General features: G+C 46.3%; 43 protein-coding genes, 1 tRNA gene, 1 other RNA gene and 1 pseudogene (1 of these 46 running past the window's edge). 16 read left to right on the top strand and 30 right to left on the bottom strand.

Features of this window, described 5'->3' with window-relative positions; translation table 11 throughout:
- The 10 genes in view from LRP49_RS22605 to LRP49_RS22560 are tightly spaced (at most 54 nt apart) and all read left to right on the top strand, a layout consistent with a single transcriptional unit that may run on beyond the window.
- Positions 1 to 662, top strand: the 3' portion of a protein-coding gene (locus LRP49_RS22605) for a D-alanine--D-alanine ligase family protein (protein WP_274145244.1). The gene continues 505 nt to the left of window position 1, outside the view; the window shows 662 of its 1,167 coding nt (coding positions 506-1,167); its start codon lies beyond the left edge, outside the window; the stop codon is at positions 660 to 662.
- The gene (locus LRP49_RS22600; RefSeq protein ID WP_274145242.1) at positions 659 to 2,875 is read left to right on the top strand and encodes an MFS transporter; all 2,217 of its coding nucleotides are present in this window, start codon (positions 659 to 661) and stop codon (positions 2,873 to 2,875) included. Before LRP49_RS22605 ends, LRP49_RS22600 begins: the two co-directional genes overlap by 4 nt.
- A complete protein-coding gene (locus LRP49_RS22595) occupies positions 2,872 to 4,014 on the top strand; it encodes an ABC transporter substrate binding protein (protein WP_274145241.1) in 1,143 nt (380 codons plus the stop codon). The genes LRP49_RS22600 and LRP49_RS22595 overlap by 4 nt, the downstream gene beginning before the upstream one ends.
- Positions 4,015 to 4,068: 54 nt before the next feature.
- On the top strand, positions 4,069 to 4,767 hold the full coding sequence (locus LRP49_RS22590; protein WP_274145269.1) for a type 2 periplasmic-binding domain-containing protein: 699 nt from the start codon (positions 4,069 to 4,071) through the stop codon (positions 4,765 to 4,767).
- Positions 4,751 to 5,785 (top strand): type VI secretion system-associated FHA domain protein, encoded by a 1,035-nt coding sequence (locus tag LRP49_RS22585; protein WP_274145240.1) that lies wholly within the window; start codon positions 4,751 to 4,753, stop codon positions 5,783 to 5,785. Before LRP49_RS22590 ends, LRP49_RS22585 begins: the two co-directional genes overlap by 17 nt.
- A 1-nt stretch (position 5,786) precedes the next feature.
- Complete coding sequence (gene tssJ / locus LRP49_RS22580) at positions 5,787 to 6,278, top strand: type VI secretion system lipoprotein TssJ (protein ID WP_274145238.1); 492 nt, start codon at positions 5,787 to 5,789, stop codon at positions 6,276 to 6,278.
- 9 nt (positions 6,279 to 6,287) lie between these two features.
- Positions 6,288 to 7,601 carry a type VI secretion system baseplate subunit TssK gene (gene tssK / locus LRP49_RS22575; RefSeq protein ID WP_274145236.1) on the top strand — a complete coding sequence of 438 codons (1,314 nt, stop codon included), beginning with the start codon at positions 6,288 to 6,290 and terminating at the stop codon, positions 7,599 to 7,601.
- Between the two features lie 6 nt (positions 7,602 to 7,607).
- Positions 7,608 to 8,753, top strand: coding sequence for a type IVB secretion system protein IcmH/DotU (gene icmH, locus LRP49_RS22570; RefSeq protein WP_274145235.1), 1,146 nt, complete (start codon positions 7,608 to 7,610; stop codon positions 8,751 to 8,753).
- A 1-nt stretch (position 8,754) separates the two neighbouring features.
- Positions 8,755 to 12,216, top strand: a complete 3,462-nt coding sequence (tssM, locus tag LRP49_RS22565; protein WP_274145234.1) for a type VI secretion system membrane subunit TssM — start codon at positions 8,755 to 8,757, stop codon at positions 12,214 to 12,216.
- A complete protein-coding gene (locus LRP49_RS22560) occupies positions 12,213 to 12,926 on the top strand; it encodes a protein kinase domain-containing protein (protein ID WP_274145232.1) in 714 nt (237 codons plus the stop codon). The genes tssM and LRP49_RS22560 overlap by 4 nt, the downstream gene beginning before the upstream one ends.
- Positions 12,927 to 12,995: 69 nt before the next feature.
- Here LRP49_RS22560 and LRP49_RS22555 read toward each other — a convergent pair whose 3' ends face one another.
- From LRP49_RS22555 to LRP49_RS22535, 5 genes are all read right to left on the bottom strand, one after another.
- Positions 12,996 to 13,241 (bottom strand): HP1242/YdcH family protein, encoded by a 246-nt coding sequence (locus LRP49_RS22555; protein ID WP_274145230.1) that lies wholly within the window; start codon positions 13,239 to 13,241, stop codon positions 12,996 to 12,998.
- A gap of 94 nt (positions 13,242 to 13,335) precedes the next feature.
- Complete coding sequence (locus tag LRP49_RS22550) at positions 13,336 to 13,956, bottom strand: LysE family translocator (RefSeq protein WP_274145228.1); 621 nt, start codon at positions 13,954 to 13,956, stop codon at positions 13,336 to 13,338.
- Between the two features lie 58 nt (positions 13,957 to 14,014).
- Positions 14,015 to 14,314, bottom strand: a complete 300-nt coding sequence (locus LRP49_RS22545) for a PAAR domain-containing protein (RefSeq protein ID WP_102318666.1) — start codon at positions 14,312 to 14,314, stop codon at positions 14,015 to 14,017.
- On the bottom strand, positions 14,311 to 14,886 hold the full coding sequence (locus LRP49_RS22540) for a DUF6931 family protein (protein ID WP_274145224.1): 576 nt from the start codon (positions 14,884 to 14,886) through the stop codon (positions 14,311 to 14,313). Before LRP49_RS22540 ends, LRP49_RS22545 begins: the two co-directional genes overlap by 4 nt.
- Complete coding sequence (locus LRP49_RS22535) at positions 14,886 to 16,874, bottom strand: type VI secretion system Vgr family protein (RefSeq protein WP_274145222.1); 1,989 nt, start codon at positions 16,872 to 16,874, stop codon at positions 14,886 to 14,888. The genes LRP49_RS22540 and LRP49_RS22535 overlap by 1 nt, the downstream gene beginning before the upstream one ends.
- Positions 16,875 to 17,414: 540 nt before the next feature.
- On the opposite strand from LRP49_RS22535, the gene LRP49_RS22530 reads away from it, so the two are divergent.
- Positions 17,415 to 18,623 (top strand): NupC/NupG family nucleoside CNT transporter, encoded by a 1,209-nt coding sequence (locus tag LRP49_RS22530; RefSeq protein WP_274145220.1) that lies wholly within the window; start codon positions 17,415 to 17,417, stop codon positions 18,621 to 18,623.
- Between the two features lie 96 nt (positions 18,624 to 18,719).
- Here LRP49_RS22530 and LRP49_RS22525 read toward each other — a convergent pair whose 3' ends face one another.
- The 15 genes from LRP49_RS22525 to LRP49_RS22455 form a co-directional block, all read right to left on the bottom strand.
- Positions 18,720 to 19,367 carry a sugar transferase gene (locus LRP49_RS22525; protein WP_274145267.1) on the bottom strand — a complete coding sequence of 216 codons (648 nt, stop codon included), beginning with the start codon at positions 19,365 to 19,367 and terminating at the stop codon, positions 18,720 to 18,722.
- Between the two features lie 27 nt (positions 19,368 to 19,394).
- Positions 19,395 to 20,597 carry a glycosyltransferase family 2 protein gene (locus LRP49_RS22520; protein WP_274145218.1) on the bottom strand — a complete coding sequence of 401 codons (1,203 nt, stop codon included), beginning with the start codon at positions 20,595 to 20,597 and terminating at the stop codon, positions 19,395 to 19,397.
- On the bottom strand, positions 20,590 to 21,669 hold the full coding sequence (locus LRP49_RS22515; RefSeq protein WP_274145216.1) for a glycosyltransferase: 1,080 nt from the start codon (positions 21,667 to 21,669) through the stop codon (positions 20,590 to 20,592). Before LRP49_RS22515 ends, LRP49_RS22520 begins: the two co-directional genes overlap by 8 nt.
- Positions 21,670 to 21,827: 158 nt before the next feature.
- Positions 21,828 to 24,188 carry a hypothetical protein gene (locus tag LRP49_RS22510; RefSeq protein WP_274145214.1) on the bottom strand — a complete coding sequence of 787 codons (2,361 nt, stop codon included), beginning with the start codon at positions 24,186 to 24,188 and terminating at the stop codon, positions 21,828 to 21,830.
- Positions 24,189 to 24,253: 65 nt separating this feature from the next.
- The gene (locus LRP49_RS22505; protein WP_274145212.1) at positions 24,254 to 25,684 is read right to left on the bottom strand and encodes a GumC family protein; all 1,431 of its coding nucleotides are present in this window, start codon (positions 25,682 to 25,684) and stop codon (positions 24,254 to 24,256) included.
- Entirely contained in the window at positions 25,681 to 26,802 is a 1,122-nt protein-coding gene (locus tag LRP49_RS22500) for a glycosyltransferase (RefSeq protein ID WP_274145265.1), read from the bottom strand. Before LRP49_RS22500 ends, LRP49_RS22505 begins: the two co-directional genes overlap by 4 nt.
- Positions 26,795 to 27,523, bottom strand: coding sequence for an acyltransferase (locus LRP49_RS22495; RefSeq protein ID WP_274145210.1), 729 nt, complete (start codon positions 27,521 to 27,523; stop codon positions 26,795 to 26,797). Before LRP49_RS22495 ends, LRP49_RS22500 begins: the two co-directional genes overlap by 8 nt.
- 5 nt (positions 27,524 to 27,528) lie before the next feature.
- Positions 27,529 to 29,352, bottom strand: a complete 1,824-nt coding sequence (glmS, locus tag LRP49_RS22490) for a glutamine--fructose-6-phosphate transaminase (isomerizing) (protein WP_274145208.1) — start codon at positions 29,350 to 29,352, stop codon at positions 27,529 to 27,531.
- A 249-nt stretch (positions 29,353 to 29,601) separates the two neighbouring features.
- Positions 29,602 to 30,537 (bottom strand): DUF4114 domain-containing protein, encoded by a 936-nt coding sequence (locus tag LRP49_RS22485; protein ID WP_274145206.1) that lies wholly within the window; start codon positions 30,535 to 30,537, stop codon positions 29,602 to 29,604.
- A complete protein-coding gene (locus tag LRP49_RS22480) occupies positions 30,534 to 31,070 on the bottom strand; it encodes a hypothetical protein (protein WP_274145204.1) in 537 nt (178 codons plus the stop codon). Before LRP49_RS22480 ends, LRP49_RS22485 begins: the two co-directional genes overlap by 4 nt.
- A complete protein-coding gene (locus LRP49_RS22475) occupies positions 31,054 to 31,890 on the bottom strand; it encodes a hypothetical protein (RefSeq protein WP_274145203.1) in 837 nt (278 codons plus the stop codon). Before LRP49_RS22475 ends, LRP49_RS22480 begins: the two co-directional genes overlap by 17 nt.
- Positions 31,887 to 33,311 carry a lipopolysaccharide biosynthesis protein gene (locus tag LRP49_RS22470; protein WP_274145202.1) on the bottom strand — a complete coding sequence of 475 codons (1,425 nt, stop codon included), beginning with the start codon at positions 33,309 to 33,311 and terminating at the stop codon, positions 31,887 to 31,889. The genes LRP49_RS22475 and LRP49_RS22470 overlap by 4 nt, the downstream gene beginning before the upstream one ends.
- Before the next feature lies 1 nt (position 33,312).
- Positions 33,313 to 34,449, bottom strand: coding sequence for a glycosyltransferase family 4 protein (locus tag LRP49_RS22465; RefSeq protein WP_274145200.1), 1,137 nt, complete (start codon positions 34,447 to 34,449; stop codon positions 33,313 to 33,315).
- Positions 34,446 to 35,705, bottom strand: coding sequence for a glycosyltransferase family 4 protein (locus LRP49_RS22460; protein ID WP_274145198.1), 1,260 nt, complete (start codon positions 35,703 to 35,705; stop codon positions 34,446 to 34,448). Before LRP49_RS22460 ends, LRP49_RS22465 begins: the two co-directional genes overlap by 4 nt.
- A 195-nt stretch (positions 35,706 to 35,900) precedes the next feature.
- Complete coding sequence (locus LRP49_RS22455; protein WP_274145196.1) at positions 35,901 to 36,917, bottom strand: glycosyltransferase; 1,017 nt, start codon at positions 36,915 to 36,917, stop codon at positions 35,901 to 35,903.
- 350 nt (positions 36,918 to 37,267) lie between these two features.
- Here LRP49_RS22455 and LRP49_RS22450 point away from each other — a divergent pair, with 350 nt between their 5' ends.
- On the top strand, positions 37,268 to 38,212 hold the full coding sequence (locus tag LRP49_RS22450; protein WP_274145194.1) for an NAD-dependent epimerase/dehydratase family protein: 945 nt from the start codon (positions 37,268 to 37,270) through the stop codon (positions 38,210 to 38,212).
- A gap of 56 nt (positions 38,213 to 38,268) precedes the next feature.
- Here the strand turns inward: LRP49_RS22450 and LRP49_RS22445 are convergent, their stop codons facing one another.
- The 9 genes from LRP49_RS22445 to LRP49_RS22405 form a co-directional block, all read right to left on the bottom strand.
- Positions 38,269 to 39,702 (bottom strand): sigma-54-dependent transcriptional regulator, encoded by a 1,434-nt coding sequence (locus LRP49_RS22445; RefSeq protein ID WP_274145192.1) that lies wholly within the window; start codon positions 39,700 to 39,702, stop codon positions 38,269 to 38,271.
- Between the two features lie 131 nt (positions 39,703 to 39,833).
- Positions 39,834 to 42,845, bottom strand: a complete 3,012-nt coding sequence (locus LRP49_RS22440; protein ID WP_274145190.1) for a PAS domain S-box protein — start codon at positions 42,843 to 42,845, stop codon at positions 39,834 to 39,836.
- 91 nt (positions 42,846 to 42,936) lie between these two features.
- Positions 42,937 to 44,475 carry a SpoIIE family protein phosphatase gene (locus LRP49_RS22435; protein ID WP_274145188.1) on the bottom strand — a complete coding sequence of 513 codons (1,539 nt, stop codon included), beginning with the start codon at positions 44,473 to 44,475 and terminating at the stop codon, positions 42,937 to 42,939.
- Positions 44,476 to 44,477: 2 nt separating this feature from the next.
- Positions 44,478 to 45,185, bottom strand: coding sequence for a P-loop NTPase family protein (locus LRP49_RS22430; RefSeq protein ID WP_274145186.1), 708 nt, complete (start codon positions 45,183 to 45,185; stop codon positions 44,478 to 44,480).
- Positions 45,185 to 47,287 (bottom strand): SLBB domain-containing protein, encoded by a 2,103-nt coding sequence (locus LRP49_RS22425; protein ID WP_274145185.1) that lies wholly within the window; start codon positions 47,285 to 47,287, stop codon positions 45,185 to 45,187. Before LRP49_RS22425 ends, LRP49_RS22430 begins: the two co-directional genes overlap by 1 nt.
- Positions 47,287 to 48,099, bottom strand: coding sequence for an OmpA family protein (locus LRP49_RS22420; protein WP_274145183.1), 813 nt, complete (start codon positions 48,097 to 48,099; stop codon positions 47,287 to 47,289). The genes LRP49_RS22425 and LRP49_RS22420 overlap by 1 nt, the downstream gene beginning before the upstream one ends.
- A 28-nt stretch (positions 48,100 to 48,127) precedes the next feature.
- Positions 48,128 to 48,454 carry an STAS domain-containing protein gene (locus LRP49_RS22415; protein WP_274145181.1) on the bottom strand — a complete coding sequence of 109 codons (327 nt, stop codon included), beginning with the start codon at positions 48,452 to 48,454 and terminating at the stop codon, positions 48,128 to 48,130.
- A 209-nt stretch (positions 48,455 to 48,663) separates the two neighbouring features.
- Positions 48,664 to 50,055, bottom strand: a complete 1,392-nt coding sequence (locus LRP49_RS22410; RefSeq protein ID WP_274145180.1) for an aldehyde dehydrogenase family protein — start codon at positions 50,053 to 50,055, stop codon at positions 48,664 to 48,666.
- An 8-nt stretch (positions 50,056 to 50,063) separates the two neighbouring features.
- Positions 50,064 to 51,701, bottom strand: coding sequence for an acetolactate synthase large subunit (locus tag LRP49_RS22405; RefSeq protein ID WP_274145179.1), 1,638 nt, complete (start codon positions 51,699 to 51,701; stop codon positions 50,064 to 50,066).
- Between the two features lie 439 nt (positions 51,702 to 52,140).
- On the opposite strand from LRP49_RS22405, the gene LRP49_RS22400 reads away from it, so the two are divergent.
- From LRP49_RS22400 to LRP49_RS22385, 4 genes are all read left to right on the top strand, one after another.
- Positions 52,141 to 52,231, top strand: a tRNA-Ser gene (locus LRP49_RS22400).
- A 43-nt stretch (positions 52,232 to 52,274) separates the two neighbouring features.
- Positions 52,275 to 52,418, top strand: a non-coding RNA gene (locus LRP49_RS22395) — RtT sRNA.
- A 671-nt stretch (positions 52,419 to 53,089) separates the two neighbouring features.
- Positions 53,090 to 54,826, top strand: coding sequence for a DUF6119 family protein (locus LRP49_RS22390; RefSeq protein ID WP_274145177.1), 1,737 nt, complete (start codon positions 53,090 to 53,092; stop codon positions 54,824 to 54,826).
- Positions 54,827 to 55,262: 436 nt separating this feature from the next.
- Positions 55,263 to 56,930 carry an ATP-dependent nuclease gene (locus LRP49_RS22385; RefSeq protein ID WP_274145175.1) on the top strand — a complete coding sequence of 556 codons (1,668 nt, stop codon included), beginning with the start codon at positions 55,263 to 55,265 and terminating at the stop codon, positions 56,928 to 56,930.
- A 326-nt stretch (positions 56,931 to 57,256) separates the two neighbouring features.
- On the opposite strand, the pseudogene LRP49_RS22380 reads toward LRP49_RS22385, so the two are convergent.
- Positions 57,257 to 57,671, bottom strand: a pseudogene (locus LRP49_RS22380) (alpha-amylase family glycosyl hydrolase); the annotation flags it as partial.

Genomic DNA, 57,671 nt, shown 5'->3' with positions numbered 1-57,671 from the left:
AATTTGGTGAAGGCTATATCGTCAAACCCGTTGTAGGCAGGGCATCTATTCATGTATATCCCGTGTTTCACCGTTCAGAGCTGCAAGAGATCGTTGAGCGTGTTCATCGAGCTACCAACAATGTCGTGCTAATTGAACCCTACCTTTCCGGCGCAGAGTTTGTTGCGGCGGTTTCTGGCCGAGTTTTATATCGGGCAGGTCAACTTGAAGAATCTGATAAACCCTTCGTTTTTTCTATATTCGAGCGAGTATTGGACGACGGTGAACATATATTTACGTCCATGGATGTACGACCGATTACCGTTGACCGCATGAAGCCGGTGGTTGATGTGTCATTGAAAAAAGATATCGAAGATATTGTCGTTCGCATCTTTAGGGCATTTAACCTTCAAACGCTAATCCGCGTAGATTTAAGGATGGATAATAAAGGACGTCTTTTTGTCTTAGAGGCGAACCCAAAACCTGATTTAAAAATGCCAAGAGGGGATGAGATTAATCTCGTTACTGCAGGGTTGGATGAGGAAGGAATGAAGTATGAAGAACTCCTTCAATCATTGATATTCAATCGACTCCAGTATTTATATCGTCATCGACCTTCAACATTGTCCCATTGCTTGAATCATTCCCTGTTCAACGTGACGAATCGGGGAGTGAGTAGATGAGCCAATATATAAAAAACAGTCGTATCTTCTTCGGCATTTTGTTAGTCAGCATGTCACTGTTTTTGATCGTCGTTGTCGGTTACGCCCAAACACTAAAAAGTTACAAGGCACAAACGAGAGAGGCAATATTGGCACAGGCTGAAGTTGCCAAACTCAATATTGAACAGATTCTGAATTCAGGTGTGCCACTTCAGGAAATTGCAGGGCTGCAGACCTTGCTGGCACCCATTGCAGATACCGACCCGTCTGTGGTTGATATCCGTCTAACCTCTGGAGAACTAGAGCTTTATCGATATACCAATGTGGTTATTGAAGGCAACCTAGTTTCCATTCCGCTGAGCAACAAGTTTTCTGTCGCGGGTTCGTTGGAAATATTGTTAAGCGACGCGCCTATTAAAGGCCTGGTTGACAGTAGTTTCAGTGTCATGCTTTGGGTAGCACTTATTCTTATTGCGCTTTTTGTTTGGTCTATCGCGATTCAGCAAAGCGGTGCCAGATACCTGAAAAGTTTCTCAGTTGTTTTTCTCACCATGACCTTACTGGTTGTTGCACTGGTGTCTGTGTTATTGAAACAGAGCTTAGAAAACAAAGCGGTGGCGATGAGCGATATCATAAGTCACCGTATTGCGCCGATTATGCAAGAGGAAATTGATCCGTCTCTTGTTGTCGGGCTGGATGAGATGCTTGCTGATTTTATCAGTACGAATAACGAAGTCGCTTCATTGACCCTGAATGTGGGTGGAGAGCGCGTGGCGTACAGTGCTGATGAAGCTCATAGCCAGTGGTTATCGCAGCTTGCAACCTATGAAAGTACGAACAGCCTAGGCAATAGCACGTCGATTTCGTTTCACCCAGAGGTGCTGTTAGAACAGTTACTTCGTGTATTGAAAAGCTTTGCTATTTTGTTTGGTGGCTGTGCGTTTGTCTGCTTCGCCTTTGTAAAGTTATTAAGCAGAGAGGAAAAGCAGCCGAAGCGTGAGAACGTTCTAGATAAGATTAAAGCACTGCTCCTCATGACAGTCCTAATGGAGTCCCTTATGGCTCCAATGCTGCCAGAATACATTGAGGTTGTGGTGTTAAATGCGGGTTATTCCGGGCTGACAGCATCATTGCTGTTCTCTTTTTATTTCCTCGGTTTTACCGTTACCTTACTCCCAGCCGCGCGCTTAGCCGACTTTATGGATTCGCGTCAGATACTTATTGGTGGCATTGTTCTGTCTGCTATGGGGAGCTTGGCACTGATCATCGGTGATCAGCTCTCCATGATACTGGTCGCACGCTTCGTATCCGGTGTAGGGCAAGCGGCAATTTTTATCGCTGTTCAACACTACATTTTGTCCCACAGTAATCAGGAAAATAAAACCCAAGCGGCTGGCATAATCGTATTTTGTTTCAATGCGGGTTTTATCGCGGGAGCCGCATTTGGTGCCCTCTTAGTCGACATGATCGGTGTGAAAGGGATCTTTATGCTGTCAGCACTCATTGGCGTCAGCATGTTCGTCTTTGCCCAATGGCTTCCTACTCAGTTGGGTACAAAAACACTTCCTAATGCATCATCCAAATACCGTCTTCTCAAATATGGCGTAAAAACCATGGGACAAGATGCAAAACGCTACATCGCTCAATCTGCATTTTTAAGAGCCCTGTTGTTAGTAGGAGCACCAGCAAAAATGTTGATGACAGGTGTGGTGTTCTTTGCCATCCCGTTGGTGTTGGCCGAGCGTAATATCGCCAGTGAAAGCATTGGGCAGGTATTGATGACGTATGCCATTGCTGTGCTTTTTGTCAGTGGAAAAGTCGCACCGATAATCGATAAACGCGGTGACGCAAAGCTTGCACTATGCCTGGGCAACGTATTTTCAGCAATCTCACTCGTGGTTCTCGGCATAGGACTCCAGAGTAGTTCAGATATGCTCGTGGTTAGTTTTTCTTCGGTATCAATGCTGATATTGGGCTTAGCTCATGGCCTGATTAACGCACCCGTCGTTACGCACGTGATCAATCATGTACCGTCCTCTGATGAAAGCACCGCAGCGTCAACCTATCGATTTTTGGAGCGATTTGGTCATATTTCAGGAGCCATTTTGGTTGGTGTTTTCATCAGGTATTTTGGCATCGAAATGGGATTTTTCTTGCTGGCTGCCGCGTTCTCTATCTTTGGCCTACTTATGTATCTACTTGATGGTGAGAAGCTTGCGGAGGCTAAATCATGAAAGCGCGTTTGATAATGCTTCTTCTCACTTTCTTCGTGGTTACAGGCGCGCAAGCAGAACAGCTATGGCCTGAGTGGTTGGGTGAAAGCGTTAAAATGTCTGCCGCCAGTGATTGGCGATTTAGCGGAAATGACAACGTTTTACAGATCCTTCCAAAGCGAGAAAACCCCACGATTTTGGTCGTCGTATCTCGCAAAGCCGAATCCTATGATACGGCGTTAAGCACCATGCTGAACGTGTATAAACAAGAGTTTGAGGGGGTGAAATTCAGTGTGGTTAAACTGCCGGGCAGTGAGGCAGAACTGGATACCTTGTTGTCTGCTGCTGAGAACAAGGCAGATCTCCTTTACACCATGGGGTCAAAAGCCACCGTCGTGATCAGCAAAGCCTATAAAGGTACTGATTTGCCCATCGTCTCGGTGAATGCCAAGGATCCTGTTTTACTTGGGCTTGTTGATGATTACAACGGCTCTGGTACCAACTTCGCGTACACGTCGTTAAACCTCCCTGCCAATGTCACCCTTAGCTTTTTATTGCGCTATATGCCGGATCTTTCGCAAATCGGCGTGCTTTATGCCAGCGCTAACGCCAGTGCGTATTTAACCCAGTATTTGCCGTTAAAAAATGAAGCAGAGAGAAGAGGGATTCGCGTGCTCGCACTGGAGGTCGATGAAGCCGTTGCGGATAAGACGCTTGAAAGTGTTATGACGTCGGAAATAAGGGCAATGCGGTCTCAAGACGGCCAGTTATCGCAATCTCTGCTCTGGTTGACGGGGAGTTCAAGTTTGCTAGCGAGGGTTGATGAGATCAATCGAATGTCCTCTAACTTGCCGTTGCTCACCGTGGTACCAGAAGCGGTAAACGGTGGTGAAGACAGTGCGCTTATTTCGGTTGGGGTAAGTTTTGTGAACAACGCCCACCAAGCCGCGTTGTACGGTATTCGCATTCTACGAGATGGCGAATATCCAGGGGATTTACCGGTGGGGGTAATTTCACCACCAGATATTTCGATAAGTTTTCGTCAAGCGAAGCGGTTAAGCAAGCCAGTACCGTTGGTGTTTTTGGAAATGGCCAGTGATGTCTATGCCGATGATGGCACCATCGTTCGCGCCCAAGGCATGAGTATGGAGAAACGTTAGATGCTGCAGAAACAACGTTGTATCAAACAATTATCTCTTATGAAATTCATCGTCATGATGATGTTCATCATGATGCCTTTCCCGTCTGCTGCGGGTGTTGGCCCAGAGCGTTTGTTACTTACAACGCAAGAGTGGTTCCCCTATCAGTACAAAGAACAAGGCGAAATGAAAGGCCCTGGCGTGGAGTCAGTGAAATGTGTGATGAAAGATCTGAAGCAGCCATATCAATTGACCATGACTAAATGGGACAAAGCGCAATTGATGGTTGAGGTAGGTAGTCAGCATGGATTCTTTTTGGCGTCGCAAAACGCCATTAGAGACACCTATGCCGTGTTTTCTGACCCGCTTGATCAACAAAATTGGAGCTGGGTCTTTTTGTCTGATGCGACAGATGTAGGAAGCGAAAAATTCAAAGAACATATTGAGGTTGCAGCGCTATTTGGCTCTAACAAATGGTTCTGGCTGCATAAGCAAGGCTACAAGGTTGAACGCAAGCCTCGAACGGCGGATGCATTGTTAGAGTTACTGTTGAATGGAGAAGTTGGTGCCATTTTGGCTAACGATGCAGTGATTGACGAATCAATAAAAAAGCTCGGTGTTAGCTATCGAGCAATTTCAAGAAAGCGTGTGAAAAGCAATCCATTAGGTGTTTATTTTTCTCGAGCATTTGTCGAGAAGTATCCGCAATTCTTAGACGCTTTCAATTCTTCTGCCAAGAAATGTATGGGAATAGGCTATGCCGTTATCAATTAGGATTATTAGCTCGCCTGCAGGTGAGACCGTTTCTGAGTGGAATAAACAGTTCCCAGAAGATGGTGGAGAAGTGGGTCGAGCGTATGGTGCAACGCTTCAATTGAGTGATGCCAGTCGTGAGATTTCAGGTACACATGCCATGATCAAGAAATCTGCACGTGGCTATCAGGTGATTGATAACAGTACGAATGGCTTGTTTATCAACGGGTCTCCCCAACCGCTGGGGAAAGGTAACCAAACGACGTTAAATGACGGTGACGTTCTAAATGTTGGCCAATATCGCTTGTTGGTTTCATGTTTTGTTCCCGAGCAAGCCACTGCTGTTAAGCAGGCTCAGACGGCAGGTGCAGAAAATACACCATTTAGTGATGACCCATTTGCAAGCCAAGAGCCTCGACCAAGCTTTCAAGAACCGCGGCCTAGTTTTCAAGAAGCATCACGAAGCTCTGCGGCGTTTAATCAAAACGTTCAATCTAACCCATTTGGACGCTCCCAAACGCAGAGTTCGCCGCCTGTTAGAGAGAGTCTCGCGCCGGACTTTGATTTTTCATCATCCGGTATTAATGCGAATGACCCGTTTCAGGACACAGTCCCTTCACCTGATAAAGCCGCGCCTCAGAGTGAGCTAGTTGATGATTTTTCGGATGATCCGTTTGTAGATGGTGACAGCGATACCTATTTCCCTAGTTTTACCGCAGAAGCTGAAGATGTATTTGAGCCCGTAGGCAACAAGCACACCTCACTCGCCGAATTTCTGACACCACGAGAGCATGAACAACAGTGTGTGGAAAAGGCCATGGAGCTCGCGTTAGCGCGACTATTGGAAGAGTTGGCACCTGATTCATTGGAACATATGTTCAACGATCTGGTTCGCCCTTCCTTTTTTGGTCGAAAGCCTAAGTATTGGGATATGTATAAACGCTATTTCCAGCGTCAAGTCACTAACAGAGACTGGCAAATCAAGTTTGGAGCTTATTTCCAAGAGTCTTATCGCATGCTGAAAATGGGAGAAAAATAAGATGAAGCAGTACCTCATCGCTATTTTGTCGGTCGCATTGTTGGGGGGATGTGGCAGTGCATCTTCGTTAAACCCATTGGATTGGTGGGCCGATCCGACAGCTCCTGTTTTTAAAATAACCATCAAAGCAGCAAGTAACATCAATCCGAATGTTGATGATCTGCCTTCTCCCGTGGAAGTGCGTGTTTACCAGTTAAAAGACAGCGAAGCGTTCAATCAAACGGATTTCATTCAGATATATAGCGATGATCAGGGGGCGTTGAAAGCCGATCTTCTCTCTAAACGGTATCTGCCGAGTGTCGTGCCTGGCGAGACAACCTCGGAATTTATCCCCGCCAGTGCGGAAACAAAATTTGTAGGGATCATAGTCGCGTTTGCCAATTACAGGGAAGCAAACAACAAAGTCATTTACGAATCGTTAGGTAATTTTTCACAGATTCTTTCTCTCCAATTAGATGGAATCAACCTGACGATGACGGGCGAAGAGGAATAAGCCGTGGACATGAAAAAGGTCGTCTGGAGCGAGGGCATGTTCTTAAGCCCTCAGCATTTCCAGCAACAAGAGCGGTATTTGGAGCATTTTGCCAAGTCTTACTGCGGACAAATTGCCCCGGGCAGTTATGGGTTATCTGAATTAGACATGGATCCGGCAATGCCAAAGATTGGCAAAGTTGGGGTTAAGAAAGCAAAAGGGATCTTTCCTGATGGCACCCCCTTTGAATTGACGCAAGGCTTGGTGCTAGATATTCCCAAAGGGACACTTAACAAGCGTGTATACCTTGCGATACCGGTTTATCGAAGTGGTGTAGTGGATGTCGGAGAGGGCGCACATCTTCGCAATACGCCGATTGAATACAATGCTTACGACACCAGTCGAGACCATAGCGAAGCGGTTGCACTCGAAATCGCAGAGCTAAACATAGTACTCAAGATAGAGGGCGACGACCTTCAAGACTACACCTTGCTCCCTATTGCGTTTGTATCCGAGCACAAATCTGAAGGTGAAGTGCTTCTTAATAAGGCATTTGTGCCAGCAAGTTTAAAATTCAACGTTTCCGATTACTTATTAGATTGCGTGTCAGAAATCTATGCGCAAATGCAGTATCGCGCGCAGACGATATCGACGCGTCTACAAGTTGATAGCGGCAGCAAAAGTTATCAGGCATTGATGCGTGATTACCTTTGGCTTCAGACATTGGGAGGTTGGCTTCCTAAGATCAGGCATTGGCTGGACAGCGGGGCGTTGACCTCTGAAGCACTCTATCTCGAGTGCATTGCAATGGTCGGACAAATGCAAGGTTTGGAAGGGCGTATGCCCGAAGAGTTTCCGAAGTGGAACCCCAATAGCATGTACGACAACTTCTCACTGGCGTTTGCTGAAATGCAGGTGCTGCTGCGCGAAGTGCAGTTGGATAACGTCACTACTTTGCCATGGGACACCAGTTTATTTGCTTCGCGTCGTCTGTTGAGAACCATAGTGAAAGATCGTGCCTTGGTAAATAACGGGCGGTTCATCATGGTGGTTTCGTCGGATACGTTGGGAGCCGTTGAGTTAGGTGAGCATTTCCCATTAGCTGCCAAATTGGCAGGTAACAGTGACATTGCAGACCTTGTTCGCAATGCCTTGTCGGGCGTTGAATTGCGCTATCTCCCTGTTGCACCAACAGAGCTTAAATCTCGCAGTAATTCGGCCTACTTTGAAGTCAATGTGCACTCTGAACTGTGGCAAGCACTTGTAAAAAGGGATGAGCCTATTGCGTTACATATTGATGAGCTTGTTGGGAATGTGACCGTTGAACTGCATGTGATCAGGTAATCGCGAATGAGTGGATTATTTAACGAAGAACCTACCATTGTTATTCGACGTCAGCAGTCAGAATTGTCGTCATCACCCGCTCAGGATGGCTCAATGCCAGAGCTTGGCGATAGTGGGCTACTTATCGAAAATCTTGCCGTCTACGGCAGTCCATTGCTCAATGCCGCAACAGAATTGTTAGGGACATTGGTGACATTACCAAGGCAAGGCGAGCCGAGGGATCTGGAGCGCTTTCGTCAGCAAGTTCTTGATGGTATTGCAAACTTCAAACGACGTGGCCTATATCTTGATTATCATCCTAGTGTTATCGATCGTAGCTGTTTTGTTTTGTGTGCAGCCTTTGATGAAATCATTCTATATACAGAGTGGGGGCAAAGAGCGCGTTGGGAGAATCATTCGTTATTGAGCAAAATCTTTAACCAGCGTAATGGCGGTGAGGTGTTTTTTGCGTTGCTTGAAAAAGCCTGCCAACAGCCCGCTAAGCTGTCAGACTTTATTGAGCTTCAATATATCCTCATAATGCTTGGGTTCAAAGGGCGATACCGACACGCTGACCCAAGCGCATTGCATGATGTGAAATCGGACGTATACAGCATATTACGACATTATCGAGAAGAGTCGCGTTTACCTGTACCAACAACACCGCCGCTTAATAAACACAAACAACCCACAAAACCGCTCAGCATCTCCAAAATTGTCTCTATCACAGCATTGTTTTTGGTCGTTGGCTATTTAGCCTCTGAGTATTGGTATCACAACCGAAGTGCAGTGTTGCTTTCTCAATTTTCGTCACTTGACTTGTCAGATATTAATCTCGCTGCAACGAATCAAGATTTAGTTTACGTCAGTACCCCAGAAGATCTTGGGTTAACACCGCTAAAACCTGTCAATTCTGAAGCTGAGTCTGCGGCGAAAACTGCCATCAATGTTGATTGGGAAATATTGTTGGCCGTGTTCTCTCAATCTTCCGATGTCATCAAATTATCAAATGCGTTGAGCAAATCAGGTTATGACACCTACTCCAAGGAAACAGACAATGGCATCGAACTGATCATGGATGCAGGGACCAACCTAAGTGCCATTAAGAAGCTCAAAAATGAACTTAATGTTCGCTACGGCTTGAATGCAACCATCCGGAGGGCGCAGCAGTAACATGAAAAGAGCATTTCTTTTGAGCATTATCGCACTGCTTCTCGCTTCAGCGAGCTTAGTTGCTTGGTGGCTGATCCCCAACACTGAATCGCTCGCTTGGGTGAGAATGAGTTTGCTGGTTCTGTCGGTTCTTATGCCGACATTGGTGCTTTTGATTGGTTTCATGACGAGGCCAAAGTCGGAAGAGTCTATCCAAAAACACGACCAGCAAGTCCTGTTAGAGCAGGACACGAAAGCCATACGAGACATATTTTCTGCTTCTACAAAGAAGATCCGAGGTGATGGGAAACGCAAGCTTTCCAGCATGTACGCTTTGCCGTGGTATCTTTTAGTTGGGCGTCAAAACAGTGCAAAGAGCGCACTTCTACGTCAAAACAATCTGGAACCAGTGCTTGACGTTCAACTCAATGAGAATGATGCGGAGCAGTATCTTCGTTTTTGGAGTAATGACCATCTGGTTGTGATCGAAGTCGGCCATCGCGTATTTGATCATGACGGCATCGATTCGGACCTTTGGAAAGTAGTAGGTCAGCAGCTTTTAAAATATCGACCTAGGCAGGGTTTAAACGGTGTCATTACGGTTGTTGAAGCTAATCGTCTTATTGAAGCCGACAAGAAGGAAAAGCAAGCCCTTGCAGTGACACTTCAAGATGCCATTTTGTCTCTCGCAGAAAAATTAGGCATCGACTTACCTGTCTATAGCGTGTTTACAAAAGCGGATGCCATTGCGGATTTCATTCCTTTCTTTGAAAGCTTTTCTGGAAGAGATGTCGACAATCCATTTGGTATCACATTGTCCAATGATGACACCCATCGGTTCGATCCCCTGCAGTTCGACGAGAAAGTAAAACTGCTGCTGAAAGAACTGGTTAAACAACAAATGACCTTGCTACGCAATGTGACCAATGAGCAGACTGATTCAGTAATTGCCTTGCCTTACCAATTGCGGGTTTTCTTTGAGCAAGCCAGAAGCTTGATGGCGGATGTCGGTCGAGAAAACCGTGTGCGTAGTGCGGTATGGATTCGAGGTATCTACCTTGTGTCTAGCGCGCAAAGTGGCAAAGAGTTGGATTTGCTCACTCAGGCAATTGCGGAAAAAGCAGAATTTAATACGTTATCGCGCAAAGAGCAGTTGCCGGGGCGACGAGGCTACTTTGCGGCAAGGCTGTTTTCAGATGTTTTACTTCCTGAGTATCGCATTACAGCGATGAACCCATACCGACAAACCCGTTACCTCTTGTCGCGAACAGGGATGGTGGCTGTCGCCTTGTTGTTTGTTTTGGGGGTTTCTGCGGTAGTAAAACAAAGTTGGGACCATGACGAGGCGTGGCGCGCTGAGGCGCAAACACAACTGAGTCTTTATAAAAACGACATTGAGAGGTTAGAGAAAGAACCGCATACCATCATTGATACGATCACCGTGTTAAATGAGTTGAGAGTTGTGGCAAAGGCGGGGATTGCACCTACGCCTTGGTATGAAAAAGTCAGTGTTAACCAACAAGCGACCGCTGATGAGGTATATCGAATCTATGAGGAACAATTGCACTTATTCTTGCTCCCGCGTGTTGAGGAACTTGTTAGCAACGAACTGTATGTGTATGTCAGCCTGGGAAATCCAACAAGGATTTTCGAAATTCTTCGATACTACAAAATGCTCTTTAATGAAAAACAGCTGGATAAAGAGGCTCTGATTTCTTACTTGCTTAATAACCTTGAGGACCAAGGTGAAGCGTCCGTCCAAGATGTACAGACGTTGTCATTGCTGTTAGATGATCTGTTGAGTAGTCAGTATGACCATGCCATTAAACCAAACAAAGAACTCATTTCGGTTGCATCAAGTAACCTCGAGGGTCTCTCGCCGGAAAGACTGATTTATGCAAGGTTGAAAAGCTTGCCTGAATACCGCACACAGGTCGACATTCGACGTCAGCTAGGCGATAAATTTGATGTTTTGTTTGAGTTTTCCGATGGTTTTCATGGGTATGTTATGCCGGAGGTATTTACCAAGCAAGGCTACGAGAATTTGGACCTGTCTGCGACCTCACCCGTATTGAAGCAACAATATCAAGAATTCCGCGCGATTCAAGGTGACATGTCTTCTGTGTCTTTGTCTGAAATGACGAACTTGAGTAAACAGATACAACGTCTGTATTTCTCCGATTATATCTACCGCTGGCAGGACATTCTAACCAATATCAAGGTAAAGAGTTTCAGTTCGACGACCGATTTATCTTATACCTTGCGAATGTCTAGAGAGCCTTCCAGTGGGCCAATGCTCGATCTGTTAGATGCGATTGTCATCAACACAACCTTAGCCAATGAAGAAACAGCAGATACTGCTGGAGCGCAAAAAACTGCTCAAGCATTGGGGTTAGGGAAAGTTGCGAAAGCAGCAAAAACCGCCAACAAGGTGAATAATCTTGCAGGGGATAAGCTCCTCAAACTTCAGCCAGCGTATGTTGTAAATGAGGCGTTTGCTGGTTACAACGTGTATATGCGAGGTCTGGGTGGGGCAGGGAGCCCACTGCCTATTGATCAGCTGATTGCGCAGTTTGATAGCCTGAATACCTACTTTGATACGGCGTTAACCAGCCCAGATCCGGGCAAGGTTATGATGGATTATGCCGTTGCGCACGCTCAAGGAAGCCAAGATGCGCTGGTCATGTTTGGCCGAGAATCGAGTAAGGCTCCAGGTCAAATAGCCGGTTGGATCAAGTCGGTGGAAAGACAGGCCTGGCAACAAGTCATTCGGTCGAGTGCGGGCTATCTGAATAAGCAATGGGAAGAGCGGGTTTATCTTTTTTATGTAGCAACAGTTGAAGGCCGTTTCCCGTTCTCTCTACAGGGTAGAGGTGAAGTTGCGATCGATGACTTTGCTAACTTTTTCAAACCACAAGGCAAGGTTGATAGCTTTATCGATCAGATGCTTATGCCCTTTGTCTACTGGGATAATGGCATTTTAAAACTTCGCGAGATTGATGGTCAGGTAATGCCGATTAGCACCAATACACGCGCCCAACTTAAAAAAGCGCGGAATATTAGTGAGCTTTTCTTTGGCAAAGCAGGGCAGGAATTAGCTCTTCAAGTGTCTATTCGCCCTAGCTCTATGAGTACGGATGTGACTGAGTTTCAAATGCGTGAGGTTGAAAACGTGTTTAGCTACCGTCACGGCCCACGTGTATGGAGTAACGTTGCTTGGCCGAGCATTGGCCTTGATGGCTACCTGAGCACGAGTTTTTATGAGGGGGACAACCGAGTCGCCACGAGAAACTATGCCGGTGAGTGGGCCCTGTTTAGAGCTATTTTCGACGGAGACTCGAGCGCGACGAGCGATAGACGGATAAATAAGCTTAAATATGAGTTAGATACTCACAAAATCGTGCTGGATTATACCTTGCTGGACAGCTCGATTGCGTTAAACAAGGATCTGTTTACACAGTTCACTTTACCGAGACGCTTATGATGAATTCAAATGATCTTAGAATGGTCGCCGAAGCTTTGGCAATGCAGGAAAGCTGGCAAGTAGGAAAAGTGTTAGACAGGAAATACGAACTGACGCGACCGTTGAGCTCCAAGCCCGTGGCGAATTCATATTTAGCGACGGAGTTAGAAACGGGTGACAGTGTGGTGTTACGACGATGCCCACCAGGCGCAGAAAGGGGTAGCCTCGAAAGAGAATGGGAAGCCTTGGAAGCGTGCAAAGGTGACTGTGTTCAAGAAGCACTATCGCTTTATCCTGCGACGGGTTTTCTGTCTTTAACCTTCTACCCTAATGCGACGCCGCTTATCGATTTGACGCCAGAGCAGGTTGATGCTTTTCCAATCTTGTTGCCTAAGATATTAAAGGCTCTCAGCCATTGTCATAAAGCCGGTTGGATTCATGGTGATATCAAGCCTTCGAACGTATTGTGGGACCACGACAGTAATTCTATACGGTTGATTGATTTTGGCGCGGCGATGCCAATTGGATTATCGAGAAAAAACCTCGCGTCATGGCATATGAGTACCGGATTTTCTCCCGAGTCACAAAGCTCGGGAGAAGGTGCCGCCCACCCTTCGGATGATTGGTTTGCACTGATTCGTTGGATTCGACAATTGGACAATATCGATGTGTCGGAAACGTCTAGGCATAATCTAGACAGGACATTAGCGTGGTTGAGTACCCAAATGTAAAAAGGGACGCGCCAATGTGGCGATGTCCCTTTTCGTAGGAAATGATGATAAATGGACGAATAAAATGGCTTATTTGGCACTTTGCACTAATTGAAGGTGCAGTGCGTCTTTCATCATTGCGCGTTCATGCTTTAGTTCTCTCATCGAGTCATCGTCGATAGGAGAGTCATTCATTTCGAGTTTGCGGATCTCTTTATCGAGCGCGTTGTATTTTTTCATTTCACTGGCAAATGCGGCGTCACTCCCTGCCAACTCATCAATCAGATTTTTAAACTCTGGAAATTCGTTCAAGAGCGAATGGTTTTCACCTAACATAGTCACCTCTTTACTGTTGTGCTTTCTATAAAGTCTAGAGCCAAACAAGGAAGTGAATAGACGCGTTTTTTAGAATTTTAGCGTTAAGGAAGAATTAGCCTTTCGCCAGTAATGCAATCCCACAACTGGCAAACAACCCACCACAAAGTTTGTTAAGCCGTTTTTTAGCCTTTTCGCTAGAGAAGAAAAACGTCGCTTTCGCGCCTACAAAGGCATAAGCCGCAAGAACCGAACCGACAGAAAATGTTGATATAACTACAACGAGCAGTACTTCGGTGGATGATATGGTCGTCACATCGACAAACGCAGGGAAGAAACCCATGTAAAACAATATCGCTTTGGGATTCGATAGCGTAGTAACGAGGCCAATAAATACACTGGAAAGGATGCTTTTGGCTCCCTTGGGATCGGTAGGATGAGTGTGTTCACCCGTCGGTGCTGCCCAGCATTGGTAGGCAATCCACAGCAAATATATTGCACCCAAATATTTAATCATGCCCGCAAAACTGCCCATCAGAGATGCGATTGTGCTCAACCCTGTTAGCGCGAGAAAAATGAAAATGTAGTCTGCGATTAACACACCGAAGACGACGAAAAGGCCTTGCCCTCTGCCATAGGATACAGAACGTGTTACGACGGCCAGAACAGAAGGACCAGGAATGAGCGCAGAAAGAAATAAGGCACCAAACAGTGCCAAGCTTGAAAGGAGGGTCATGGTTTTCTTACACCGTTACCGACAAGTTACTTTCTCGTATCCTACCAGACATAGACACCTAACCACCAATAAGCACGGTCGGCATGCCTACCACAATGGTACCGCCATGTGCGGTCATGTCGCCCATTCTCGCTGCGGGTAAGTTACCAAACAAAACCGTTGCACTACCTTTTGTGATGGTGTCTGGCGGCCCAACACAGGTACACATTTGCCCTACCGTTGCGGCTGGCATATTCGCAATCAATACCGTGCAGGGGAGGGGAAGAATCGGACCTCCCACATGGGGAATTGGAGGCACTGCGGGTGTTTGCATGGGGCAGACATGCATATCTCCGGCTCTTGCCGCGGGTAACGTCATGCGGCACTCCCTAGGTTTCCATTTCCACCATTAGCGATGTTGATACCCATTTCAATAAATTGGTGATAGCGGGTCTCAGCATGCGCACCATCAGGCAAAATAGCGGTGAGATTGATAGAGCCACCAACGGCTTGCGCGTAAAGATATTCTGGCGGGGGGACGACAGGGTCAGACGGGCCAGTCATACTTCCCCCGCTCCAAAAAACGGCTTGGGCTATCCAACCTGCACCGTTTTGAAGGGTTGCTTCATTGGCCGTTTGCTCTGCATATCGCCGGCTGGTTTCATCAGGCGTATGCACCCACGCTTTAGCAGCGCGTATCGCATTACCCTCTGCCTCATTCCAATCGTTTCTTGTGTCAGCACATACACAACCCCACCAGACGGCCTCTCTGACGGGCAATCCATGCGCGAGGAATATGACAGCGTCGGCATACAGCCCTTCTTGTACGGCTCGTTGAATAAGTTGCTGCGGTGTCATGCCCGGCTCGACGAGGGGGAGAATACCTTCTTGCGGATCATACAGCTTGAGAATGTGCTCAGCCAAAGGATGGGGAATTTTGATATAACTCATTAGTTCACCTTCGCTATTGCGCCCTGAATTTGGACCATCGCGCCGCCTTTAACTTCGGCCATCGCACTGCCGTTAATACTTACCATCGCGCCTTTGATGTCCGCTTTGCCTGACCCTTCAACGGTAACCATCGCACCTTTTAACTCTGCTTTACCGCTGCCATTAATGCTGACTTGCGGTGCGTCGATTTTTATTCCGCTATTGCTAATCTCAATCTTGCTACCTCCGACCGAAAGTGAAATCTTGGTCGTGCCTTTTATTTCAATTGTTTGGCCATCGACCGAGACTTTTGACGTGGCTGAAATTTCCGTATTGCTTCCCGCGTCTACCTTCACATTCTTATCGGATGACAGTGCCATATCCGCTTTCGCGCTGGCAGAGTACTTGTCATCCGTTTTAACGGTATAGGCTTCTTTACTCGTGACATCGATGGTCTTTTCAACGGTCAATGCTTCTTTGCCAGTGACAGTACGGGTCGCATCGTTAAGCACTTCTACCATTAAGTCTTTTTCGGCATGCAAGAAAACTTGCTCTTTATCTTTTGCATCTTCAAAACGCAATTCATTGCCGTTTTTGCTGCTGCCTTTAGGGGTTGAGCGTGTTTTAATGCCGCTTTGCGTTGCTGCAGAATAAGGAGGAACGTTTTTGGTGTTATATATTGAGCCTGCAACAACGGGCCTATCTGGGTCACCCTCGATATAACTGACTAAAACTTCGTCGCCAATACGCGGAATGAACTGCATACCAAAGCCGTTACTTGCAGCCCCTTGAACCACAGGTAACCAGCAAGATGTGTTCTCGTCGTTTTTACCGTCCAAATCCCAATGAAACTGAACTTTAATTTGCCCTGACTTATCTTTATAGATTTCTTCGTTACTGGGCCCTGTTACGGTCCCTGTTTGGACGCTATAGATTCGTGGCTTATCGATAAAAGTGGGGCGGTAAGTGGTTTTTGAAGGGATGCATTCAAATGCATTATTACACTCAAAAGGTTGATTGCCTTCGCCACCAGAGAATGATGCTGATAGCGAGATTACTAAATACTCTTGATTGAATGATGAGATGGGATGCTCGGAAAGTGTAAATGTTTGGCCGACGCAAAGTGGGGTGGCTTTTGAAGTCCCGTTACTGATGACTTTAAGTGCGTCATGGCTCTCCATTTGTCTTTTAGCACTATCCCTTATCGCCGATTTGTCAGAGAAACCTTGTCCATAGCGATACGCAGCGAGCGTGGATACACTTGCTTTGCTTGATGATTTCTGTGCTCCGCTAGAAATCGCTTCGGCGATAGACTCGCTATGGTCTGCCAATGAGATGGATGAGGTGTTAGCACGCGTACTTGTCTGCCACGATTTGACCTCACGAGACGGTTCAGGATTCGGTGTTTGGAAAGTGAAGGTACTGCTGTCGACCGATTTAAAGGATTGATTGGTGTCTCCAACTACCACACTTGGCGAGCTGCCAGTATGATCAAAATGGTAGTGCCATCCTTCAAAACTTAAAAGACGTTGTATAAATGCAAGATCTGTTTCATCGGCTTGTGTGCAGTATTCGTGGGTTGTACCCGAACCTGAAACAGAGATTTTCACATAACTTTTTACGCCAGCATCATTGAGAACAGATTCAATAATCTGTTTCGTACTCATGCTCTGATAGATTTTGCGATTGCGACGGAACTGTAACAGAGAGAGTGGGTCGGTGGCTTCGATGGAGTAATAATACAGCTCTTTTTCATCGCTATAGCTTTCAAAGATGACATCAGTTACGAGGGCAAGAAGTTTGGTAGAGTCTGCTGGGCTCGTTATTGAGCATGAAAGCGTTTTGCTCAGTGACTTCTCCGTGATTTCTTCATCACTTGCGATGTAAGCGCGTAAGACACAAGCTTGCGATAGACGCGACTCCATTTTGAGGCTAGTGACAATGTACGGCCCTTTGCCATCGACTGTTGCCGTAATCGGGCGAACAGAAACCTCATAAGCACTTCCCATAGCATTTCATCCCTCACCTTATCATCATCGTTCTTATTCAAATCTGATGGCCGCATGGTGGTTGATTTAACGTTGTAGTTGCACATGCAGCATCATCAATCTTAAGACACATGACTCAGTATGCCTCTTTATGCATCCTTCTTTGCGCACAAGATCAATCTAATTTGAAATCTCGATGAAATCTTAAAAAATGTCAAAAATAACCCTATGAATAATATTGATATTTTAAAGAATAGGGTGGGATTGAACGTATTTGCCTCAGAAAAACCGCTTGTCAGGCGAAACATGAGTTGGCTATACTCCGCGTCCGGTTAGAGCAAGCACGTCGTTGACGTGTTTATAGCCAGCTTTCAATCGGCTGCAACATGGAAACTTGCCCCAAGGAACAGGGCCCAGCGTAACTGAAGCATTTTTTGGGCCTTGATACGTCGCCTTTGGGTAGAGACTCCACATTGCAGCTCCCGCTTTATGTGTTGCCTTTATCTGCGCGCGTCAAATCTCAGCCCCGCAAAAAATCCAGATACATAGCAAGGTAACATAATGCATATTCTTCTAAGTTTGGCCGGTATTCTGGCTCTGTTAGTCTGCGCGTACGCTTTATCAGAAAGTCGTCGTGACATTAACTGGCGTACCGTTGTAGGGGCATTCGCGCTTCAAGCCGGTTTCGCTGCACTGGTTCTTTATTTCCCTTTGGGACAAGCCGTTTTAGGCTCACTAAGTAATGGTGTTTCGAGCGTATTATCGTTTGCAGATGCAGGTATTGGATTCGTTTTCGGTGACCTAGCGAGTGGAAACTTCATTTTTGCGATTCGCGTTCTTCCCCTCATTATTTTCCTCTCTGCAATCATTTCTCTTCTTTACTATCTTGGCGTTATGCAATGGCTAATTAAAGTCATTGGTGGTGGTATTCAACGTATGCTTGGTACGAGCCAAGTGGAATCACTGGCTGCAACCAGCAACATCTTCCTCTCGATGAGTGAAGCATCTCTCGTTATTCGCCCCTTCCTGCAAAACATGACGCGTTCGGAACTGTTTGCGGTAATGGTTGGTGGTATGGCGTCAGTTGCGGGCTCCGTTCTGGGCGGCTATGCAGCACTGGGTGTTGAATTGAAATACCTGATTGCGGCGAGCTTCATGGCAGCTCCAGCGGGTCTATTGATGGCAAAACTGATCGTGCCTGAGCGCGAAGTTTCTGGCTGTAATAACGAAATCGACCTAGAAAAAAGCGAAGATGCAAACGCGATTGACGCGTTGGCAACGGGCGCAATGAACGGTGTTAAAGTAGCGGTAGCAGTCGGTACCATGCTGATCGCGTTCGTGAGTGTCATTGCTATGTTGAACGCAGGCTTTGAAATGGTAGGTGGCTGGTTCGGCTTTGACGGCCTGACATTGCAAACTATCTTTGGTTACCTTTTCTACCCACTGGCTGTTGTGGTTGGCGTACCGTTTGACGAAGCAATGATTGCCGCGTCACTGATTGGTCAGAAAACCATTCTTAACGAGTTTGTAGCTTTCCTAGACTTCGTAAACGTGAAAGAAGCGATGTCTGCGCACACGCAAATCATCGTAACGTTTGCGCTATGTGGCTTTGCCAATATCGGTTCAATTGCTATCCAGTTGGGTTCAATCGGTACGATGGCTCCTGAACGTCGCCAAGACGTTGCTAAGCTAGGCTTCCGTGCGGTTGCTGCTGCGACGCTCGCAAACCTTATGAGTGCGGCACTGGCGGGTCTGTTTATTGCGCTGTAATGAATGACAGCAATGGCTGAATAAATAAGAAAACGCCCGCATTGAATGCGGGCGTTTTTGTTTATTGCAGTTGCGTGGTTATTGTTCAAGTCGTACTCACTGACCACGGCCACATACCATTACTACGATAGTTTTGAACGCGATGTAGCAGTCCATTTTAATCCATGAAAGCGGTGAAGACAGCGAAAGTGCATAGGAGTGGTCGAAGCCGACTTTAGAACGCACGTCGTCGATGCAGGTGTCGTAGCCTTGGTTTACTTGAGCAAGCCCTGTAATGCCAGGTAAAACCCCATAGGTACGCTCTGCAAAGTATGGAATTGCTGTTTCTAGCTTTTGGTAGAACCCTGGACGTTCTGGGCGTGGGCCTACCAAAGACATGTCGCCCATCAGGACATTTAGAAACTGAGGCAGCTCGTCAAGACGGGTTTTGCGTAAGAAGCGGCCAACTCGGGTAACGCGAGGGTCTTGCTTGGTTGCCCAAGTAGCACCAGACATGGCTTCTGCGTCGATACGCATCGTGCGGAACTTGAGCATGTTGAAAATCAAACTACGATCGGGCATCGCTTTGCCTATTCGCATTTGACTGAAAAGGATCGGTCCAGGGCTATCTAGCTTAATAGCTAGGGCGATTAGGGGGAACAGGGGGAGTGTCAGCCCTAGTCCGATGACTGATAAAACAATATCAAAAAGGCGTTTGCTTTTTGCGGTAATGGGGTCAATGTCCATATTACGGTTTAGCTTCATTTTCAGAGTATTTGTAATAGTCATTGTTTAATCCTCACGGGAAATTGAAGAAGCGGTAGAGACACGAGTCCATCGTCCTCTTTCCAAGCCACTGATGTATCGTAAAGTGCCGATAAGGTTGGCAGTATGACCTGCCACCAGATAGCGTATTGCTCTAACTATTGCGTTTTTGGGTTCGTAGCCTGCCAGTTGGCACGCCAAGATACTTAAATAAATCACCGATTGAACGAGGGCTGCACAGGCAAAAAACCAATGCGTGGGAGCTATTGCAATGCTACCCACCAACGCCGCAATCATTAAAAATGGCATCACGACGCGAAGTGCTTTTCCTGATGCGAATGTAAATGCGACACCACCACGTGATGGCATGAGCAAGGTCATTAGACGGAAAAGCTGCTGACAATTGCCTGCGCCTATTCGTAGACGTCGGCGAAAATCTTGTTGGTTTGAACTTGCTTCTAATTCCACCGCTCTAATGTTGGTATCAACGTCTGCGCGATACCCTTGCGCAACGATGTTCATAGGTAGGACAAAGTCATCATTGATCGTGTCTGCGGGTAACGGACAATACAGTTCACGGCGAATGATGTACAAGGCACCATGAGAGCCAAGCGATGAGCCGAGCTTTGCTTCAAACTGTTGGATTTTGCATTGGTACTTCCAATAATTTGACTCGCTGCTGTTTGCGTTCATCAGACAATATTGGCTGTTCATTACGCCTAGCTTTTCGTCTGTAAATCGCTGCGCTGCAATTCGAAAGGCATCAATAGAAATGAGGGCTGATATGTCAGTCAGTGCAACCAAATCGCCTCTCGCCAGACACATCGATTTGTTAAGAACGGCTACCTTTCCTCTGTTTTCTTCATATTCGGCGACATAAAGATTGAGGTGCGAACAAGGTGTTTCTAATGCTGTCTGTCTTGCGATAGCGGCGGTATCGTCCGAGCACCCATCACAGGCAACGATGATATCCAACTTGTCTGCTGGATAATCCAGAGAGGCAAGGTTTCGAATTTTATCAGCGATCCAACGTGCTTCATTGTATGCGGGCATCAACACTGTGATTGTTGGAAGGTCGTTGTCTTTCAGCATTTTCTGATCCGCGTTCCCTTCTTTGTCGGAAGGGGTACAGCGCACCAGCACCTTTAGCAACAGGGGATAGCCGAGATGGTGATAGATCACCAAAAAGATGCTGATGGCTGTAATCCAGTAAATCCAAGTACTAGTCATTGGTTTGGCCCTCTGCTAACTCATCATATGCCTTTGCCATTTTTCGAATGTCCGAACTGGCGATGATGTGTTCTCTTGGGCTAATTTGGTGGCGTTCGGCTAGAAGCAGCGTGATTTTTTCTGCCATATCTTTAGCATCGCCAGCTTTCAAAATGGTTCCCGTGCTTTGGCATAGCGTTTCAACAGCACCACCAACGTTTGTTACGGCGGTGGGAATGCCACAGGACTGGGCTTCTAAGGGAGCAAGAGGAAAGCCTTCGTTAAACGAGGGAAGGCAAAAAACATCTAGAGACTGATAGAAAGTCGGCATGTTTTCCACGTGACCAAGGAAGTGCACACGACTTTCAAGTCCCAGTGATTTCACTTGGTTCTTTAATGCCTCTTTCAACGAGCCACTGCCTGCAATGGCAAGGTGCGTGTTACTTGGAAGAAGCGTCATTGCATCAATCAGTACACAGTGACCTTTTACTTCTTCCAATCGTCCACTGGTGCCAATAAGTTTGCCGTTTTTCGGCAGTTTTAATTGTGCGCGCGCACTGGCTTTATCGCCGGGCAAAAAGGTGTAGGTGTCGACACCATTTTTTATCACTTGGATGTTATCCATGCCCGGCAATGCGCCTAGCGATTTTGCAACCACATCAGCGTCTGCAACAACGGTCGGCTTAGAAAAGGTAGAAACAATTTTGTGGAGTGTTTTGTGATTATTGTTGCTGTAGTGCCAGGCATCATGTTCAGTATGTATCACCTTAATACCAGCGAGGCGAGCACCCAGACCGGCATAGAAATACGGTCCAATGTGATGGGTATGAACAACGTCAGCATCAAGCACTTTAAAGAGCTCCGCTAATTGCTTAATGAGCGAAGGTTTAAATCCCGGCTTTTTGTTTAAGAAAATGAGCTGATCGGCAAACGGTCTTAGACGGGGCCATTGCTCCATCGCTTCTTCAGCACTGCCTTCGAGGCTTACGATCTTCATCGAGCGTTTGTTATTAGAAAACATCAGTAAATTGAGAGCCATTACTTCAAGGCCTCCCGGTTTTAGATGTTGTAACACTTGCACGATTGTCTTCATTTTTACCTCGCCAGCGAATAGTAGTGTGCTTGGTAATAGATAAAGCATAAGGTGTGCCAGTACGTGATTCGGTAATAAGGTGTTGATTTTCAATTGGAGAAGGCCAAGTAAAAATGCTTGGCCGTTTTCTTTTCTCATCTTGAGAATAGGAATGGAAATTATTGGCTGAGATTGATAATCCTATTTCGCCACACATCGAGAGTTGAAGGGGGGACAGCTAACATAGCATCCCAGCTCTCAGGCACGGTTTGCCTTAGCTCTTTCAATAGCTGTCTGGCGTCGGGGCGTTGCTCGGCTTGTGCTTCCAGCCAAAGTACCCAGCGATAATCGACGATACCTTGTGCAATTTCATAAAGGTCAGTATGAATATCAGGCTCGTTGGGGCAAGGAAGCTCTGTGGGGTAGAAAAATTGAACATCAAACTCGCGCCCATCAGTTGGGTCGTATGGGTCTGCTGTCGGCATCCTGCCGTGCCATTTTAAAAAGCCATCTGCGTCAGATTGCCAAAGATAAAATCCTGATGCCGCGCGTGGAAAAGGGAGATTGTACAACCAGACTTTACGATCATTTCTCTGAGTATCAGTCACTTCATTTTTATCAATACCAAATCCATCGTTAACCAAAACCAGATCGAACATATCGAGATACTCTCGGTCTTCTTTGTGATTGAGGTGACCTGCGAGCTTGGCATCAGGTGCGGTGAGAGAAAAATGGCGATGCATTTCTTTGAATAAATCGACATTACCCGGGTTGCTGGGTTCGTCGGCAATAGACCAGTACGGTCCATGCTGGAGACGTTGCTTATGGTTGCTCTCAATGTCTGCCACGACACTGGCTGCAGAGCTCGTACCGATTGCCTGACTTAATCGTTTCGCGGGCGCATACGCCATAGATTCTATATAACCGAGTTGATGCAGCGTGTGAGACATTGATTCAAAGTCACTAAGCTGGTCTTCGTTTGAAGGTGTAGGGTAGGGCGGTGAAACACCCGTTAAGCCAAGTTTTCTCATAAAGGTTAAATCACATAACATTGCTTCATCTGCCAACGCAGCGAGCTCAGGAAACCAACCAAAGTGAACGGGCTTTTCGAGATATACACCGACAGGCTTATGGAGTGGAGGAAGCTTGGCATCAAGCACGTCAAGGGAGAATGGAGCGTTCAGCTTTCTACCACTGAGCATGATCGTCAGCTGGCCTTGGTAGTGACCCGCTGGTGTCCCCTCAGGAACATCAATTCGAACAATCACCCTTCTGGGCATGGCGACGCCGTTATTTTCAGGCATGATGCCATGCCGCAGTCGTTTGTCATCGGCTTTAAGGAGTGACGAGGCGAGGTGGCTACGGGTCAGTTGCCATTGGCTCCAATGATAAGATGCGGGTAATCGAATGCTATTGTTGCTTGGTTGTTCAAGCATAACAAGCGGAGAACCTTTCGCATTTCCTTGCTCGAACATGAATGTCATAAATGCTGATGTGCCCGCGGCAGCTTTTCCCTCAGCATGGGCGGCTTTTAGTTTTGTTTGGCCAGTTGGCCATGCAGTCCAGGCAGAGACAGGCCAGTTCTTTTCCCACCATGTTTGTCTTTGTCGCGTCAGCATATCGAGCACTAGCGGGTTACTCGTGGGAACCGCGAGAATGCCACTCACAAACTGTGCATCCACATTGTCGCCGCTTAGGGCGAGTTCAACAGGCGTTCCATCACTTGTGACTGAAAAAGTGATGCGATGATCTTCGCGTTTGCCGAAATGGCTCCAACTGGTACTTTTGGGCGTGACGGTATGCTCCTTCCCTTGAAGGTAGACACGGCTAATCCATTGACTAGGCGTGAGATTTTGTAAATGTACACGCTTACCATTTGCCAATATTTCCCGCTTAAGTGGGTGAGGTAAGAACTCCCATTCGCCGCTGTCCCGAAGCCAAAGCGTTATTTGCCACTCTCCTTCCGGGAGAGGCAGTGAGGCATAGTCAATTCCACGAATGCCATCGATAGTCAGAGGATCAGCGACTTGCATACGAGCACTGCGGTCTATGGGTCTCAGTGCTTTTCCTGATAGCAGGCCGGATTCTATCGTGAGAGGTTTAAATCCCGGCCAAATTGCACTGCCTTGCGGGCCAAGATCCCATGCATATACGCCTTTTGCGAGAGGCTTCGGTGTATAAACCTGAGAGGATGAAATCATAAACCGGCTTTCGTTGCTTCCTGGGAAGATGATCATCTGTTCCAGTTTATTCAGAGAAAGCTGTTTACCGTGGGGGGTTCTTAGGCTGGCGAAAGGGACTTGAAGCTCGAATTCGCCGGGAGGAATAACGCGCTCTATGTTCGCTCTGTCAGCGTAACCAGGATTAATAGAGTCATCGGCACGTATCACTAAGATAACGTTCTTATTTGAGAAGTTATTACCTTTTACTTCCAAGAGGGTGGTTTCTTGTACGTCCACGAAGTCGGATTTATTTAATCGAACTTCGGCATGCAATTGCATGCTAATGGTCAGCAAGAATATTGTCAGAAGAAGGCGCATATTCATTCCTCACAACAAAGTAGTCAGGGTATCGTTGTTAGCGTGTTGCTTAGTTGCTTAGTTGCTTAGTCGCTTTCTATTTTCGGAATCCTTGTCAGGACCGGCGCGCCAGTAATTGCTTCTAGTCTTGCAATTCGGCGAATGGTCGTGTCCGTCAGCTCGAGTAAAATGGCTAATCCCACGCCTAAAAAAATGCCGCCAAAGAGGCCTGCAATAGTAAAAATGACGACAGGGAGATTACTCGGTGAAGCGGGTGAATAAGGTCTGTCGATAACCTTAATACGCTTATCTTGTTCAAAGACGCCTAAAGAACTGGTGAGACGTGCCATCTCATAACGTTCCAGCAATTCATGGAAAAGGGTGCGTTTAACTTCTAAATCACGCTCTAGTTTTCGAATTTTTTGTTCTTTTTCGCCGGACTGGCTGGTTTTGACCTCTAGCTGCGTAATCATTTCACGTAGGCTGGCGGTTTCTTCTTGGAGTGTTTCTACCTTGCTTCTGGCTGCTTGAAGATTCTCAAGTTGCGAAATCAGCAAAGGTTGTGACTCTATGCCTGCTTCTAATGATGCACTGCTCGCAATGTCCCATAGCTTGGTGGTATCGACGGTTTCCTGAGCATTAGCCAACAGTTGAGTACGTTGCTCTTCGAGGCGTCTTAAGTTACGCAGTGCCCCTTGTACCAGGCTGTGTTGGTCAGTGTAACGCGCTTTTAGCAGCGCAAGTTCACTGCGAAGTCGGACAATTTGATCTTCAATTTTACCGATGACCGGGTTAGTACTGGATAGCTGTTGGTCAAGCCCACCTAGGCTTTTTTGGGCTCCCGCCATTTCTGCTTCTTTTTCAGACAACCGTTGTTTAAGTTGCTCAATGCGTGAGTAGTTGGCCATTTGCAGCTCAGGCAGACCATCTGCGTGCTTGCTCCGAAAATCTGCCAGTGCAGCTTCTGCTTTGTCCAAATCATTACGGCGGAGTTTAATGTGCTCGGCCAAAAAGTAGCTGGAGTCCTTCATTGATGAGCGTTCAGGCGCGAGAAGTTCTTCGATAACGAACCGGCTGACTGACTCCAAGGTCTCTTTCATACCTTCAGGGTCGCCTGCGCGGTAGTCAATCCGGATGACATCTTTGCCGATAGTGGACATTGAAAGGCCATTGGAGAGAATCTCAATGGTTTCATCAATCAGTTGGGGGTCTGAATCTTCTTGGATCATCCCTTGTTCTTGTGCAACTTTACCTAAGATGTGGCGGCTATGAAGAAGGGTCTGCAGGCCACTGAAGCGTTCTTTCATCTGAGAGGAAACCGCGAGATCTTCTAAGAAAGGATTCATCTTAGAGGTTTCTTGAATGAGCATGCTGGTGTGAGAGCTGAATTTCTTAGGACTGACAACCCCAATCAAGGTGCCCATCAAGGGCAGGATGATAATGGGAAGCATGACAACGTAACGTCTTCGCCATGCGCCATCCAGCAAAATAAGGAGTTTGTACGTCAGAGAATTCATAGCGCACCCAACCATTGGTCAAGTTGTTCAGCACGTGATTGCCATGTTTGACCCATAAGCGCACGTTGTTGATCCTCGTTAATGTTGCAGCCAACAGCCTGGGTAAGGGCTTCAATAAACTGGTCTGAATGACGTGCAACGGAAACATATTCACTGTAGTGCTCGACTGCCGGAAAAGGGGTACTCACAATGGGACGTCCTGTTGCAAGGTACTCTCGTAATTTGAGGGGGTTACAGGCATTTATCTGCGCGTTATTTTTAAAAGGCAGTAGACTTACTGTCCAATGTTGACTGTATGTGGGCAATTCGTTGTGGGGGCGAGGGCCTAAAAATAGCGTGTTGTCGAATCGACGCATTTGCTCTGCGCGTTCGCAGGTATCTCCGATAAAAACAAAATGCCATTGAGGTAATGCTTGAATGACGCTCTCGAGTAAGTCGTAATCCAGCCACTCGGACAATGAACCATAAAAGCCAGCGATAGGTTGACCTGAAGAAGGGAGATCCGCTGCGCGCGGCGCAGGCGTGGAAAAGAGTGAGTAATCGACTCCATGAGGGAGTAGCTGAGTACGGTCTTGAGGAAACTTGGCTTGTAAGGTCTCACTTGCCGCCAGAATTAAATCGGCTTTATCTATTAGCTCGCTTTCTCTTAATGCCACGGTTGTGTGGTCTACACCGGCGAGAGAGGAAAAATCGTCGCCGCAGTAATAGACCAATGATGACGTATCAAGCAGGTTGGCGACGTCGACAGCGGTAGGCAAGGACGTCCACAGAATAGGGTTGTCGAGTTGTGCCTCTTCAATAATAGGTTTTAGCTGTTTTTGCAGCATATTGGCCGCCAGTTTTCTGCCTAATTTTGTTTGCGGGGCAGGAAATGTTGTTGGGTTTACCACGGTAAAATTTTCGGGTGTTGAAATATTTGCTTGTGTCGGTTTGGCGATTTGTTTCGCGGTCAGTTTTCGCCAAGCACGCTTCACATCGTGAACAGATAGCGTAGGTCGACGAAGGCCAATTGAGTTTACCCAAATGACTTTACGATCCTTGGCAAGAAAGCGAACCAAATGCTGCGTACTGGATGGCAAGCCGTCCCAATCTTCACCGAATACAATCAAATCACGCACCATGATGTTTTTCCTCTTCAGTGAGGGGACGAAGCACCTTAGCCGGAACGCCGCCCGCCACGACAAAGGGAGGGAGGTCTTTTGTCACAACACTGCCCGCTGCCACGATGGTTCCTTCCCCAATGGTGACGCCCGCCATAACAGAAACGCCCGTTGCTAACCAAACATCTCGTTCTAATATGATATCGCCCACTTGTTGATCCAGTTCTGGCATCCCCGCGGCTCTGTCCTCTGCATTGATTGGGTGACCGGGGTATCCAGCAAGAAAAGCGCGTCCAGCAATTCGGACATTGTCACCAATCACTACGGTAGTCCCAACAGCAATGGTCGTTTGCCAACCAATATCTGTATTGCTACCTACTAACAGTGTAGGCACGACGTTACCGCACGTTCTCCCGGAAAACGTCGTCTGACCAGAAACGCGGCACTGGTCGCCTAACGAAATTGAAACAGGGCCAGAGATAAAGGGCAGACCGCCATAGAGGTATAAGCCCTTACCAACTTCCTGAACTCTCCCTTTAAATAAGGGTGTCCACCAAAATACGCGTGTCATATTGGCCCACAGTGAGCCTGCTGATGTCACTAGATGGTAGAGGGGCAAATAAATCAGCTTTGGAGCTGGCATGCTGATGTTGAGTAAAGCCTTCAAGGTGCAGAATAGCCCCCTCGCAAAGGGGCTTGGGCTTGTTTTAATCCATTGCTTCGTCGCTTGAATATTCATGGCGATTACTCCACGGTGACGGACTTCGCAAGATTACGAGGCTGATCGACGTCGGTACCCTTCAAACATGCAACGTGATATGCCAAAAGTTGAAGGGGCAATGTATAAAGGAGCGGTTGAAGCAAAGCGTCTGTTTCAGGAACTTCAATTGCCTGAGTGATATGCTGCCTCGCCATTTCAATACCTGAGCCATTACTGATCAAAATGACTTGGGCACCGCGAGAAGACACTTCACGTAAGTTAGACAGTGTTTTGCCCATCATTGGGCCGGGAGGGGCAATCATTACAACGGGCATTTTGTTGTCAATCAGCGCAATGGGGCCGTGTTTCAGCTCACCCGCTGGATAGGCTTCAGCATGAATGTAGCTAATTTCTTTAAGCTTTAGTGCGCCTTCTAACGCGAGTGGAAATGACATACCACGACCTAAATACATGGTGTGCTCACTGTGCACTAAAGACTCGGCGACTTTGTCTATGCTCGCCATTTCATCAATTACTTTCGCCATCTCAACAGGCAGTGTGTAAAGGTGCTGAATCAATTCGCGTTCAGCGCGTTCATCCAGTCGACCCGATGCTTTACCCATTTGGAGTGACATCAAGAGCAGCACCAATAGCTGGCCAGTAAATGCTTTCGTCGATGCTACGCCAATTTCCGCGCCTGCTAATGTACGAAGAAATGCGTCACTTTCTTGCGCCATTGAACTGGACTCGACATTGAGCAACGAAAGGCAGGTCAAGCCTTGCTCTTTACTGTAACGAAGAGCTGCAAGGGAGTCTGCGGTTTCGCCAGACTGGCTAATAAACAACGCTAAGGTATTGGGTGAAAAGGGAGATTCTCTATAGCGGTATTCTGACGCTATATCGACATCAACGGGTATGCAGGCGTAACGTTCAAACCATTGGCGAGCAACCATGCCGGCGTAATACGACGTACCGCAAGCGACAATAGACAGGCGTTCAAAGTGAGATAGATTGGCGGGGAACGCTTCGCTTTTTAGTGTGAATGTCGCCGCATCACAGTAATGGTTGAGTGTATTTCGCATCACTTCAGGTTGCTGGTGGATTTCTTTCAGCATGAAGTGCTTGTAACCCTGCTTACCTTGATCTTGTTGCGAGATAATCAGTGGCTTCAATTCTTTGCTCACAGTACAGCCACCTGCGTTAGTGATGCCGATTTCGTTCACTGTGATTCGTGCAATTTCGTTGTCATCAAGATAACAAAGGTTGCGAGCAACACGGGAAAGCGCAATGGAATCTGAGGAGATGAAGTGACCTGCGGCACCTTGGCCTATCACAAGGGGACTACCGTAACGTGCGGCATAAATTGTTTGGGGTTCGTCCGCAAACACGGCCGCAATCGCATAGCTACCATCAAGTTGGCTAACCGCTTCACGCAGTGCTGTTTCAGGTGACATCCCTTTATCGAGGTTGCGCGAAATCAGTAGTGGGATGGTTTCACTGTCTGTATCACTTTCGAAGTGATAGCCATCTCGTTCTAACGACGCTTTAAGATCGGGATAATTTTCAATGATCCCGTTGTGTACCACCGCCACTCGATCTGTCATGTGGGGATGCGCATTTCTTTCAGATGGCTCACCGTGCGTTGCCCAGCGGGTATGAGCGATACCGATATAGCCTTCAACAGGGTTTTGGGCTAATAGCGTGCTTAATGCTTGAAGTTTACCTTCTGCACGGCGGCGTTGCAGGCCGTTTTCATTGACTATCACAATACCGCTTGAATCGTATCCACGGTATGAAAGGGAGCTTAATCCACCGACTAGCGTTGACGTGACAAACTCGTTTGAAACAGCAGCGAAAATTCCACACATGGCAAATCTCCTTGTTCTAATTTGGCGTTAATGACTGCCTTTCTGAACAAGATTTGCATGAAATAGGCCAACTTTTTTAGCAGTTAAATTTCAACACTTTACTGTTTGTAGGGCGGGAAGTGACGGTTGATTTCTCATTTTGATTTTCAAATATCCCACTTTTTATATAAGGCGCATCCTCACTCGTGTTTGAATGGAAATACTGGGATTAAAGTGAAAAAAGCCGGAGGCGACTCCGGCAAAAAGTTTTCACGCAATAATAAGTTCTTGGTCTGGGCGGCTCGCTCTTTTCCTTGCCATTGAAATCATGCCTGCGACCATCGCAAGGCCAATCAGACTTTGGGCCATAGGGGGTAAGGGGGCGGTGGCAATGTTTGAACCACTGAATGCATCAACCGGGTCACTTGATATCATGAAAATGGCGTCATTGAAGTCTTCGTCAGACCCAATGTTCCAGTCATTGGCGGTATTATCTGCTCGATTGAGGTCCTCAAAGCCCATGATGACCTGTTCTTGGTTGTCATCCGCGAACAGCATTGCTACGTGCCTTGAGGTTTGACTTGAACTGCCAAATTCATAAGTAAAATCAGCCTCGGGATTCAAGAAATCTAACCCGTAGAACGTTTGATCGACACCAGTAAGGGCATCATCAGAAATGTAGTCGCCACTTAGGTATGAGTTCTGAGTAAGAAAGAAACTGACGTTTGTATCTGCATCAAACTGGCCAAGGTGTACAGTATCACCAACATCTAGGGATCCACCGCCGCCCGTTTTGGACAGATTTGGGAAGAGGAAACCGTAGTTAACACCGTCGATGGCATTGAGTTCATTGAGGGAGACGACACCCGAGTTATCTGTGTCTATATCGCCTTTAGTTAGTCCGCTGAAACTATCATTTTCAAACGTAAAATAGCCCAATGAATTCTTATATCCCGCCCCTTCATCTAGAAAGCTCACATAGATGTTAGCTTCTTGGTTCAAATCCAAATAAGGGTTGTAGTCGGTATTCAAGAACTCTGCATTCACAGCACGAGATTCGGGTAAGACTTCGTTGGTCAGCGTCAAAAAATCCTCGTATCCAGAACGGCTCTCGATATCTGGAGGGTTGGTATCAACGTCAGCATTAACGGCAGTAGGAACAACGAGCACACTGCTTAATAATGCGAGGGTTAATGCGTACTTCATTGGAAGCCTCCTTTGAGCACGACTTCGTTAAAAGGAAGGCGTTCAACAAAAGCACATTGCTTTGGGTAAGCGACGGCGAATGCTGGGCCCGGGTAGAAAGAACTAGAGCGTCCCATTTTTATGGTCACAGCGTGTAGCATGGTTTTTAGCCAGAAAATGGCACGTGGGAATTCACTGTAGGTATTACCATCAAAAATGTATTTACTGTTGTAATTGGCATTGGCTATCAATGTTTGCCAAAGACCGACAAGCTCATCTCCGTCAGGCAGAACGAGTAAGGCCATATAGCCGTCACAACGAGGGAGCGAAACTTGAAGGCCTTTTATGCCGGCATCTTCGGTGTAGTGAACAGATTTAAATTGACTAAATCCGTGTTTCTTGAGGAAGCCTACTAATAACCTTTCGGCAGAGCCTTCTTCATAAATGCCCTGTGAGGGTGCCGGAGCGGAAAGCCGTATAGATACGCCTCCAAGCAATAATGCCAATATCAAACTCATGGTTACCCAATCGGTCAGGCTATTTCTTGTCGACAAATCGAAGCCCCCCATAGATAACCGCGAGCGTGGTGAGGGCGGACAACGTGAGATAGATATCCTCCCCATCGGCAGAATGCCACCAATCGAGCCAACTCATGCTTAGCCCCATGCTGAAAAGTCGGGCGATATTCAAGATAAGTAATAGGCAGACGAGGCAGGCAATGACCAAGGCTTCTCGCCTACATACGCTAATGCCGTGCCAGCGAGAGATTGCAATCCAACACGCGATGGCACTAAAAATGGCAGGAAGGGAGGAACAGTTTCTAAGCATCAATACTTGGTGGTCTGCGGCACCAAAATAGACATTTCCAATGGCCTCGCCAGTGCCCGTTGTGACCCACAGCAACGCGGCAACCAGGCTGGCATCGACTGCGAGAAGCGGTTCCGTGAACCACTTTAAGGAATAGAATGTCATGAACGCCATGAAGGCATGAGCGATAAGAATCACGCCAGCCTGTTGCATTGCGGTATGTTGTTTGCCAGCGCGAACCACAAGCCAAATTCCGGCCATCATTGAAGCGAGCAGTGTGGTTTGAAAACTGGGAAAAACCAAAACCAATGCAATGCAGATTGCCAGTGTGTTGTCGGATTTATTGGCAAGTACGGTTTGGCTTGAGAACAACAACGCAAAGGCGAAAACAAGGCTAACGAAAGCGGGGATAGCATCGAACTCTGATGCAGTAGGCGCATTGTCTGAGAAGTAGGGAAGGGCCAATGCAAAGGCTATGAAGCATAAAACGGGGATGCATAAGCGTTGTATGCTGGGCACGAACAGCCTATTGCGCGTTTTTACATAGAAAGAGTATGCAGCAATCATGCAACACCTCGCCTCAGCAAATTAGCAGGCAGAGCAGGCAGCAAACCGAATTTTTGTCCCGCGACGCACACACTCAACGGCGCAGCAATGACCAGAACGATTCGAGCACTAAAGCCTATGTCTAACGAACTAATGAACAGCCATAAAAAGCAGAGCCCGGAAAGCGCACACAGAGGGCCGACGCTGTAAGGCAATCTAAACACTCGTTGGCCGACGAGATAAAACAAGGTGAAGCGAACCGATTGAGAAAATAGCAATGCTGCCAATACACCAAATACGCCAAACTCCTTACCCCACCACCACAGAGTGATAAAAGCGAGAACAGCGGAAATTGCGCTAATCGCCAGTTGGGCATAGGAGGTTTTACCCGCATAAGTGCCAAGGTTGACTAACTCTGCCATTTCTTTAAACAACGCAGCAGCAACCAAAACAGCGGTCAGCTGTGCAGCAAACTGGTAGCTGTCGGGCAATAAAAGGTCAATCGCGATCGGTGCCGACAAGGCAACGACGATGGCGATACACATGGCTGCAATTAACCCATAGCTGGTGAACCTGGTTGCTTGGTGGTGGCCGTTTTCGCCATAAAGCACATCAAAGCGTTTAGGCATCCACCACATGCCAAAGGGTTGCAGAAGCAGCACCACAGCCAATGCGAATTTTGCGGCCACACCAAACTGCGCCACGTCTTCCAATGTGGCAACTTCTGCAAGTACCCAACGGTCGAGTCCATTTAACGTAAACGCCATTAAGCCACTTGCCATGATTGGTAAGCTGTAAATCAACGATTGTTTTGCAACGGTACGGCAGAACGAAAAGCCCGTATCGCGAAGTTGCAGGTAGCCGAGGAATATTCCTTGAGTAATTGCCGCAATAACACCAGCCTCAAGTACACCTTCAATGCCTCTACCCATAAGTAAAAACGTTACAGTGAGTGCTGCTTGAAAAAGGGCACGTCCGACGGCAGCGGAGAAGAAAGCTACCGCATGGTTTTGCATTCGCAACCAGCCCAAAGGCACAGCAATGCAGCCTTCCAATGCCAACATAAGTAGCACTAGCTGAATTTGATAGGTGGTTAAACCACCGGGGACGTGGTTATCAAGAGCAGCGGCAAGCACCCAGCTAAGGGGAGCTAAAATGGCTCCGACAATCACAGTCAGAGTAAAAATGCGCGCCGCCATGGTTTTTCGTTCTTTACTGTCCTGACAACCACCGACAAAGCGATAGAGAGCATCTTCCAGTCCTAGTCCAACGAGAATGCTGCCCAGCGCAGCGATACTGCTGACAATTTCTAGCTTGCCGAATTCCGCTTGCGGTAAGTAGTGAGTGATAAAGGGCAACATAAGCAAAGAAATGCCTTTCATCAGCGCGATGCTGCTGCCATATAACAGGGTTTGATTGAGGGCAGACGACATCTTTTTCATGCTATGCCCTCTCACCTGAAATATTGTCGAGCACAGAGGTTTGCTCAGACATCAATGCGCTGCAAATGGCGGAAAAGCAGATTTCAGCTCGATAGCTTTGGGCGATTGAAGCGACAGACTTGCCCATGGATTTCACCATCGTCATATCGCTTTGCGCTTTTACAATCGCTTTTGTTAGCGCATTTTCATCGTCGGGCGTGTACTTAATACAATTGACGCCGTCGGTGAGTTGTTGATCCCAGAAGGCCCCATCAGATGGAATGATGATACACATACCCGCGGCCATGGCCTCAAGAATGGACAGCCCAAAGGGCTCTTTCGTGCTGGTCGAGATAAATACATTTGCACTCGCACGAATATGATCCAAGTTTTCTGGCGCGTGATGCCAAAACACCTTGTTGATAGGTTGAGGAGCCTCACTGACGGGCAAGTTATTTTGCTGGGGTTTGATATAACAGATGTGTGTTTCTGGGCGCATAGACGGTCTCATACCGCGAATGGCACGCAACAGTACATCCAGACCTTTCCATTTCAGCAGGGAGGCAGCCCAAAACACCACTGAATAGTCGTATTGACACGGCGATGGCCAACTGTTTTTAGGTAGGCCATTTTTAAAGGTTTGGAAATTTGTGTATGAACAGATATCTGATGAATAACCAGCCGCTTCTAAAGCGTGTTCAAGCGAATGTTGCGCAGACGACAAATAAAACACGTTATCGGCGGTTTTCAAACATCGGCCAATGGTGCGCGAGCGGGCTACAGGTCCATGAATCATTTGGATGAGTTTGAACCCAAACAAGGGTTTAATCAGATATAACGCGAGGTCGACCCCTGGGCCTGACGCCGCGAGTGCGGTATCTATCTTCCCTACAAATAAACGCAACCAAAGTAGCTGTAAGGCAATGAAAAGGTGTCGTGCAAAATACGATAAGCCTTGTTCTGCTTTTTCCAGTTTCTCAGGCATACACAAAGGCTGCACATAGGCTTGAGATTGCTTCCAGCTCTTTGGATCCGCAGTGAGAATGGTGACACGCGCTTCCTTTGATTTTAATTGGCTCAAAACGTGTTTTGTTGAGACTTTAGATCCGCCCGCAAATGCAATGGGGTCGAGGATCAGGATATGATTCAACTTGCTCATAATGCCACCTCTTGCGCTCCGGTGCCGCGATAACGTTGAACAAACTTAAACGACGCTTTCATGGGAGGAATAACCTGCCATTGGGTTAACCAACGAGCGTTCATTGAAGGGTCCGACGTTAGGCTCTGATAAAGCGATTCAAACTCAGCCGTGTGCGCTTCGATGGTAAAGTGCGTCATTACGCGTTGGTATCCGGCGCGGCCCATTGCTACACGCTGATCTTGATTGGTGTAAAGGTGATAAATTGCCTGAGCAATCGCATGTGCATCTTCAGGTTGAATCAGTTTGCCTGTGACATTGTTTTCGATTACTGAAGGAATACCACCAACAAGCGGAGCAACAACAGGGAGTCTTGCCAGCCCTGCTTCGGCTAACGTGAGTCCGAATACTTCCTCTCTTGCAGCGGAAACACAGATGTCTGCGCTGCCTCTCATCAACCCGACAACGTTGTCGCGCTCGCCGATAAGATGTACGTGGCTTTGCAGGTTATGGTGTGCAATCTGCTCTTCAAGTGCTGCGCGTTCTTCTCCCTCGCCAATAACCACAAAATGAATGGGAAGGCGCATCGCGCGGAGTTTTCGACAAGCGTCAATCAATAGATCAACACCTTTGCGGTGAATCAGTGAGCAAACACTCATCGCAATAAAGGCATCACTGGGTAGTTGAAGCGTTTTGCGAATGTCTTCAACAGGTTGGCTAAGCAAGGTGTCTGTGTCTATTCCGTTAGGAATCACTTTGCAGCGATTATCATTTGCACCATCACTGAGGAGTTGGTCAACGACAGGTTGGCTGACACCGACTGCCATGCTTGCATGATGTAATCCCAGAGTGATTCTGTCTCTCAATGGATACCGTGCGTGTAGGTGCAAAACCAGAGGAAGTTTGCGAGAGCGAGCAACCCAATTCATCCATTGCGACGGTGCGCCACTGTTTGAATGAATGAGTTCAATATTGTGCGTGTCGACAATTCGCTGACCTTCACGGATTAAATCGCGGTAGCCTTTGAAGTCGAATCTGGGGTGGCGTTCTCCAAACAAGAGTGGAAAATCGTCGACATAAACGTCAATGCCGAGTTTTCTCACTTCTTGTGCGAGTACGTCGCTGTTACACCAAAGAACAGGGTTGAACAATTCTTTGTTAATGTGTTTTAGCAAATCGATAAGGCAACGTTCGCTGCCTCTGATCCAATTGTCGCCATAGTGCACAAACAGCACATTTTTAGAAAGTTGGAGAGCGTTAGTCATTGTATTGTTCATTGCTGCCTCCTGATGCTTTTTAGGCTTTCACTTTGTGTATCGTTGCGTGAGATGAAAGCTCTTTTTGTCTATCCAGAAGTGCAAAGGTTGTGCCACACCGGTAACTCGTTGAAACAGAGTGAATTCAAATCGACATGTTCGTTGTGGCACTGTGTATTTGGCTTTGTTTTGTCATTTTGCAAGTCAGCGTCGAGGTCACTTTGCAAAAATGGCGTAGTCTTGGAGCAACAGTGGAACAACAGCTTTAGCCGAGTATCGTGTTTCTATGGTGTCGATGGCATTGTCGCGCCAATGTTTCTTATCGTGTTCATTCCCACTGCACCATGTGTGAACGACTTCGGCCATGCCATCCATATCATTGGGCTCAAGTAGCCATCCATTCTTGCCGTGTTCAATCAGTCTATTTAAGCCTCCAACATCAAATGCAGCGACAGGGATCCCCCTTGCCATGGCTTCCAATGCCACCATAGGTAGCCCTTCTGCTTTGGACGGGATCACTAGCAATCCGACTTGAGGCCAAATAGAAGTCATGCTTTCTTGCGCGCCATGAAAGGTGACATTTTCTGTTGCCTCGGCCTCCAACTGTGTGCGTAAGGGGCCATCGCCAAAAATGTCAAAGTGGAGAGACGGGTAGCGCGTGGCGAGATTAAGCATTCGTTCAGGGGCTTTTTCTTGGCTTAACCGGCCGACAAACGCAATTTTCTCGCCCTTTGATGGCTTGAGTTGCTGCGTATCAACAAAGTTGTTGGTGAGAGTGGCAGGGCAGGGAAGTGTATCTAAGATCGGGGTACTCACTGCATACACATGGTTTGCCAAGAATGCCGTATTTCTGTCTAGCCAGTCATACCAATGAAGACGCCCCTGTTTCTTTTCTCCACTATGAAATGTGCTTGCGCAGGAAACACCCATCATGCGTGCAATGGGTCTCGCCAAAATCCCAGCTTTATATCCATGCGTATGAATAATGTCTGGTTTATGCGTTTTTATAGCCTGCCATAATGAAACAATTCGGCCATCTAATAACACACAGGTAATTCCATGAGACTGCAGCCGTTTCTCTAATGGGTGCTGAGCGTGATTCTGAATAAACACAACAGTGACATGGTTGCTTAAACTGCTCAGGCCCAGTGCGAGTTGTTCAACGTGTGATTCGATTCCGCCAAATCCGCTGCTGTCTAACACAATCCAAATCTTTTTTGCTTGCTTAGCCATAGGGCCTCCGAACAATAATTGAACAAACAGCAAAAGAGACAGCAAAGATAATGCCAATATATCCCCCCGTATTTTCGGCCTTAAAACCCTCTATAAATGAATCACTTCGTCAAATTGAGAATAAATCCTCACGTATTCACCAAACCGAGAATCAGAATGAGGAATAAGGGAGAGATGAGAAAGAGGAGGCTCATCTACCTATTTAGCGTGTGATGTTATTTACGATGAGATTGATTTTTTATCTTATTGAACTGTATGGCATTACCTGAATCTTTAATGCGCTCTAAAAAAGAAGTGGCAGAGTATTTGCAGTGGAGGGAGCAATATTCCTGTTATTGATAGAGGCGACTATGGCAAGTTATTTGGTTACAGGTGGTTGCGGTTTTATTGGCTCTCATCTCGTCGAGACTTTGCTCGCAGATGGTCACCACGTTCGCGTCGTAGATAACCTCTCAACGGGGTCGCGATCTAACGTTCCTCGCCACTGTGAAGTGAGGCTAGCTGACATTTGTGAGCCTGGTGTCATCGAAGAAGCGATGGAAGGCATCGATGGCTGCTTTCACCTCGCAGCCGTTTCCTCCGTTGAGCGGTCAAATGAGAGTTGGGTTGAAACTCATGACGTGAACCAAACAGGTAGCATTCGTGTTTTTGATGCGGCGAAACGTCACAAAACCCCCGTTGTTTATGCATCTTCAGCGGCGGTATACGGTGACAATGCGGATACGCCATTGTCAGAACGTTCGACGGTGAGGCCATTAACTGCATATGGCGCGGACAAGCTTGGCACAGAGCTCCATGGTCGTGTAGCGAGCCTTGTTCATGGCGTACCTACAACAGGCTTGCGATTTTTCAATGTTTTTGGTCCTAGGCAGGATCCTAAATCGCCATACTCTGGTGTAATTTCAATTTTTGCTGATAGGGTACTGAGCAATCAAACCCTGACCATCTATGGTGATGGTGAGCAGACACGTGACTTTGTTTATGTCTCAGATGTCGTGCGCTTCCTGCGAGTTTCAATGAATAAGGTTTCTGTTTCGCCTGAGGTGTTTAATGTTTGTCGCGGCGATGCAATGTCCGTGAATCAGCTCGCCAGCATTCTTGCTTCTATTGCGGGAAGCAGCCTGAACATTGAGCACTTACCCGCAAGAAGGGGGGATGTGAGAATGTCGATAGGAAGTCCCGCGAGAGCCTCAAAAGAGCTCGGATTAGTGGCAGAGACCAGTGTGACGCAAGGACTGCGCGAGTTGATGGGGTATTTCGTAAATGAAGGTAATTCCGATAGAAATGCCAGCTAGCAAAATGAAAATCCCCTCAAATGAGGGGATTTATGCACAAAAGTAAATAACGAGGCTCAAATTTCATCGGTTTCCCACGCTTGTTTTTTGCGGTATAGCGTAGAGGGGCTGACTTTGAGTAAAACCGCGGCTTTCAACACGTTTCCATCGCAATGCTCAATCGCACGCTGAATAACCTCCCGCTCAATATCGCAAAGGGGGCGTATATCAGATGGAATATCACCTGTTGCCATATAATCGTCATTCTCGGTGAATTGCTCCATTTGCGGCAACTTAGCAGAATGAGAAAGAGATTTGATTTCATTGTCGCTTAACGTTTCATTAAGTGGCGGTGGCAATTGCTTGATACTCACCGTGTCACCATCATGCAGGACGACAATGTTTCTAATCACGTTTTGCAATTGTCTAACGTTACCTGGCCAAGGGTAGTGTCGGAGAACGACCTCAGCTTCAGAGGAAAACTTAGTAAACCTTTTCCCTTCTTCCTGCGCATACGTGATAAGAAAGTTGGTCGCAATCGACAATATATCGTCTCCACGTTCTCTAAGTGGTGGCAATGCCAAAGGTACAACGTGAAGACGATAGTACAAGTCCTCGCGGAAGCGCCCAGCGGATACTTCCTGCAGTGGGTCTTTGTTGGTTGCGCACAAAAATCGAATGTCGACGCTTTCTTCTTTACTACCACCCACTTTCTGATAACGGCCCGTCTGGATAAATCGCAGCAGTTTCTTTTGTAGCTCTAAATCCATCTCGCAGATTTCATCGAGAAAAAGGGTGCCGCCTTCTGCTTGTGCAGCAGCCCCTTTTCTGTCTGTGCTTGCACCGGTAAATGCCCCTTTCACGTGGCCAAATATTTCGCTTTCCATTAAGTCATGAGGAATCGCCCCACAGTTAATGGCGATAAACGGCTCTTTGGATCTTGGGCTTTGACGGTGAATAGCTTCGGCGCATACCTCTTTACCGGTGCCACTTTCGCCGGAAATAAACACAGTTGCTTTACTGGGGGCTGCGGCATCGATGATGCGATATACATTTTGCATCGGAAGGCTGGAGCCAATGAAGCCTTGGTATGTATTGCGCTCAAAGCTGCTTTTCATGTCTTCAACCAGATTAAGAAGACGCGCGTGCTCTAAGTGATTTTTAATGGTCGCCTTCAGGCGTTCGGCACTGACAGGCTTCTCCAAAAAGTCATCGGCACCTTGCTGCATTAACTCAACAGCGGTATTTACAGAGCCATGGCTGGTAACAATGATGATTGAGCATGGCAGTCCATTCTTCTTGATCCAATGAAGGATGTCTTGCCCTAACATATCCGGCAGCTTCAGATCCAGAATGACAATATGTGGCGTGGTTTTTTGCAGGTAATTGAGGGCATCTTGCCCCGTTTCCATACACACAAGCTCAACCGATTCTTGCGCTAAGTACTGCTTATAGAGATTCGTCAGCGGCTGCGAATCTTCGATGAGTAATATGCGGTACTTTGATTTCATAAGGTCGCCTTTCCCTGCCGATACCGTGCTCCGCGTTACGACGTGTCGCAGCAATGGTGCTATCTAGTGAATGTCCATAATTCTAAGTATATGTTCTGTGATGAATTATGTGATTTTTCTTGCTGTCGGAGTTATGCGGTAAATCCTTTTTGCAATCGGGCTTCGAGCGCAACGAATGAAGCCTCTGCCACACGCTTTAGTGATTCTGCGGTTTGCAGTGCCGAGTCAAACTGTTGCGCGATGCATTGTTGTTCTATCTGCCGGCACGCATCACATAGCCCACTGTTCCCATGAGCAGCTGCACTGCTGCCTAGCGTATGAGCTTCAAACTCTAGTGTGTAATAGTCTTTCTCAATGGCTGCATTGGTGATTTTTTCAACGCGCGTACGTGCGTCACTGAGATAAAAAACGACGAGATCGGGGACGACATCACTCGATGTATCTTTCACCAATTGTGAAAGCGTCGCTTCATTCACTAGATTGTTATCAGGTAAATTCGAAGCAATGTCTGCTCCGATGTGAGGTTGCAGATGATGACGGGTATCAGACGCTTCGGGAGATTTGAGCTTAACTTGCCATCGGCTCAAGCAGTCCATGATTGCAGCACGCGTAAAAGGTTTAGACACAAAATCGTTCATGCCTGAACTAAGAAAATGTTCTTTGTCACCACGGATAGCATGGGCAGTTAATGCAACAATCACTACATCTTTGGCGGGGGAATCTAACTGTCGAATGACTTTTGTGGCAGTAATCCCATCCATTTCAGGCATTGATATGTCCATTAACACGATGTCATAGGGAATGTTTTTAACGGCTTCAACCGCTTCTTTCCCATTGCTGGCGATATCAACCGACAGGCCTGACATTTCAAGCATGGTCCTTAAAACGATTTGATTGGCCGGATTATCCTCCGCCATAAGAATACGAAGGTTTGAAGATACAGTATTTTGGCTATCTAACGTTATCTCGCCGTTGGTGATCATTACATCCTGCTTTTCCGCGAGCTTTAATGTGACTTCGACACGAAATGTTGAACCAATGCCTACCTCGCTTTTCACGGAAATTTCACCACCCATTAAATCGACCAGTTGTTTACAAATAGTGAGTCCAAGGCCACTGCCTTCGTGAGTGCGGTCGTAGGTATTTTCTACCATTGTGAATTCATCAAAAATGGTTTTTAAGTGCTCGGTGTCTATGCCTATTCCTGTGTCTTGCACCTCAAATACAATGGTACTTCGAGTAGCACTTTTCGATAGGCAACGTAACGCGATGGTAATGTTACCTGTCGACGTATGTTTTATGGCGTTAGATAAGAAGTTGAGCACGATTTGTCGAATACGGTCTCCATCTCCAATGAGATACTGAGGCGTATTTTCATCGATGTCAGCGCAGAGAGATAAACCTTTTCCTTCAGCATTGGGACGCAAAATCTCAGCGGTCTGATTGATAAGTGCATAAATATCAAAAGGACTGTTTTCTAAGGAAAGCTTGCCTGCTTCCATTTTTGAAAAGTCCAAGATGTCATTGATTATCGCCAAAAGTAGCTCGCCGGAATCGCGTGCAGTTTTTACCAGCATCCCTTGGTCAGGCGTGAGTTGTGTTTCTTTTAGTAGCCCAAGCACACCTAACACACCGTTCATGGGTGTGCGTATTTCGTGGCTCATCGCAGCTAAAAACCGTCCTTTGGATTCACTGGCTTGTTCTGCTTCTTTATGCGCCTGACGCAATACCGCTTCGTAGTGCTTTTGTTCCGTTAAATCGAAGAAGTGCGCAACATAGTGGCTAAGCAAACCGTCTTCACCCATTACTGCGGTCATGCTCATTCGTACTGTGAGTTCATGCCCATTTTTGTGACGCAACGGAAGTTCGCCATTCCAAACACCTTTTTCGAGCAGGTCGCTCCAGATTAATTTGTGAAAGGTTGAGTCTTCGGGGTTTGCAGAGAGAGTCCGTGGTTTTGCACCTTCAACTTCCTCCCGTTTATAACCGGTTACTGCAGTAAACGCTGGGTTAGTTCGGATGATGTGTCCCTTACTATCCGAGATGAACATGGCGTCTGAAACGTTAAATGCATGTGCTGCGAGTTTGAGTTCGGTCTGGTCGATTAGCCGCTGGGTGATATCACGAATGTAAGAAACGAAGATGTAGCCTTGCGTCGTCTTTGCCGCTGAAATTGAAATCTCGATGGGGAATTCGCGTCCACTCCTGCGTATCGCAGCTAGCTCAATACGCTGGTTTAGAACAGGACCTTCCCCTGTTTTAAGAAAGTGTTGCATGCCTTTGATATGTGCTTCGCGCAGCGCCTTAGGAACAAGCGTGTCTGCCATGGTTCGGCCAATAATTTCATGCCGTTCCCAGCCAAATAACTGTTCAGCAATAGGGCTAAATTCAATGATGATGTCTTGGTCATTTGCAACAATGATGGCATCGTGAGAAGCGTTATAAATAGCAAGATTTTTCTCTTCAATTTGCTTCGCTTCAGCGAAAGTAAACTTTTGGTCGCGAAGTGATTCTTGCAATTTGTTGTTGCTGGAATCAATTTTTGACTGCATATGTTCAATCAGAGCAACCGACGCACTAATTTCATCGTTCCTGGGTATCAACTCAGGTCGTTCCAGCATGCTGATGCTGCTTTCGCAGAGCTTTCGGAGTGGACGTGTCACGGCAATGGTGACCACATACATCATGATGATAGCCAAGATTCCAATGGTGGCCGCACCGTACATCAATAGACGACCAAATGGGGAAGACACGGCGTCTGAAAAGTGGTTTCGGTATCCAACGGATATTTCTGCGATGGGAAGACCATCTTCGTAGAGCCGCTCTTTGGCGACGGTAATGTCGTCTTCTAGCCCGTGGTTTTGACTATGGGCGATGATCTGGTCGTTAGCAGAAATGGTGACAAAGGCGATGTCGTCATGCTCAGTGAAGTCTTTGGCGAGCGCGCGCAACGCACTAAAATCCTCGGCAAGTATATATTTCGTAGACCCGATGGAAACCATTTCTACGATTTCTTTGGCTCGATGACTTAATTCCTCAGTTTTTGCCTGCTGGAGAAACTGAAAGGTGTAGGTCATAAAAAGCACGAGGACGGCAGTAAAAATGATCATGGTACCGAAAACAGCTTTCAGCCTGATGTTCAACGTCTACCCCCTAATGCAGAATCAATACTTAGAATGAAATTCAATATTAAGACAATGTTATGCATTGAGTTTAGTACAGAAATGCAGTCCTTTAAGGGTCTCTGTGTTTTCTTTGTATTAATACGATGGTGGCATCATCTCGGTAGCGATCGCCGTGTAAGTCAAAGGTGTGCATAATTTCTTTAGCGGCAACTTGTATCGGAAGATCCCATGTTTTTTCAAGGTTCTCTATCACCTTGGACTCAAGGGTCTTACGGCTATTGTCATCCTCCGCAGCTTCGAACAAGCCATCGGTGTAAAGAACAATCCGCTCCCCTTGCTCCAACTGAAAAAACAAGGTTTCGTATTCTGCGCCATATACCACCCCGGGCAATATGCCGCCGAGTTCTAGGAGCTGCGCACCGTCTCGATTGACTTTGAAAGGTGCAGGATGGCCTGCCGAAGCGATATCTATACGTCCGTCTTCTCGGAGAACGGTTGAACAGCAGGTTAAGATGACTTGAGAAAGTAGCCCATCTTCTAGCGCACTATCTGACAGTCGGCTTAGCAACGTAGAACAGGGGTCTGGTGCGTCGTCCATGTGGTACATAAGGCCGCGCAGATAGCCACCAAACGCGTAAGAAAAGAACTTTGCTGCCACGTCGTGTCCCATGATATCGACGAGATTAATCATAATGCGATCTTCACTCTCTCGAAACAGGACAAGGTCTCCGCCACCAATCCCTGTATTTCTATTTGCCACGGCGAGCTCCCACCCGTGGCTTTGGTGAGGCAGGGAAGGTGATAAGGCACTGGTGATGCGCTTGTTCACTTTATCGGTAAGCTGCTGATAAATTTGGCTTGAACGTTTAAGAACACGATTTGCACTGTCGAGCAATTTAGCCTTGCAGATTGGCTTGACGAGGTAGTCATCAATACCAAGCCCCGCCGCACTGCTGCGGGTTTCGGCGTTGTCAGCAAAGGTTAAGAAAATAAAAGGCGTGATGAGTGTGTTTGTTTGCTTGTGAAGGGCCTTTTTTAACGTTAAGCCGTCCATGCCTGGCATGCGAATATCAGAGATGACGAGATCAATATCATGAACGGATAGCTGATGAAGAGCCTGCTCCCCGTTTTCAGCTTCGACGATACTAAATTGCTCCCCTAAATAGGCACTGTATAGTCGGCGTTGGCACTCGTCGTCGTCAACAATTAAGATTCTCGGCTTTTCTTGGTTTTTTTGTATTTGCCATTTAAGCGTTAGGCGATTTGCACCAAACGTAGAACGGATAACGTATTCCATCTCATCGGACAGACTTTGCATGAGAGCCAGCCCGCGACCGCCTTCTTTTTCTTCAAATGTATCAAGTGATTGAACGCGATTAGGCAGAGTGGGGTTCCAGCTTTGTCCATCATCTTCAAGATGAAGCTGCCAACTGTTATTCACACATTCGATGTTAATAGAGATAAATGTTGGCTGTGGTTCTGCATGTTCTGCAAGATTTGCGGCAGCCTCAGAAAAACAGAGCTGGATTTTATTGATCAGGCTTTCGGGGACATTCTTTTCTTCAAGGGTCGCCTTAATGATGTTTCGTGCGGCACTGATGTTTTTATGCGTTACGGGGCGACATTCATGTTTGACGATACTCACCATTCCTATATCTCCAACGATAGCAGGTGACTTTTAAGGATCATGATCCGTAGCTTTTTCGATAAACGGGGTAGGAAGCGATTAAGTCTGCCTACTTCTCGCAAAATCTCATGCTTTAAAGACGGGTTTTCCTTGTCGTTCAGTACGCAACCAAGCACATGCGCGCCTGCATCATTAAGCTTTTTAACGGATTCTGATGCTTGCGCCTCGGTTGTTTGTCCTGCCATTACCACAAGAATCGTACCGTCGGAAGATGCGGCTATCCGCTCAGGAGGGATATTGTTTGCGTTCATTCGCGCAATTGGAGAGGTATCAAAGATAATCAGGTCATAGTCTTTATGCCATTGTTCAATATACCTTTCCAGCGACCCAGGTCTGCGCAACTCCATGATGGTTTCACGCTTTGAGGGGGCAATAATACCTGTAAAGTAGGCTTGTTCTCCCGATACACCGACTAGCTCTGGGCTGGGTAAGTAATGGTTATCGTAAGAACTTAGCGTCATGCCCTGACTTTCCAAACTTGGGTGATAAAGGTTTAAATCGACTACCAACGTTGATTGACCACCCAATAGAGAACGCTGTGCGAGGGCGGTTGCAAGAGAGGTGACACCTTCGCCAGATTCGGTCGCTGCAATGGTAAGGGTTTTATAGTCGTTGCGAACAATCTGGTAATAAATACGTTCGACTTCGAGGTTCGACGGAGGAATATTCATTACAACACTCCTATTAGTGCAGCGATGCCTGCAAGTTGGAACAGATCCGTAATCCCTTGGCGAATTTTCTCTGCGGTACTCTCTTCTTTTGTGGGTATGTAGATGGTGTCTCCTGCTCGAATGACGGGGAGATCTTGGAAACGGGCTGTTCGACTAAATTCGGAGAGGTTGAAGGTTTGTGCTTGGTCGCGACAGCATGAAACATTTACGACGGTAATTTTCTCAATGTATGCGTTAGAGCTGGGGCCGCCAGCTTCCGCGAGCAAATCGAGAATGGTCATATGATCGTCGAAGGTATAACGGCCGGGTTTGTTTATCGCACCGAGCACACGAATGGTGACCTCTTTAGGTCTGTCTAACCAATTCGGGTTTTTTTCGGGAACATAAATGGTATCGCCAGTTTTGACGTTGGGCAGAATCGTGGTATCACCTGTTTCGAAGAACAGGGCCAGATTTACCTTAGAGACACGCGCATATTTCCCGTCTAGATGCGTAATTCGAATGTTATGAAGGTCGGCGTTTGCCGTTGGCCCGTCTGCTGCCGAGAGAATGTCGAGAAAATGCATTTCGTCTGTGAATTTGTAACGTCCGGGCGCACCAACCTGACCAAAAACATAAATAGAGGTATCTGAGCTTTGGCGAATCCACTTGGCTTTGTTGTCGACTGGATCATCGGGTAAGTCATGAACGCGAATCGTGGTTCCAGCGGTAACCGGTGGCAATGCGCTGTCGGATTTTCCCTCTTTGATATGTTTATCCAAATTGAAAAGGTGCACCTTGCTTTTGTTCTCGCTAATGGGTGTGACGACTTCGATCTTGCTGGTGTCAGCGCGTGACGTTGGGCCACCAACGTGAGCGAGTAAATCAAGGAATGACATTTCAGATGACCATTCAACGCGGCTTGGACGCAGCACTTCACCGATGACACGAACCGCGCGATCGGGTGAGACTTTCAGCCAAGATTTCTCGTTGAGGTCGAGTTTCTCCGGCACAAAGATGGCGTCACCCGCTTGAACTAATGGCATTGGGGCATCCATCTTTCCTTCCGAGAACAAGGTCAGGTCGAAGGGAACGGTTGTGCCATCGGCTTTGATCACCCGTATTTGTCTGCTTTCTGCAAAGCGTGTTGGGCCGCCAGCGTTGGCCAGAATATCCATAAAGGTCGCATTTTCTTTGCCTTCATAGGCTCCCGGTTTGGCGACTTCACCCATGACGTAAACCGTGTTTGAGCCCGTTTTTATTTCTTCTTCTTGTTTGGGGACAAAAATGGTAGAGCCTTCGACAATATTGGGCAGCAACCCTTCGTCTCCACTATCAAGGTAACGTTTTAGGTTAAACAGCTTGGGTTCATTGCCAGAAATTACACGAATTTGTTCTACGGCAGCATAGCGTGTTACACCACCCGCACGCATTAAGAGGTCGACGAGGTTGTTCTCTTCTTTTGCCGAGAAGCTGCCGGGTCTAATCACTTCGCCGAACACTTTTATGGCTTTGCGATCTTCTGCCGCATCACCGGAGTCGGCCAATTTTGACGGGTCGAAGTTCTGCTCCACGTTGCCAATCATGGGGGAAGCAGGCACAAATAAGGTATCTAACGATTGGAGGGTAGGGAGGAGGCTGTCGTCACCCGTGTCCAAAAATTTCTTGTAGTCGAAGGTAAGCAGTTCACCGTTTCGTCGAAGTTGCATCTTATCTAGCTGTGCGCCAGAGCGCAGGCCGCCAGCAGCATACAATGCCATTTGTATTGATGCATTGCGTTGCAACGTAAATTCACCAGGCTCAGCAACATAGCCTTGAATGGTCACTAACAGCTGTCGCTTACTGACAAAGACTTGCAGCGAGGAAAGATCACGGATAACTGAGCCCAGTGTTTCTTTTACCGCTTCGGCCAACTCGGCTTCTGTCATACCTTGTGCTTGGATCATGCCGACTTCCGGTAAGGTCAATCGCCCTTGTCGGTCAACTTGAAACTCTTTGTTAAGGCTGACTTCACCGGGAAGCATGATGGCTATCTGATCGCCGACTTGCGCGCGATATTCTTCCGCCTGACTAAACGCTGAAACGAATAACAGGAGTAAAATAGCAATTAGCAGTTTCTGCATCACTGACCTCCCATTAGCATCTCGGCCATGCTTGAATCCGACATTTCAACCAATTCAACGGATACACGTCGGTTAACCAATCTAACCTCTGGCGCGTTTCCCTCAAACAGTGGGTCGGTAGACCCTACGGCTGCAACCGTGATTCGTGACGGTACAATGCCGAAAATTTGCAGATAACGTTTTACTTGATTGGCGCGGGCGAGGGATAGCGTCTTGTTCGCTGCAGAGTTACCAATGGAGTCGGCATGACCCGTTACCTTCAAATGGTATTGCGGTAGGTCTCTCAGCAGGTGAGATGCTTCAGCCAAGTGCCCCATGTACTTAGGATTCACTTCAGGTGAATTGAATGCAAATTGGTTGTCTGCGTTGAGCATGCCATAGATTTTGGCAATGAGTTCACGGGTTGCATTTTCATTTTGCCCCGGAATGACACAGGCTCTGCTGTCTTTGACGGCATCGAGTTGTTTCTCGAGTCTTTCTAACGCTTCTCTTTGAATAATAATGTCATTTGCTGCGTCAAACTCTAGACCGCCAATCAGTTCACGAACGATGCGATCTTGCAGTTTCCTTGCTTGAACGACGGAGGCAGGGAAGCAAAGTTCAGCACCTTCAAGGACGAGAATATCGAGGTGTCTTGCTGCGAGTTCCCATTCAAACCGTAATCCATGTTCAGGGCCTAACGGTTGGTCAGGTAGCACCGGAGGTAAAGAAGAATAATGGTGTTCCGCCATGCCGCCTTGGCCATGGTCTGGAAACATTGAGCATCCCGACAAAACTACAATCGGAAGAATAAGCGTGAGCAATTGTTTCATGCCTTCCCCCTTTTGATTGGGCTCGTGTTTAACCAGTAGATTGGACGGAATCTACAGATATCGCACTGTCAATACGAAGCAACCGTATGATTTCCATGGGCTGTCCGTGAACCTCTATCAATGAAAGTGATTTGCCTTGGGCTTTAAGGCGTTTGAAAAGAAAGACGATGGCTCCAATCCCAGAGCTATCAAGAAAATCTACGCCAGCCATGCTGATGGTAGTGTCTTGAAGAGCGTCACTGCTGACGAGTTGATCAAACTCGGGCTGTAGTTCGCTGCATCCTTGTGAATCCATGTCTCCATTGATACGAATAAGCTGAGAACCATCCTCTTGTTTGATTGTTTCAATTTGCATGGTTTTCCGTCTCCCCTGTGTAGATACACGACATAAAGCTAAAAGCGTGCCAGTTCGTTTAAAGTTAACGTTAACAACTACTTATCGTTTTGCCGTGACAGAGTTCGACGAAGCTTTCTCAAATTGAATCTGATTTTGAGAAAGTAAACCGTACAGCGGAACACCATCAACTAAAGCAGCTAACATCCTGAATGTTAGCTGCTTTCTTCTTAAAGGCTCGGGCTTTTAAAGACGAGCATTTTGTCTCTTGTCATTTCGTGCATAGAATACTGGATCCCGCCTAACCCGATTCCTGAAGAATCCCTGCCTCCAAATGGCATCCAATCGACACGAAACGCAGTGTGGTCATTCACCATCACTGCCGTCGCGTTCAACTGCTGCGTGACGTTAAGGGCATCTTCTAAGTCATTGGTAAACACAGAGGCTTGGAACGCGAAGGGCAGTCCATTTGCGCGGTTAATGGCATCTTGTTTATCGCCGTATGCATATACGCAAATCACAGGGCCAAAGATTTCCAACTGCGATACCCGCACATCTTCGGGTGGGTTGAGTAACACCGTTGGCGCGAAACAGGTATCTGACAGCCTTTTCCCGCCGCACAGCACTTCTGCACCAGCGTCGATAGCCTCGTTAACCCACTCTTCCACGCGATCAACCTCGCGAGGCAAAATCAAAGGGCCAACTTCGGTGTTTGGATCGAGCGGATCGCCCACCTTCATTTTGTCGCCTTCTGCGGCGAGTTTAACGGCCAGTTCTCTACAAAGTCCTTGCTGCGCATAGATACGTTGAACGGACACACACACTTGGCCCGCGTGGTAAAAGCCGCCTTTTGCAAGCACTGGGACGATTTCGTCAATATGTGCACTGGTATCGACAATGACTGGCGCGGCGCCGCCGTGTTCCAGCGCACAACGTGTTCCTGGGGCTAGCTGAGAGCGGAGCATCCACCCGACGTTGGCAGAACCAATGAAAGAGAGGAAATTGATTCTAGGATCAGAGACCAATTTGCTTGCTGCGTCATTCTCACAAACCACCGCCTGACACCATCCTTTGGGTAGGCCTGCTTCATGAAGTATTTCAACCAAACGTAGACAAGACAGTGGGGTAGTGAGCGCGGGTTTTACAACAACAGGGCAGCCAACGGCAATGGCGGGTATGACCTGATGCACGATGAGATTTAGCGGATGGTTAAATGCACTAATGGAAGACACCACCCCAATGGGTTCACGAATGGTAAACGCTAAGCGGTTAACCGAGGCGGCGGTTTGTCCCATCGGGATTTGTTCGCCCTTAATTTGAGGGATATGCTCAATCGCAAGTTTCACGCCGTTTATCGCGCGTAACACCTCAACTTTCGAATCGATATAGGGTTTGCCACCTTCTTCTGCAGCAAGGCGCGTTAACGATTCGACCTGAGAAGACATGATCTCAATGGTGCGTTCAAGAATTTCAATTCGCTGGTGGGGAGGCAGCCACGTGCTGCGATCCAGAAATAGCTGATGCGCAGTGGCGATGGCTGAGTCAACCTCAGCCTCGCTTTGTAAAGGCACACTGCGTATCAGCCCCCCGTCAAAAGGGCGATATACATTTAGCTCTGACATATCTGACCTCATCCGATAGAGCGGCTTTCTTTAATCAATACATTCAAAATCGAGTGATTGAGAGAGTAATCAACTGGAAGGTCGATTAAATGCACGCCTTTGGTGTTTAGCGCGTGTTTTAAGATAGATTGGAACTCATCATGGCTGTCAGGACGGTGACCTATCGCACCAAAGCTGTTGGCGTATTTCACGAAGTCTGGGTTATTGAAATCGAGCCCGAAATTGTCAAAGCCCATGCCTTCTTGTTTCCATTTGATCATGCCGTATGCGCTGTCGTTAAGAATAATGACAACCATGTCCAATCCCATGCGGACGGCAAGTTCCAATTCCTGAGAGTTCATGAGGAAGCCGCCATCACCATTGACGGAAACGACCTTCTTGTCAGGATTTAGCTGTTTGGCAGCCATGGCTGATGGTAAGCCTGCCCCCATTGTTGCAAGCGCGTTATCTAACAGCAGGGTGTTATTGGAATGGCACAGATAGTTGCGGGCAAACCAAATTTTGTACACGCCATTGTCCAAGGTAACAATGTCTTCATCACCGAGTTCATCACGCAAGATTTTCACCAAACGTTGAGGCAAAATAGGGAAGCGGCGATCTTCAAAATATTTGGTCGTGCGCTCATCGACATTGGCTTTAACTTTGCCAAAGAACGTCATGTCCTGTTCAAGCTTACCGACTTTGTCAGTCAGGCGGCTAACAGACGAGCAGATGTCGCCGACAACGTTAATCTGCGGGAAATACACCTCATCAGTGCGCGCCGCAAAGAAATTAACGTGAATGACTTTTGTCCCGCCTTTTTCCATAAAGAAAGGCGGCTTTTCGATGACATCGTGGCCAACATTGATGATCACATCTGCACGCTCAATCGCGCAGTGGAGAAAATCGTGGCTGGAAAGGGCTGCGGTGCCAATAAAACGCTCATGGCGTTCATCAACCACACCTTTACCCATTTGCGTGTTGAAGAAATAGATGCCCGTTTTATCAATGAAGTCTCGCAGGGCTTTACTTGAACGCTTACGATTTGCGCCAGCCCCAATGAGCAGTAACGGCATTTTTGCGTTTTTAATCATCTCTGCAGCTTGCTCTAAGCAGAGATCGTTCGCATCGGGGCGACGATGAGAGACCACATCGAAAATAGATGCACCCGAGTCTTCTTCCGCAATATCTTCAGGCAGTTCCAGATAACCTGCACCGGGTCTTTCTTCGGAGCAGACGCGGAACGCTTCTCTGACCATCGCAGGCACATTGTTTCCGTCGACGATTTGCTCTGAATATTTAGTAATAGGCTTCATCAGATTGACGACATCAACAATCTGGAATCGACCTTGTTTACTTTTACGAATCGGTTTTTGACCACCCAACATGACCATGGGCATTGCACCGAGCTGCGCATAGGCGGCGGCAGTCACGAAGTTAGTCGCACCTGGCCCTAAGGTAGAGAGACAAACTCCCGGTTTACCGGTGAGTCGTCCATAGGTAGCAGCCATAAAACCGGCGGCTTGCTCATGGCGCGTCAAGACCAGTTCAATGGGGGAATCTTTGAGTGAATTGAGGAAATCGAGGTTTTCTTCACCGGGAATGCCGTAAATGTATTCGACACCTTCATTTTCGAGTGCTTTGACAAATAAATCGGATGTTTTCATCGTTATCTCTCATTTCTCGTTTTGGTTCCATTTCCCTTTACGCAACGAGATTGAGAGAAAATGCTTAACTGTACCCAAACGAGGAGAGTTAAGAATTCTGACTCACTTGTAAGACATCTGCTTACTTCTCAATAACGAAAGGCTCACTTCAGTGTAGTCACAGACCGAGAAAACTGACCAAAAAGCGGGTGGTTATGGTTCGAATTGTGCTTGAAATGAGCCTCAAGCAGTCATTCGTCGAAAGTTTGTAGCAGTTGTAGAAAGGATTATTCTGGTCGCTAAGTTGCGTATTGGCTTATTTCAATGCGAAGTGTTTGTCTGAAAACTCGTCACATAGGGCGAATTTAAACCGTCTAAACACAAAGCGGGTCATGGAGTGAGCAGTTGAACGTTTTCGGCTTTACAGCAAGTCACCACATCATTATGATGGCGGCCATACGGAGAGATGGCTGAGTGGTTGAAAGCACCGGTCTTGAAAACCGGCGTGCGTTTATAGCGCACCTAGGGTTCAAATCCCTATCTCTCCGCCAAATTAGAAAAGGCCGCTGAATTATCAGCGGCCTTTTTGCGTTTTTATGCCTCGATGAGATAGGGGTGCAGAGCTCTAGCCAGGGTTCAGCCGAGCGCAGCGAGACAACGTTGCTCGGCGAAGCCGAAGAAGCAACGGCCCGAAGGGAAGGGCGCGGAGCGACCGCATAAATCCCTATCCCTCCGCCAAATTAGATTAAGCCCGCTCACTGAGCGGGCTTTTTCGTATCTGGAATAAGGCCAATACCGATAACAGATGAACGTGCTGAGTTATTGGCGGTAATTTTGATAAGCGATAATGTGAGATGAATAGTACGAGACCAAATCTTGGTTTCATCGATTATTATTCATGGCTGTCAAATATGCACCTCAACATAACGGCAAGACGGATAGAGAACATCAAAGGAAATGAGCTCTCGAACTGCCGCCACCCTAAACCATCTCAATATAATATCACTCTGAATATATAGAATATTTCCCAACCAACCAGTGAGAAACGTGACACTTTTCAAGTACGGAATATCTTACTTTGTGATAGATTAAAGTAGGTTTTATAAGGCATTTAAGCGGTGGTTGCGTTCGGAGAAGCAAAGGGCGGTAGCTTAGGGTGTTTTTGCCTGAAGGTGAGTTCATAGCTCTAGAGCGCAAGTGCAATGTTGACACCGAACTGCTTAACTTTTTTCATGCGAAATGTCGGTAGCAAGTCTTAACTAAGCGCACAAAGTCAAAATTGATGCTTGATTAGTTCGGTACGCCACTGTTTTCAAGATGTATTTCAACAACATTTTAAGTGACTAAAAAATGGCCAAGTTTTCCGCTAATAAGTTGCTATTTTTATATTCAAGTAATGAGGACGATGAGTGAGTAGTAACTTAGATAAAATGACAATTTTTAGAGCTAAAGCCTCTGTTAAAAGTTTCTCGGCTATATTCGATATATCAACGGAGCCGTTGCCTCAATTTACGTATCAGAGTAATGGATTTGAGATTGAAGGAATTGTAAAGTATGCTGATGTTGGTGGTAAATCAAAAACGGAAGCAGATTATCCTTGGATGGTAATGCTCAATGGCCTTAGTGAAAATATAAACCTTAAGTTTTCTAATAAAAACACGTCACCTTCAGCTGTCTTGTGTTTAAAAATAACTCGCGATGTCGATGACACACTATTCTATGTTTTAACTTTTGGCATGCACACCTCTAGATTTATCAATTCAGATAAGTTAGTGAATGATTTTGGTATAAAGGTGGCGATGAACATATGTGACCATAATAACCTAAGAAAAGTTAACACTACGACGCACTCATCTGTCTCGACATTAACTGATCGACAAGCGAGTAAAGGTGCAAATCTAGAAATATTTGACATAAATGATGAGAAAGAGTTTTTTAGGTCCATATCTGGGTCAACTTATGAGAATTACCCATATATAAAATCATTCTCGGGGAAAAGTTCCATTACCGTAAATATCAAGAAAGGAACGAATGTAACCGATGATGGAATAATTGATATACTGTTAAATCTTGAAGAAGCCTATAATCTAGAAGAGTACAAAGAAAAGTTTCCTTCTTATGGCAGGCTTGATTATGTAAGCGATGAAGATGAGGTTGACAAACTAAATAAAGCACTATTTAATCTGTTGAAAAATAAAGAATATTCATGCGTTAATTTATCTCCTAGCGTCATAATGGACGATAATGTTTCCTATTTTTCATATAAAGACCCTGAAGCAGACGAACCCTTTGATAAATTCGAAGACCTTAATATATCAGATCTTGTTGATCAAAATTATGGGTTTACCCAAAAATCTTCCATTAAGACCGTTTTAAATTGGAAGGTGTACTACGTGAACACCTCAGAAGACATATTTACCATGAGGGCTTATAACTGTCTGAATTGTGAGCTTGAGGAGAATGGTATAACTTATATTTTAAGCTCTGGAGTGTGGAGAAATGTTAGTTCCGACTTTAAGTGTGAAGTTGAATCATATGTAATAAACAACATAAAAGATAGGTCTAATGAATATTTGCCGAACGACATTTCAATTCGCTGTGTAGTCAAAGAAAAAGGTATTGATGTAGTAAAGTTTAAGGAGGAGGCCTATAATTCATATGTTGCAAAATCAAACTCTGAGATATACTTATTTGATAAGGCAAAAATCAATATAGCAGGGAAAAATAGATATGAAATATGTGACCTATTACACAAGGACAAGCAGTTAATTCATGTAAAAGTATTAAAAGGTGGCACAAGTTCACTAAGTCATTTATTTGTTCAATCTAGATTTTATACAGATGCATTTGTAAAAGATATAGATACAAGAAAGGCTATGATTAAATTCATTAATGAGAATGAAAATCCAGAGAATGCAAATAAAGATAAGGGTGAGTTTCTTTCAATAATTAAAGAAAAAAGGGCTGAACTACAAGAGTCAACATTCTCAGTTTTGCTTTGTATTTTGACGTATGAAAAAGAAAAGAATATTGATGATTTACCTTTTATGGCTAAATATGAGCTAGCCAATACCCATAAATATCTTATCGATGAGCGTGGTATTGAATTGGCATATGCTATAAGGCTTGTGAACAAAAGAGCATAAAGTAGGGGCTGGAAGAAAGACTGCTACTTTAAGAAATTGACAACTCAATGTATTGACTAATACTGTGATTTGCCAATGTTGGTGATATTCAATAACAAATGCTCACCAGTGCTGGAGAATTAAAAATAATCTTAACCTCTTTGGTGCTTTTCGAAATAAGAATAGTCAGATGGACACCTGATACGTAAAAACGTTTGAAAGGAAATTTATCTGTCAGGTGACTTGGATCCTGATACCCTTTATCGATTAATATAAAGTAACGAGTGATTACGAAGGGTGATAAAATTCCTTATCTTGTCACTTGGGCTTTTATGTTTTTCTAAAGGCGTTTCCCCCCCCTATTTTCTTTTGTGTTAAATCGTTGAGTTGTCCGCTAATGAATGATTGGTTTTATATATAATCAGAATTAAGATGTCTATAGATAATAAGGATAAAAATGAAATTATCAGCATTGTTAATCGAAAACTTTAAAGGTATCAAGTCGGAAGTTAAAGTACTAATTGATAATGTTGTGATCTTAATTGGTCCAAATAACTGCCGAAAATCAACAGTGTTAGATGCTTATGAAGCCTACTTCTCTGTAGGCTCTGCACTTTCACGTGATTACTTCCACAATCAAAGTGATTACTTCCACAATCAAAGTGATTCATTGCCGATTTCTATCACAGGTGTTTTTACAGATATATCTTCTGATGATCTGAATAGTATTGGTCAAGAGTGGCTAATTACAGCTGATCAAGAGTTTGGTGATTGTGCAAAGTTTAAATTTGTTTGGTCAAAAGCTGACGAAAAAGCGAAGAAGTTTAGCTTTAGTAATAAAACTAATGCATTTAAGCCTGGTGGCGGTGGTGGTTGGAATACAATCCTTATTAGTCGTCTACCTATGCCGATACGAATTAACCCTACTGATAATACCGAAGCTCTAGAGCAGGTGGTAAAAGAGTTAATCTCAAAAAATGCCGCTGCAAAAATAAAGCAAGACAAATCTAAAGTTGCCAAGATCATGGCTGAAATTGATGCCCTTGCCAAAGAGGTTGAAACTGAGTTGTCTAATGAAATTTCATCAATTAGCACTAGCATTCAAACTGAAGTTGATAAGATGTTTAAAGGCATGAACGTTAAGTTTGAAGCTGGCGTTGGTAAATTCGACCCAGAAAAAGCAATCAAAGAGGGTAGCCGGTTCATCTTCGAAAATAATGGAAGCTCAGCGCCGCTTGCAAATCAAGGTTCAGGTGTCCAGCGTTCATTTTTGTGGGCTGCAATAAAAACTCTCAGCTCTCAAGGACTATTGAAAAAAGGTCGTACTGCTATTGATGCCGACAAACCCAAAGTGTTGTTGATTGATGAACCGGAAATCAACATGCATCCTGCGGTTATTCGGTCGGCATGTGAGGCAATTTATGCGTTAGCAGAGTTAGATGGATGGCAGGTGATTTGTACAACACACTCTCCAGTTTTTATTGATTTAACGAAAGATCATACGACTCTCATCAAGGTTTCAAACCTAGTTAATGATGTTTTGTACTACCAGACGGATAAATCAGCATTTTCACCAGATGAAAAAGACAACTTAAAGTTTTTGAATCGTTGTTGCCCAACAGTCAACGAGTTCTTCTTCTACGATACTGCTTTACTAGTGGAGGGAGACACAGAATATTTAGCGTATCAAGACCAGATAAAACGACATAATCTGGCTATGACACACTGTGTAATAAACTGTCGAGGTAAAGCAAACATCCCTACGTTTATCAAAATATTCGACCAATTCGGCGCAAAAGCAGTGGCTATACACGATTTGGATACCAAGCTTAACAGCAATGGTAAGAAAAATGCCATGTGGACTATTAATGAAAAAATTAGACTTGCTGCTGACGCAACTAATGGCAGGGTTCAAACGCTAGTTCATGTACCAGACTTTGAGGGTGACTATTTAGATGAGTCACCACAAAAAGATAAGCCATATAATTTGTTCAAGCACATTACAGCCTCAGATTTTGAAAGTAGCCCAAGATATGACAGGCTGCGGTCTTCCTTAATGGATATCGAATCAGGTTGCCATAGTGGTCTATATACTAAAGTCGCTGAACTAGAGGCGAAAATATAGGCTGATAAAAGGTACATACTATATAAAACAGCCCAACCCTTACTAACCCACCAAATCAAAAGCCCGCTCACAGAGCGGGCTTTTTCATATCTAAAGCAAATCACTGACTAAGCACTAGCAAAAATCCAGGGACACACACTTTAATAAGATCACAACTCAACGCCTTGACCAACACCGTGAACTCCCCCTACATTGGCGGCATTCAGCCAGATATACCTGCCATGTTTGACGGATCAACGAATTTTCCTACCCTTTAGGTCTTTTTCAAATAACCGAAAACTCAGAAAGGCATCTGATAGGTATAAACAATGAGTGAAAAGAGGAAATTAGTGGTCAGGTAGTCTAAGACCTGACACCCTTTGGCGATTAAGGTGAGGCAATGCAGCTTTCACCGCTGATTCTGAGCCTACAATGTTGCCTCGCTCTATTCGGGTACAGGTGTTTAACCAACAATCAGGGTCTAATCCAAGCCGTGCAAGCAATGGCGGTAAGGTATTTTCAATATGGCCACGTTTATCGTCTCGTATCTGTCGCCCTGTCCACTCGACCAACTCTAAATAATCCATCAACCGAAAAGGTATGCCTTCAGGCATGTTTTCTCTTGGGTTGCCGGAAAAAGGAAACAAGCAGGGAGCCGTGGGTTCATCCTTTAGCAGCGACGCTAAACGGGCTTTTACTGATGTATGTGCAGACTGCTCAGGGGTAGGTGCTATCGCTGCACGAACGGGGTTTAAATCCACA

The organism is Enterovibrio qingdaonensis, from assembly GCF_028683135.1.
In the GTDB taxonomy this organism is placed as follows: Bacteria; Pseudomonadota; Gammaproteobacteria; order Enterobacterales; family Vibrionaceae; genus Enterovibrio; species Enterovibrio qingdaonensis.
Note: the sequence above shows the minus strand (reverse complement) of the source record. Positions and strands in the feature narration are given on the sequence as shown.

Coding starts and splice junctions, on each gene's coding strand:
- tssJ (WP_274145238.1), top strand. CDS start 5,787: ATGAAGCAGTACCTCATCGCTATTTTGTCGGTCGCATTGTTGGGGGGA.
- LRP49_RS22485 (WP_274145206.1), bottom strand. CDS start 30,537: ATGAAGTACGCATTAACCCTCGCATTATTAAGCAGTGTGCTCGTTGTT.
- glmS (WP_274145208.1), bottom strand. CDS start 29,352: ATGTGTGGAATTTTCGCTGCTGTTTCAAACGAGTTTGTCACGTCAACG.
- LRP49_RS22385 (WP_274145175.1), top strand. CDS start 55,263: ATGAAATTATCAGCATTGTTAATCGAAAACTTTAAAGGTATCAAGTCG.
- LRP49_RS22425 (WP_274145185.1), bottom strand. CDS start 47,287: ATGCAGAAACTGCTAATTGCTATTTTACTCCTGTTATTCGTTTCAGCG.
- LRP49_RS22415 (WP_274145181.1), bottom strand. CDS start 48,454: ATGCAAATTGAAACAATCAAACAAGAGGATGGTTCTCAGCTTATTCGT.
- tssK (WP_274145236.1), top strand. CDS start 6,288: ATGAAAAAGGTCGTCTGGAGCGAGGGCATGTTCTTAAGCCCTCAGCAT.
- LRP49_RS22445 (WP_274145192.1), bottom strand. CDS start 39,702: ATGAAATCAAAGTACCGCATATTACTCATCGAAGATTCGCAGCCGCTG.
- LRP49_RS22515 (WP_274145216.1), bottom strand. CDS start 21,669: ATGAAGACAATCGTGCAAGTGTTACAACATCTAAAACCGGGAGGCCTT.
- LRP49_RS22600 (WP_274145242.1), top strand. CDS start 659: ATGAGCCAATATATAAAAAACAGTCGTATCTTCTTCGGCATTTTGTTA.
- LRP49_RS22595 (WP_274145241.1), top strand. CDS start 2,872: ATGAAAGCGCGTTTGATAATGCTTCTTCTCACTTTCTTCGTGGTTACA.
- LRP49_RS22455 (WP_274145196.1), bottom strand. CDS start 36,917: ATGGCTAAGCAAGCAAAAAAGATTTGGATTGTGTTAGACAGCAGCGGA.
- LRP49_RS22470 (WP_274145202.1), bottom strand. CDS start 33,311: ATGAAAAAGATGTCGTCTGCCCTCAATCAAACCCTGTTATATGGCAGC.
- LRP49_RS22590 (WP_274145269.1), top strand. CDS start 4,069: ATGATGATGTTCATCATGATGCCTTTCCCGTCTGCTGCGGGTGTTGGC.
- LRP49_RS22520 (WP_274145218.1), bottom strand. CDS start 20,597: ATGACTAGTACTTGGATTTACTGGATTACAGCCATCAGCATCTTTTTG.
- tssM (WP_274145234.1), top strand. CDS start 8,755: ATGAAAAGAGCATTTCTTTTGAGCATTATCGCACTGCTTCTCGCTTCA.
- LRP49_RS22430 (WP_274145186.1), bottom strand. CDS start 45,185: ATGAATATTCCTCCGTCGAACCTCGAAGTCGAACGTATTTATTACCAG.
- LRP49_RS22555 (WP_274145230.1), bottom strand. CDS start 13,241: ATGTTAGGTGAAAACCATTCGCTCTTGAACGAATTTCCAGAGTTTAAA.
- LRP49_RS22410 (WP_274145180.1), bottom strand. CDS start 50,055: ATGTCAGAGCTAAATGTATATCGCCCTTTTGACGGGGGGCTGATACGC.
- LRP49_RS22405 (WP_274145179.1), bottom strand. CDS start 51,701: ATGAAAACATCCGATTTATTTGTCAAAGCACTCGAAAATGAAGGTGTC.
- LRP49_RS22525 (WP_274145267.1), bottom strand. CDS start 19,367: ATGAAGCTAAACCGTAATATGGACATTGACCCCATTACCGCAAAAAGC.
- LRP49_RS22550 (WP_274145228.1), bottom strand. CDS start 13,956: ATGACCCTCCTTTCAAGCTTGGCACTGTTTGGTGCCTTATTTCTTTCT.
- LRP49_RS22510 (WP_274145214.1), bottom strand. CDS start 24,188: ATGCGCCTTCTTCTGACAATATTCTTGCTGACCATTAGCATGCAATTG.
- LRP49_RS22530 (WP_274145220.1), top strand. CDS start 17,415: ATGCATATTCTTCTAAGTTTGGCCGGTATTCTGGCTCTGTTAGTCTGC.
- LRP49_RS22435 (WP_274145188.1), bottom strand. CDS start 44,475: ATGGTGAGTATCGTCAAACATGAATGTCGCCCCGTAACGCATAAAAAC.
- LRP49_RS22505 (WP_274145212.1), bottom strand. CDS start 25,684: ATGAATTCTCTGACGTACAAACTCCTTATTTTGCTGGATGGCGCATGG.
- LRP49_RS22460 (WP_274145198.1), bottom strand. CDS start 35,705: ATGAACAATACAATGACTAACGCTCTCCAACTTTCTAAAAATGTGCTG.
- LRP49_RS22545 (WP_102318666.1), bottom strand. CDS start 14,314: ATGACGTTACCCGCGGCAAGAGCCGGAGATATGCATGTCTGCCCCATG.
- LRP49_RS22540 (WP_274145224.1), bottom strand. CDS start 14,886: ATGAGTTATATCAAAATTCCCCATCCTTTGGCTGAGCACATTCTCAAG.
- LRP49_RS22560 (WP_274145232.1), top strand. CDS start 12,213: ATGATGAATTCAAATGATCTTAGAATGGTCGCCGAAGCTTTGGCAATG.
- LRP49_RS22465 (WP_274145200.1), bottom strand. CDS start 34,449: ATGAGCAAGTTGAATCATATCCTGATCCTCGACCCCATTGCATTTGCG.
- LRP49_RS22495 (WP_274145210.1), bottom strand. CDS start 27,523: ATGAATATTCAAGCGACGAAGCAATGGATTAAAACAAGCCCAAGCCCC.
- LRP49_RS22585 (WP_274145240.1), top strand. CDS start 4,751: ATGCCGTTATCAATTAGGATTATTAGCTCGCCTGCAGGTGAGACCGTT.
- LRP49_RS22535 (WP_274145222.1), bottom strand. CDS start 16,874: ATGGGAAGTGCTTATGAGGTTTCTGTTCGCCCGATTACGGCAACAGTC.
- LRP49_RS22475 (WP_274145203.1), bottom strand. CDS start 31,890: ATGATTGCTGCATACTCTTTCTATGTAAAAACGCGCAATAGGCTGTTC.
- icmH (WP_274145235.1), top strand. CDS start 7,608: ATGAGTGGATTATTTAACGAAGAACCTACCATTGTTATTCGACGTCAG.
- LRP49_RS22420 (WP_274145183.1), bottom strand. CDS start 48,099: ATGAAACAATTGCTCACGCTTATTCTTCCGATTGTAGTTTTGTCGGGA.
- LRP49_RS22450 (WP_274145194.1), top strand. CDS start 37,268: ATGGCAAGTTATTTGGTTACAGGTGGTTGCGGTTTTATTGGCTCTCAT.